Annotated in this window: 50 protein-coding genes, 1 tRNA gene and 3 pseudogenes (1 of these 54 cut by a window edge); 25 read left to right on the plus strand and 29 right to left on the minus strand. The window is 71.3% G+C overall.

The window, feature by feature from the left end; genetic code table 11:
• Positions 1–205 (plus strand): hypothetical protein (locus ACFPIJ_RS21730; RefSeq protein ID WP_380117006.1); only part of this gene is annotated, 205 nt, incomplete at its 5' end.
• Between the two features lie 106 nt (positions 206–311).
• On the opposite strand, the gene ACFPIJ_RS21735 is transcribed toward ACFPIJ_RS21730, so the two are convergent.
• The 3 genes from ACFPIJ_RS21735 to rpsD form a co-directional block, all read right to left on the minus strand.
• Entirely contained in the window at positions 312–491 is a 180-nt protein-coding gene (locus ACFPIJ_RS21735; RefSeq protein ID WP_380117007.1) for a hypothetical protein, read from the minus strand.
• Between the two features lie 241 nt (positions 492–732).
• Positions 733–1,884 (minus strand): N-methyl-L-tryptophan oxidase, encoded by a 1,152-nt coding sequence (gene solA, locus ACFPIJ_RS21740; protein ID WP_380117008.1) that lies wholly within the window; start codon positions 1,882–1,884, stop codon positions 733–735.
• 18 nt (positions 1,885–1,902) lie between these two features.
• Positions 1,903–2,511 (minus strand): 30S ribosomal protein S4, encoded by a 609-nt coding sequence (gene rpsD / locus ACFPIJ_RS21745; RefSeq protein WP_203853835.1) that lies wholly within the window; start codon positions 2,509–2,511, stop codon positions 1,903–1,905.
• A gap of 44 nt (positions 2,512–2,555) precedes the next feature.
• On the opposite strand from rpsD, the gene ACFPIJ_RS21750 reads away from it, so the two are divergent.
• The 3 genes from ACFPIJ_RS21750 (at position 2,556) to ACFPIJ_RS21760 (ending at position 5,135) form a co-directional block, all read left to right on the plus strand.
• Positions 2,556–3,266, plus strand: a complete 711-nt coding sequence (locus ACFPIJ_RS21750; RefSeq protein WP_380117009.1) for a DUF2470 domain-containing protein — start codon at positions 2,556–2,558, stop codon at positions 3,264–3,266.
• Positions 3,267–3,310: 44 nt separating this feature from the next.
• Positions 3,311–4,111, plus strand: coding sequence for a S1 family peptidase (locus ACFPIJ_RS21755; RefSeq protein WP_380117010.1), 801 nt, complete (start codon positions 3,311–3,313; stop codon positions 4,109–4,111).
• A 109-nt stretch (positions 4,112–4,220) separates the two neighbouring features.
• Entirely contained in the window at positions 4,221–5,135 is a 915-nt protein-coding gene (locus tag ACFPIJ_RS21760; RefSeq protein ID WP_380117011.1) for a TIGR03619 family F420-dependent LLM class oxidoreductase, read from the plus strand.
• Between the two features lie 3 nt (positions 5,136–5,138).
• Here the strand turns inward: ACFPIJ_RS21760 and ACFPIJ_RS21765 are convergent, their stop codons facing one another.
• On the minus strand, positions 5,139–5,966 hold the full coding sequence (locus ACFPIJ_RS21765) for a metallophosphoesterase family protein (protein ID WP_380117012.1): 828 nt from the start codon (positions 5,964–5,966) through the stop codon (positions 5,139–5,141).
• A 95-nt stretch (positions 5,967–6,061) separates the two neighbouring features.
• On the minus strand, positions 6,062–6,877 hold the full coding sequence (locus ACFPIJ_RS21770; RefSeq protein ID WP_380117013.1) for a hypothetical protein: 816 nt from the start codon (positions 6,875–6,877) through the stop codon (positions 6,062–6,064).
• 197 nt (positions 6,878–7,074) lie between these two features.
• On the opposite strand from ACFPIJ_RS21770, the gene ACFPIJ_RS21775 reads away from it, so the two are divergent.
• Positions 7,075–9,876, plus strand: a complete 2,802-nt coding sequence (locus ACFPIJ_RS21775) for a GH92 family glycosyl hydrolase (protein ID WP_380117014.1) — start codon at positions 7,075–7,077, stop codon at positions 9,874–9,876.
• A 173-nt stretch (positions 9,877–10,049) separates the two neighbouring features.
• The gene (locus ACFPIJ_RS21780) at positions 10,050–11,378 is read left to right on the plus strand and encodes a ricin-type beta-trefoil lectin domain protein (RefSeq protein ID WP_380117015.1); all 1,329 of its coding nucleotides are present in this window, start codon (positions 10,050–10,052) and stop codon (positions 11,376–11,378) included.
• A 3-nt stretch (positions 11,379–11,381) separates the two neighbouring features.
• Here the strand turns inward: ACFPIJ_RS21780 and ACFPIJ_RS21785 are convergent, their stop codons facing one another.
• Positions 11,382–11,843 (minus strand): hypothetical protein, encoded by a 462-nt coding sequence (locus ACFPIJ_RS21785; protein ID WP_380117016.1) that lies wholly within the window; start codon positions 11,841–11,843, stop codon positions 11,382–11,384.
• A gap of 70 nt (positions 11,844–11,913) precedes the next feature.
• Between ACFPIJ_RS21785 and ACFPIJ_RS21790 the strand changes: the two genes are divergently transcribed.
• Together ACFPIJ_RS21790 and ACFPIJ_RS21795 are read left to right on the plus strand one after the other, a co-directional pair.
• Complete coding sequence (locus ACFPIJ_RS21790; protein WP_380117017.1) at positions 11,914–12,444, plus strand: DinB family protein; 531 nt, start codon at positions 11,914–11,916, stop codon at positions 12,442–12,444.
• A 225-nt stretch (positions 12,445–12,669) separates the two neighbouring features.
• Positions 12,670–13,257: an HNH endonuclease gene (locus tag ACFPIJ_RS21795; protein WP_380117018.1), complete on the plus strand. Its 588-nt coding sequence runs from the start codon at positions 12,670–12,672 to the stop codon at positions 13,255–13,257.
• A gap of 350 nt (positions 13,258–13,607) precedes the next feature.
• On the opposite strand, the gene ACFPIJ_RS21800 is transcribed toward ACFPIJ_RS21795, so the two are convergent.
• Positions 13,608–14,069, minus strand: coding sequence for an NUDIX hydrolase (locus ACFPIJ_RS21800; RefSeq protein WP_380117019.1), 462 nt, complete (start codon positions 14,067–14,069; stop codon positions 13,608–13,610).
• Positions 14,070–14,121: 52 nt separating this feature from the next.
• Here ACFPIJ_RS21800 and sigJ point away from each other — a divergent pair, with 52 nt between their 5' ends.
• Positions 14,122–15,069, plus strand: a complete 948-nt coding sequence (sigJ, locus tag ACFPIJ_RS21805) for an RNA polymerase sigma factor SigJ (RefSeq protein ID WP_380117020.1) — start codon at positions 14,122–14,124, stop codon at positions 15,067–15,069.
• Between the two features lie 79 nt (positions 15,070–15,148).
• Positions 15,149–16,318, plus strand: a complete 1,170-nt coding sequence (locus ACFPIJ_RS21810; RefSeq protein ID WP_380117021.1) for an NAD(P)/FAD-dependent oxidoreductase — start codon at positions 15,149–15,151, stop codon at positions 16,316–16,318.
• Positions 16,319–16,347: 29 nt separating this feature from the next.
• Here the strand turns inward: ACFPIJ_RS21810 and ACFPIJ_RS21815 are convergent.
• Positions 16,348–16,628: pseudogene (locus ACFPIJ_RS21815) on the minus strand (aldo/keto reductase); the annotation flags it as partial.
• 32 nt (positions 16,629–16,660) lie between these two features.
• Between ACFPIJ_RS21815 and ACFPIJ_RS21820 the strand changes: the two are divergent.
• From ACFPIJ_RS21820 to ACFPIJ_RS21830, 3 genes and pseudogenes are all read left to right on the plus strand, one after another.
• Positions 16,661–16,954 (plus strand): annotated as a pseudogene (locus ACFPIJ_RS21820) (substrate-binding domain-containing protein); the annotation flags it as partial.
• Between the two features lie 59 nt (positions 16,955–17,013).
• Positions 17,014–17,379 (plus strand): annotated as a pseudogene (locus ACFPIJ_RS21825) (substrate-binding domain-containing protein); the annotation flags it as partial.
• Positions 17,380–17,454: 75 nt separating this feature from the next.
• The gene (locus tag ACFPIJ_RS21830) at positions 17,455–18,615 is read left to right on the plus strand and encodes an MFS transporter (RefSeq protein WP_380117022.1); all 1,161 of its coding nucleotides are present in this window, start codon (positions 17,455–17,457) and stop codon (positions 18,613–18,615) included.
• A gap of 59 nt (positions 18,616–18,674) precedes the next feature.
• Here the strand turns inward: ACFPIJ_RS21830 and ACFPIJ_RS21835 are convergent, their stop codons facing one another.
• The 3 genes from ACFPIJ_RS21835 to ACFPIJ_RS21845 are packed head-to-tail and all read right to left on the minus strand — an operon-like array spanning position 18,675 to position 24,210.
• The gene (locus ACFPIJ_RS21835; RefSeq protein WP_380117023.1) at positions 18,675–21,737 is read right to left on the minus strand and encodes a DUF4407 domain-containing protein; all 3,063 of its coding nucleotides are present in this window, start codon (positions 21,735–21,737) and stop codon (positions 18,675–18,677) included.
• Complete coding sequence (locus tag ACFPIJ_RS21840) at positions 21,734–22,885, minus strand: caspase family protein (RefSeq protein WP_380117024.1); 1,152 nt, start codon at positions 22,883–22,885, stop codon at positions 21,734–21,736. Before ACFPIJ_RS21840 ends, ACFPIJ_RS21835 begins: the two co-directional genes overlap by 4 nt.
• A gap of 2 nt (positions 22,886–22,887) precedes the next feature.
• Complete coding sequence (locus tag ACFPIJ_RS21845) at positions 22,888–24,210, minus strand: lipase family protein (protein WP_380117025.1); 1,323 nt, start codon at positions 24,208–24,210, stop codon at positions 22,888–22,890.
• A gap of 93 nt (positions 24,211–24,303) precedes the next feature.
• On the opposite strand from ACFPIJ_RS21845, the gene ACFPIJ_RS21850 reads away from it, so the two are divergent.
• Positions 24,304–26,763, plus strand: a complete 2,460-nt coding sequence (locus ACFPIJ_RS21850; protein WP_380117026.1) for a DUF4407 domain-containing protein — start codon at positions 24,304–24,306, stop codon at positions 26,761–26,763.
• Between the two features lie 37 nt (positions 26,764–26,800).
• On the opposite strand, the gene ACFPIJ_RS21855 is transcribed toward ACFPIJ_RS21850, so the two are convergent.
• The 4 genes from ACFPIJ_RS21855 to ACFPIJ_RS21870 form a co-directional block, all read right to left on the minus strand.
• The gene (locus ACFPIJ_RS21855; RefSeq protein WP_380117027.1) at positions 26,801–32,170 is read right to left on the minus strand and encodes an AAA family ATPase; all 5,370 of its coding nucleotides are present in this window, start codon (positions 32,168–32,170) and stop codon (positions 26,801–26,803) included.
• Positions 32,171–32,482: 312 nt separating this feature from the next.
• On the minus strand, positions 32,483–33,388 hold the full coding sequence (locus ACFPIJ_RS21860; RefSeq protein ID WP_380117028.1) for an NAD-dependent epimerase/dehydratase family protein: 906 nt from the start codon (positions 33,386–33,388) through the stop codon (positions 32,483–32,485).
• An 853-nt stretch (positions 33,389–34,241) separates the two neighbouring features.
• Positions 34,242–34,436, minus strand: a complete 195-nt coding sequence (locus ACFPIJ_RS21865) for a hypothetical protein (RefSeq protein WP_380117029.1) — start codon at positions 34,434–34,436, stop codon at positions 34,242–34,244.
• A 79-nt stretch (positions 34,437–34,515) separates the two neighbouring features.
• On the minus strand, positions 34,516–34,845 hold the full coding sequence (locus ACFPIJ_RS21870; protein WP_380117030.1) for a hypothetical protein: 330 nt from the start codon (positions 34,843–34,845) through the stop codon (positions 34,516–34,518).
• Positions 34,846–35,262: 417 nt separating this feature from the next.
• On the opposite strand from ACFPIJ_RS21870, the gene ACFPIJ_RS21875 reads away from it, so the two are divergent.
• Genes ACFPIJ_RS21875 through ACFPIJ_RS21885 form a run of 3 tightly spaced genes read left to right on the plus strand, consistent with a single transcriptional unit; the run spans position 35,263 to position 37,883 of the window.
• Entirely contained in the window at positions 35,263–36,429 is a 1,167-nt protein-coding gene (locus ACFPIJ_RS21875) for a replication initiator (protein ID WP_380117075.1), read from the plus strand.
• Between the two features lie 30 nt (positions 36,430–36,459).
• Positions 36,460–36,666: an excisionase family DNA-binding protein gene (locus ACFPIJ_RS21880; protein WP_380117031.1), complete on the plus strand. Its 207-nt coding sequence runs from the start codon at positions 36,460–36,462 to the stop codon at positions 36,664–36,666.
• Positions 36,666–37,883 (plus strand): tyrosine-type recombinase/integrase, encoded by a 1,218-nt coding sequence (locus ACFPIJ_RS21885; RefSeq protein ID WP_380117032.1) that lies wholly within the window; start codon positions 36,666–36,668, stop codon positions 37,881–37,883. The genes ACFPIJ_RS21880 and ACFPIJ_RS21885 overlap by 1 nt, the downstream gene beginning before the upstream one ends.
• Before the next feature lie 81 nt (positions 37,884–37,964).
• Here the strand turns inward: ACFPIJ_RS21885 and ACFPIJ_RS21890 are convergent.
• The 6 genes from ACFPIJ_RS21890 to ACFPIJ_RS21915 form a co-directional block, all read right to left on the minus strand.
• A tRNA-Ala gene (locus ACFPIJ_RS21890) sits at positions 37,965–38,041 on the minus strand.
• Positions 38,042–38,105: 64 nt separating this feature from the next.
• Positions 38,106–38,783 (minus strand): divisome protein SepX/GlpR, encoded by a 678-nt coding sequence (sepX, locus tag ACFPIJ_RS21895; RefSeq protein ID WP_380117033.1) that lies wholly within the window; start codon positions 38,781–38,783, stop codon positions 38,106–38,108.
• 200 nt (positions 38,784–38,983) lie between these two features.
• Entirely contained in the window at positions 38,984–39,598 is a 615-nt protein-coding gene (locus tag ACFPIJ_RS21900) for a GNAT family N-acetyltransferase (protein ID WP_380117034.1), read from the minus strand.
• Entirely contained in the window at positions 39,595–40,890 is a 1,296-nt protein-coding gene (locus ACFPIJ_RS21905; RefSeq protein ID WP_380117035.1) for a molybdopterin molybdotransferase MoeA, read from the minus strand. The genes ACFPIJ_RS21900 and ACFPIJ_RS21905 overlap by 4 nt, the downstream gene beginning before the upstream one ends.
• A complete protein-coding gene (locus ACFPIJ_RS21910) occupies positions 40,887–41,822 on the minus strand; it encodes a UTP--glucose-1-phosphate uridylyltransferase (RefSeq protein ID WP_380117036.1) in 936 nt (311 codons plus the stop codon). The genes ACFPIJ_RS21905 and ACFPIJ_RS21910 overlap by 4 nt, the downstream gene beginning before the upstream one ends.
• Positions 41,823–41,831: 9 nt before the next feature.
• The gene (locus ACFPIJ_RS21915; RefSeq protein WP_380117037.1) at positions 41,832–43,907 is read right to left on the minus strand and encodes a GGDEF domain-containing protein; all 2,076 of its coding nucleotides are present in this window, start codon (positions 43,905–43,907) and stop codon (positions 41,832–41,834) included.
• A gap of 71 nt (positions 43,908–43,978) precedes the next feature.
• Here ACFPIJ_RS21915 and ACFPIJ_RS21920 point away from each other — a divergent pair, with 71 nt between their 5' ends.
• Complete coding sequence (locus tag ACFPIJ_RS21920; protein ID WP_380117076.1) at positions 43,979–44,614, plus strand: 5-formyltetrahydrofolate cyclo-ligase; 636 nt, start codon at positions 43,979–43,981, stop codon at positions 44,612–44,614.
• 158 nt (positions 44,615–44,772) lie between these two features.
• On the opposite strand, the gene ACFPIJ_RS21925 is transcribed toward ACFPIJ_RS21920, so the two are convergent.
• Together ACFPIJ_RS21925 and ACFPIJ_RS21930 are read right to left on the minus strand one after the other, a co-directional pair.
• Positions 44,773–44,955 (minus strand): hypothetical protein, encoded by a 183-nt coding sequence (locus tag ACFPIJ_RS21925; RefSeq protein ID WP_380117078.1) that lies wholly within the window; start codon positions 44,953–44,955, stop codon positions 44,773–44,775.
• A gap of 105 nt (positions 44,956–45,060) precedes the next feature.
• A complete protein-coding gene (locus ACFPIJ_RS21930; RefSeq protein ID WP_203853908.1) occupies positions 45,061–45,243 on the minus strand; it encodes a hypothetical protein in 183 nt (60 codons plus the stop codon).
• Positions 45,244–45,328: 85 nt separating this feature from the next.
• Here ACFPIJ_RS21930 and ACFPIJ_RS21935 point away from each other — a divergent pair, with 85 nt between their 5' ends.
• Together ACFPIJ_RS21935 and ACFPIJ_RS21940 are read left to right on the plus strand one after the other, a co-directional pair.
• Positions 45,329–45,490: a hypothetical protein gene (locus tag ACFPIJ_RS21935; protein WP_380117038.1), complete on the plus strand. Its 162-nt coding sequence runs from the start codon at positions 45,329–45,331 to the stop codon at positions 45,488–45,490.
• A gap of 58 nt (positions 45,491–45,548) precedes the next feature.
• Entirely contained in the window at positions 45,549–45,848 is a 300-nt protein-coding gene (locus ACFPIJ_RS21940; RefSeq protein WP_380117039.1) for a translation initiation factor 2, read from the plus strand.
• A gap of 81 nt (positions 45,849–45,929) precedes the next feature.
• On the opposite strand, the gene ACFPIJ_RS21945 is transcribed toward ACFPIJ_RS21940, so the two are convergent.
• Positions 45,930–46,403, minus strand: coding sequence for a DUF2231 domain-containing protein (locus tag ACFPIJ_RS21945; RefSeq protein WP_380117040.1), 474 nt, complete (start codon positions 46,401–46,403; stop codon positions 45,930–45,932).
• A 124-nt stretch (positions 46,404–46,527) separates the two neighbouring features.
• Between ACFPIJ_RS21945 and ACFPIJ_RS21950 the strand changes: the two genes are divergently transcribed.
• The 3 genes from ACFPIJ_RS21950 to ACFPIJ_RS21960 all read left to right on the plus strand — a co-directional run bounded on the left by ACFPIJ_RS21950 (position 46,528) and on the right by ACFPIJ_RS21960 (position 50,315).
• Entirely contained in the window at positions 46,528–47,007 is a 480-nt protein-coding gene (locus ACFPIJ_RS21950) for a Fur family transcriptional regulator (RefSeq protein WP_380117077.1), read from the plus strand.
• Positions 47,004–47,858 carry an oxygenase MpaB family protein gene (locus ACFPIJ_RS21955; RefSeq protein ID WP_380117041.1) on the plus strand — a complete coding sequence of 285 codons (855 nt, stop codon included), beginning with the start codon at positions 47,004–47,006 and terminating at the stop codon, positions 47,856–47,858. The genes ACFPIJ_RS21950 and ACFPIJ_RS21955 overlap by 4 nt, the downstream gene beginning before the upstream one ends.
• 297 nt (positions 47,859–48,155) lie before the next feature.
• Positions 48,156–50,315, plus strand: coding sequence for a hypothetical protein (locus ACFPIJ_RS21960; RefSeq protein WP_380117042.1), 2,160 nt, complete (start codon positions 48,156–48,158; stop codon positions 50,313–50,315).
• Here the strand turns inward: ACFPIJ_RS21960 and ACFPIJ_RS21965 are convergent.
• A complete protein-coding gene (locus tag ACFPIJ_RS21965) occupies positions 50,249–51,151 on the minus strand; it encodes an oxidoreductase (RefSeq protein ID WP_380117043.1) in 903 nt (300 codons plus the stop codon). The genes ACFPIJ_RS21960 and ACFPIJ_RS21965 overlap by 67 nt on opposite strands.
• Before the next feature lie 79 nt (positions 51,152–51,230).
• On the opposite strand from ACFPIJ_RS21965, the gene ACFPIJ_RS21970 reads away from it, so the two are divergent.
• Entirely contained in the window at positions 51,231–51,806 is a 576-nt protein-coding gene (locus ACFPIJ_RS21970; RefSeq protein WP_380117044.1) for a TetR family transcriptional regulator, read from the plus strand.
• Between the two features lie 751 nt (positions 51,807–52,557).
• Here the strand turns inward: ACFPIJ_RS21970 and ACFPIJ_RS21975 are convergent.
• Together ACFPIJ_RS21975 and ACFPIJ_RS21980 are read right to left on the minus strand one after the other, a co-directional pair.
• On the minus strand, positions 52,558–53,409 hold the full coding sequence (locus tag ACFPIJ_RS21975) for a RecB family exonuclease (RefSeq protein WP_380117045.1): 852 nt from the start codon (positions 53,407–53,409) through the stop codon (positions 52,558–52,560).
• 25 nt (positions 53,410–53,434) lie between these two features.
• Positions 53,435–54,052: a MarC family protein gene (locus ACFPIJ_RS21980; RefSeq protein ID WP_380117046.1), complete on the minus strand. Its 618-nt coding sequence runs from the start codon at positions 54,050–54,052 to the stop codon at positions 53,435–53,437.
• 116 nt (positions 54,053–54,168) lie between these two features.
• Here ACFPIJ_RS21980 and ACFPIJ_RS21985 point away from each other — a divergent pair, with 116 nt between their 5' ends.
• Positions 54,169–55,413 carry a glycoside hydrolase family 18 protein gene (locus ACFPIJ_RS21985; protein ID WP_380117047.1) on the plus strand — a complete coding sequence of 415 codons (1,245 nt, stop codon included), beginning with the start codon at positions 54,169–54,171 and terminating at the stop codon, positions 55,411–55,413.
• Positions 55,414–55,432: 19 nt separating this feature from the next.
• On the opposite strand, the gene ACFPIJ_RS21990 is transcribed toward ACFPIJ_RS21985, so the two are convergent.
• Positions 55,433–56,194, minus strand: a complete 762-nt coding sequence (locus ACFPIJ_RS21990; protein WP_380117048.1) for a TetR/AcrR family transcriptional regulator — start codon at positions 56,192–56,194, stop codon at positions 55,433–55,435.
• Positions 56,191–56,764: the 3' portion of a PHP domain-containing protein gene (locus ACFPIJ_RS21995; protein ID WP_380117049.1), read on the minus strand. It continues 275 nt past the right edge of the window; the window shows 574 of its 849 coding nt (coding positions 276–849); the start codon falls outside the window, past its right edge; the stop codon is at positions 56,191–56,193. The genes ACFPIJ_RS21990 and ACFPIJ_RS21995 overlap by 4 nt, the downstream gene beginning before the upstream one ends.

A 56,764-nucleotide genomic window follows, 5' to 3' on the forward strand; every position in this document is an offset into this window, starting at 1 on the left:
GGTCATATCAATTGGCACTGGCTTAACAAGCACCCTGTTGAGTTCTCAAACAACCAACACACACCGCGAAACCGCCTCTTTGTTGAGGCGCTCTCTTGGGGCCTTCAATACTGTAGAACGTTCCGGTCGATTTCGCAAAATCCGCGATTCTCAAGAGATTCGCTTGCATCGCCCGAACACAGCCGCGCTGACGCTCACCGGTTAGGTGAGTGAAGTTGCGGCTGGCCTCGCACACCGGCCGATGGTCGTTGAGCAACCCATCCGCCCGGCTCGTGCTGGCTGTGCAAACTTACTCGCCCCCAGCCGCACTGTCAACCACCGCCGAGCACCCGACGCATCGCCGCGACGATTTCCGCAGGTGGGAAGCGCGTTGCCGCCAACCGCTCGGCACCCGCGAGGGTGACCGACAGGCGATCAGCGGGCGTGGACCGGACGAGCGCGAGGAACCACGCCTCCAGCAATGTCCCGTCCGACGGCAGCGAAAGATCCACCGATGAGGGAGCAGGAACAGGGGACGATGTGGGCAGCGGCACACCCCCGGAGGCGTACAACCCGGGCAGCACTCCCACCCGGAAGGCGTGCACGCACGTCGGCACCCCGGTCCCGGTAGCAACGCGGTACCCCAGCGAAGGAGAGAACGGGATCGCCGGCGACGGTCGCGGCGCCACGTCGAACGCCCCGAGCGGCAGCCGCTGTCCGGGACATGCGACGCACGTCTCGTCCCGCAGCTCCTCAGGCGTGAGCACGGGAACGCGGCCGCCGCGGATCGAACAGCTCGATCGGGTGCGCGGTCGCTCCGGTCAACGCCAGATCCGCGAGAATCTCCCCCACCACCGGCACGAACTTGAACCCGTGCCCCGAGAAGCCGCACGCCACGGTCACCCGTTCGAGGCCGGGATGCCGTCCGATCGCGAAGTGCGTGTCGACGGTGTTGGTGTACATGCAGGTCTTCCCCCGCAGGAACCGGCCCGCCACACCGGGCACGCGGTCGGCCAGGTGCGCCGCCACGGCCGCGATCTCGTCGGGCCGGATCGACCGGTCGATCGTCGACGGCGTGGTCACCTCCCCGCCGCGGAAGAAGGCGACCTTCACCCCGCCGGACGGACCGTCCAGCGCGGGAAAGCCGTACGCCTGCGTGCCGGGCGGACCCTCCCAGATGAAGATCGGCTGGCGGTCCGGCAGGTACGCCTCGACCCCGCCGATCGGCTGGAAGAAAAACTGCACCTGCCGCTCGACCGAGAACTCGATGCCCAGGTCGGCGAGCAGCGAGGGCGCCCACGGCCCGGGACAGATCACCAGCTCGCCGGCGGAATACACACCCTGGGAGGTGCGGACCGAGACACCGCCGGATCCCACGGTCCACGACAGCACCGGTTCCTCGAACCGCAGCGCCGCGCCATGCGAAGAGGCCAGGTCGAGGTTCGCGCGCACCGTTTCCTCGGGGCGGACCAGTCCGGCCTTCCGCTCGTACAGGCCGATCTCGTGCGGCGCCGGGCGGAGGTTCGGGAACCGCCGGCGGATCTCGGTGGCGTCGAGCATCTCGTGCGGCAGGCCCCACTGCTCGGACGAGCGCCGGCTGCCCGCAACGGTGAGGCTGTCGGGCGCGCCGAGCATCAGGCCGCCGCACAGGTCCATCAGGTCTCGCCCGGAGTCCCGCTCCAGGGCCTCCCACAGCTCGTACGCCCGCAGCAGCAGCGGCACGTAGGCCGGGTCCTCGAAGTAGGACTGGCGGGTGATCCGCGACCCGCCGTGGCTGGCGCCCTGGTCGTGGGCGGGGCCGTGCCGGTCCAGACCGAGCACCCGCTGGCCGCGGGCGGCGAGATGGTAGGCCGCTGAGCTGCCCATCCCGCCGAGCCCGACCACGATCACGTCATAGGTTTCCACTGCTGGCAACTGTAGGGGCTACCGGCTGTAGAACTCCACGATGAGCTGCTCGTCGCAGATCACCGGCACCTCGCGGCGCAGCGGCAGCCGGATCAGCCGGGCGGTCAGCCCGGACACGTCGACGCTCAGGTACGGCGCGGTCCGCTCCCCGACGTGCGCGCCCGCGGCGGCGATCACGAACGGGGTCTTCTGCCGGCTGCGCTCCGCGACCTCGATGACGTCGCCCGGGCGCAGCCGCGCCGACGGCCGGTCGACCCGGCGGCCGTTGACGGTCAGGTGCTGGTGCGTGACGATCTGCCGCGCCTGGTAGATCGTCCGGGCGAAGCCCGCGCGCAGGACCAGCGCGTCGAGCCGGGTCTCCAGGTCGACGATCAGCTCCTCGCCCGTCTTGCCCGGCCGGCTCGCGGCCCGGTCGAAGGCATGCCGCAGCTGGCTCTCCCGCAGGTTGTACTGCGCCTTCAACCGCTGCTTCTCGAGCAGCCGCACCTTGTAGTCGCTGTGCTTCGGCCGGGCGCGGCCGTGCTGACCGGGCGGGAAGGGCCGCCGCTCGAAGTACTTGACGCATTTGGGGGTCAGCGGCATGCCGAGCGCCCGGGACAGCCGAACCTTCGGCCGAGACTGGTTCATTCGCTCCCTCTCTACTAAGGTAAGCCTAACCTTAGGAGGTCTGCATGCCCGGGATCAAGCTCCCCACCGCCGCGGAACGGCTCCGCACGCTGCTGACGGCGGCGTCGTCCCTGACGCTGCACATCCCCGGTCACCGTTGCGACCTCATCGGCCGCCACCACGTCGACGAGCACGGCCACGTGATCGTCGAACTGCCCGCCGGCAGTCCCGTCGCGCAACTGGTCGAGGCCGAACCCGACCTGGCCGCCGCCGTCGAGGTCACCGACATCGCGCCGACGCCGGTGCGGTCCGCCGGCGGCCGCATCCGCTCCCGGGCAACGTTCTCCGGCTGGCTGCAGCCGATCGGTGAGCACGACGGCGACCTGCGGGCGGTGCTCGAGCTCGCCTCGGCCACCCTGATCGACGGGATCCTCGGCGAGGTCGAGGTCGAGGCGGACGAGTTCGCCGCGGCCAGCCCCGACCCTCTCGCCAGGGAGGAGGCCGACCTGCTGTGCCACCTCACCGACGCGCACCCCGAGGCGATCGAGCACCTGTCCCGGCTGATCGCGCCGCACCACCTGCACGGCGTCCACCGCGTGGTGCCCGTCCGGATGGACCGCTTCGGCGTGGTGCTCCGGCTGGAGTTCGCCGGTCGACACCGCGACGTGCAGCTGCCGTTCAGTGCGCCGCTGCGCACCGCCGACGAGGCCGCGCCCCGCATGCACGAGCTCCTCGCACGGGCCCGCTGCTGCCAGCGCAACCACTCCGGACACTAGCCCCGGTACCATCTAGAGATTTACATCTCTGGATGGAGCGTGACATGCGACGGATGCTCGTCTGCGGTCTGGTGGCGGCGGCGATCCTGCTGCCCACCGCGACCGCCGAGGCCGCACCGGCCCTGTCGGCGTTGACAACGACGCCCGGCACCGCCTGGTGGAACGACGGAACACTGAGGGTCAGCCTCGACGACACGGTCCGCCCGGCCGTGGCCGCCGCGCTGACCAGGGCCGTCACCAGAACCGGCGGCACGGTCCTGCGCGAGCCGGGCACGAGGAGACCGCACATCGCCGGCGGCGACACCTTCAACGCCGGCGCCGTCGGCGGGCGCTGCCTGATCGCCTTCAACGCCAAGGCCGGCGCCACGTACTACTTCCTGACCGCGGCGCACTGCGTCCCGGTGGTCGGCGCCACCGTCTACGCGGGCACCGGGACCAGCACCGTCCTGGGCGTCGTCGCCGCGCGCGACACCACGTACGACTACGCCCTGGTGCGGTACACCAACACCACCATCGCCAAGCCCAGCGCCGTCGGCCTGCAGCCGATCAGCACGTTCGCCGCCGGGACTGTGGGACAGACCGTCCGCCGGGCCGGCCCGAACGGGATCAGGACCGGCACGATCACCGCGCTGAACGTGACCATCAACTACGCCGGCGGCACCGTGTACGGCATGATCCGCACCACCGTGTGCAGCGAACCCGGGGAAAGCGGCGGCCCGCTCTTCGCCGGGACCGCCGGCATCGGCATCAACTGGGGCGGCAGCGGCAACTGCGCCACCGGCGGCGCCAGCTACTACTCCTCGGTCCGCCGCGCCGCGACCTCCTACGGCGTCGCCCCCTACTGAAAGACCCCACGAAAAGACCCCACGAAAAGACCCACGAAAGACCCCACGGACACCAGTCGACCTGTGTCACGTTTGGAGGACAACGACACCGACGAATAGGGGAAAGCGGATGCAGCTCGGCGTCCAGTTGCCAACCTCCGGCGCCCTCGCGGGACCGGCGAACATCGCCCGGATCGCGAAAGAGGCCGAACAGCTCGGGTACCACTCCGTGTGGACCTACGAACGGCTGCTGCGGCCGATGGCCGAGATCTCGATGTTCGGCGCCCCACCGGCGCGGATCCCCGAGACCTACCGGATGACCTACGAGCCCCTGGAGACGCTGAGCTACGTCGCTGCCCTGACCAGCACCGTCAAGCTGGGCACCAGCGTCATCGACGCGCTGCTGCACCCGCCGATCGTCCTCGCCCGCCGCTTCGCCACCCTCGACCAGCTCAGCGGCGGGCGGGCGATCGCCGGGCTCGGGCAGGGCTGGATGCCGCAGGAGTTCGAGGCCGCCAACGTGCCGATGAAGCGCATGGGCGCCGGCATGGACGAGGTCGTCGAGGCGATGCGGGCCTGCTGGGGGCCGGACCCGGCGCAGTACCAGGGCCGCTTCTACCGCATCGAGGCTTCGGAGGTGAACCCGAAGCCGGTGCAGCAGCCGCTGCCGATCCTGTTCGGGTCCACGACCCCGGCCGGGATCGCGCGGGCCGCCCGGATCGCCGACGGGTTCAACCCGATCGCGTTCTCGGCCGAGCAGCTGACGGCGACGGTGGCGGAGTTCCGCCGGCTCGCCTCGGAGGCCGGGCGCGACGCCGCCGCGCTCAGCGTCGTCGCCCGCGCCAACGTGCCGCTGACCGACGACCCGCTCACCGAGAACAGGCCGTTTCTCGGCGGCGCGCCGGAGCAGATCGCCGAGGACATCGCCCGGCTCGAGGGCAGCGGCGTCGACACCGTGCTCATCGCCAGCATCCGGCAGGCCGACCTCGACCTGGAGCTGCGCCTCCTCGACCGACTCCAGGCCGCGGTGCACAAAACCGCCTGACGCTCAGCGCTCCAGCACGGGCACGAGCCGGGCCGGTGGTGTCGGCCGGCGGCTCCACTCCCTGGGGTAGCCGACCGACACCTCCTGGTGCCGCACCCCGTCCTGCCAGGTGGTGCGGGGGATGTGCAGGTGTCCGTAGACGACCTCGCGGGCCCGGAACCGGGTCGGCCAGCTCGCGGTCAGGTCGGTGCCGCACCACAGCGCGAACTCCGGGTATCGCAGCACGTCCGTGGGGTGCCGGACCAGGGGGAAGTGGTTGACCAGCACGGTCGGCAGGTCCCGCGCGGCGGCCTCGAGCCGCGGCTCGGTCAGCGCGACCCGGGCCCGGCACCAGGCGGCGCGCCCCGGGTGCGGGTCGAAGTGCAGCAGCACCTCGTCGGTGCCGACGATCCCGGCGGCCTGGGCCGTGGCCATGGCCTCCTCGGTGCTGGTCGAGCCGGCCGGCCACCACGAGTAGTCGTAGAGCACGAACAGCGGCGCCACGATCACCGGTCCGCCGGGCCCGTCCCAGATCTGGTACGGGTCCTCGGGGGTGACGACGCCGATGTTGCGGCACATCGCCACGAGCCGCTGATACCGTTCCTCGCCCCGCGACTGGTCCGGGTCGTCGCGGGTCGTCCACAGCTCGTGGTTGCCCGGCGCCCAGATCAGGTTGGCGAACCGCTCCCGCAGGGTCCGCAGTGCCCATTCGACGTCGGCGATCTTCTCGCCCACGTCGCCGGCCACGATCAGCCAGTCATCGTCGTGCGTCGGCTTGAGCCGATCGACGATCTCCCGGTTCTCTTGGTACGACACATGCAGATCACTGATCGCCAGCAGTCGTCCGGTCACGATTGGACCTTAACCGCTGACATCGTCCGCCGACGATCGAGCACGGCCGGCGGCGGGGCCGCTTCCGTGCGGCCCCGCTGTGGTGTGTCGCCGTTTCAGCCGACGGTCGGGATCGGCACCGCCGTGTCGGTCGGCACCGGTGCGGCGGTGTCGGTCGGGGCGGGCATCAGCGTGTCCGTCGGGACCGGCGCGGCCGTGTCGGTCGGGATCGGCACCGGGACGGTCGCGCACGACGGCGTGGCGCCGGGCACCGGTGTCGTGCCGTCGCCCGGCGTCGCGATCGGCGTGGCGCCGTTCATCCCGGGCGGGATGATGACCGCGGGTCCGGTGCCTGACGGCGCCACCCCGGTCGGGTCGGTCGGGCCAGGCACCACCGGCGTCGGCGTCTCCTCGGCCCTGGACAGGGCCGCCTGGCCGCTCGGGGCCACCGGGCCGGTCCACCACCCGGGCAGGCCGGGGTTCACGGTGCCGGGATCGATGGTCCCCGGGTCCACCGGCACGCCCGGGTCCGTGGGCAGGCCGGGATCCACCGTCGCGCCGGCGGTCGGGGTCGGGCTGCCGAACGGGCCGGCGGTCCCGCCGGGCACGGTCGGGCTGGCGCCGGCGCTGGAACCAGCGCTGGAACTGGCGCCGGGTGTCGGGTTGCCGAACGGGCCGGCGCTGCCACCCGGGTCCGTGGTGCACGGGTCCGAGAACGGCCCCGCGCTCGGGTCCGCCGGCACCACCGTGCTCGGGTCCATTCCGGGCGGGAGGGTCTCCGCCACCCGCGTCGTCGCGTCAGCCCCGGTCGTCGGCGCGCCGGCCGCCTGCACGATCCCGCCGGTCAGCGCGACGAGGAAACCTGCCGCCCCGACCGCGACCGGAATCCTGTACCGGCCGCCTTTCAGACGCTGCTGCCGTGTCTGAGCCATGTCGTAGAAACCCCCGTTGGTCTCGATGCACGTGACCTTCACTCTACGTATTTGACCAACTACACACAGCTCAAACGCGAAGATCCCACGCCCTTTTTCGTAGCTAAGTTACAAATAATGTGCCAACGATGACATGACCGTTGACCTGCAACTACTGATACTCATAGTTTTCACATCCTTGGATGGATGGAGGCTTTATGAGATCAATCAGAGGCGGGCGGGCGCTCGTTGCGGTCGCAATGCTGGTGGGGGCCGCCGCGGCACCCCTGGCGGGGTCCGCGCCGGCGCTCGCGGTCACGAACCCCGCCGGCTACGTCAACACCCTCGTCGGCACCAACGGCGGGGAGACCTTCCCGGGCGCCGACACGCCCTACGGGATGGTGCAGTGGAGCCCGGAGAACACGGCCGGCAACCAGACCCGGACCGTGCGGCCCGGCGGGTACGGGTACAACACCACCCGCACCCGCGGGTTCAGCCTGACCCACATGTCCGGCACGGGCTGCGCCGGCGGCTCCGGTGACATCCCCTTCATGCCGCACGTGGGCACGGTCGGCTCGTCGCCGTCCGCGGACACCACCGACGCCACCTACGCCAGCAGCTTCTCCCACAGCAACGAGACCGCCACCGCCGGCTACTACCGGGTGGGCCTCAACTCCGGGGTCAACGCCGAGCTGACCGCCACCACCCGCACCGGCGCGGGCCGGTTCACGTACCCGACCGGCAGCACCGCCACGATGCTGGTCCGCACGTCCAACTCCGAGGTCGGCAGCAGCGCCGCGACGGTGAACATCGACGCCGCCAACCGCACCATCAGCGGCTCGGTGACCAGCGGCAACTTCTGCGGCTACATCAACGCCGTCGGCCGCCGCAGCTACTACACGCTGCACTTCACCGCGGTGTTCGACAAGCCGTTCAGCAGCGTCGGCACCTGGCAGGACGGGACCCTGCGGGCCGGCACGACGTCCGCGTCGGGCGGCACGACCTACGGCACCGACGGCTGGCCCGTCGCCGGCCGGGGCTCCGGCGGCTACGTCACGTTCGACCTGAGCCAGGGCACCGCCGTGGGCGTGCGGGTCGGCATCTCGTATGTGAGCCAGGCCAACGCGCAGGCCAACCTCGCCGCGGAGAACCCGGCCGGGACGACCTTCGACACGGTGCGCCAGCGCGCCACCGACGCCTGGAACACCGAGCTCGGCCGCATCGACGTCAGCGGCGGCACCACCGCGCAGCTGCAGACGTTCTACACCGCGCTGTACCACGCGCTGCTGCACCCGAACGTCTTCAGCGACGTCAACGGCCAGTACGTCGGCATGGACCAGCAGGTGCACACGGCGGCGAGCGGGCACGCCCAGTACGCCAACTTCTCCGGCTGGGACGTGTACCGCGGGCAGGTCCAACTGGTGACGCTGCTGCGCCCGGACGTCGGCGCGGACATCGCCCAGTCGCTGCTCAACCAGGCCACCCAGAACGGCGGCGTCTGGGACCGCTGGACCCACAACCAGGGCGGCACCCACGTGATGACCGGCGACCCGGCGCACGCGGCGGTGCCGAGCATCTACGCGTTCGGCGGCACCGGCTTCGACGCGGCCGGCGCGCTCACCTCGATGGTCCACGCCGCCACCACCGTCACCGCGGCGGACCTGAGCCGCGACGGCTGGAACGTCATGGTCGTCGGCGAGCGGCCGTCGCTGGACAAGTGGCTGTCGATCAACTACATCCCCACCAACGGCAACGCCTGGGGCGGCGCCGGCGAGACCCTCGAGGTCTCCGTCGCCGACTTCGGCGTCTCGCAGCTGGCGAGCCGGCTCGGCAGCACCGCCACCGCGTCGCAGTTCCTGGCCCGGTCGCAGTACTGGAAGAACGTCTTCAACCCGGGCAACGGCGGCTACATCCAGGACCGCAACGACAACGGCACCTGGCCGTCGTTCAGCCCCGGCAGCGACAGCGGGTTCGCCGAGGGCAGCGCCGCCCAGTACACCTGGATGATCCCGCACAACGTCCGCGGCCTCTTCGACCGCATGGGCGGCAACGCCACCGCCGTCAACCGGCTCGACAGCTTCTTCCACAACAGCGACGGCAGCTGGGCGCTGACCGGCGCCGGCGGCACCAAGTCCGAGATGGACAACGAGCCGTCGATCTGGGTGCCGTGGCTCTACAACTTCGCCGGCCGCCCCGACAAGGCGCAGCAGACGATCCGCCAGACGCTCAACGCGCTGTGGGCGCCGACCCCGTCCGGCATCCCCGGCCAGGACGACCTCGGCGCGATGTCCGCCTGGTACGTGTGGTCCGCGATGGGCATCCACCCGCTCACCCCGGGCCGCTCGGAGCTGCTGGTGTCGGCGCCGCTCTTCCCGGGCGTCACCGTCAACCGCGGCAACGGCAAGACGATCAGCATCACCGCGCCGGGCGCCGCCACGTACGTGCAGAGCCTCACTGTCAACGGCACCGCGTCCAGCCGCGCCTGGCTGCCGGAGTCCTTCGTCGCCAACGGCGGGACCCTGGCCTTCACCGTCGGCACCACCGCCTCGTCCTGGGGCAGCGCCGCCGCCGACGCGCCGCCGTCGTTCGATGTCGCCACAACTGGAGGCAACCTGGCGCTGAACCGGCCCGCCACCGGCTCGGCCTCCTGCAACGCCAACGAGTCGCCGGCCAAGGCCGTCAACGGCAGCGTCTCCGGCGGCACCAGCGACAAGTTCTGCTCGACCGCGGCGACCAAGTATCTCCAGGTCGACCTCGGCAGCGCCAAGGCCCTCACGTCGGTGACGGTCCGCCACGCCGGCGCCGGCGGCGAGAGCACCTCATGGAACACCCGCGACTTCGACCTGCAGGTCTCCTCCGACGGCACCACCTGGAGCACGGTCGCGCAGGTCCGCGGCAACACGGCAAGCGTCTCGTCCCACACCTTCACCGCCACCGCCCGCTACGTCCGCATGAACGTCATCGCAGCCGAGCAGGGCTCCGGCGGCGCGACGCGTATCTACGAGTTCGAGGTGTACTGATGTTCCGGCCGGCCCCGCGATGCCGCGGGGCCGGCCCCTTATCCGTGCCTTAGCGCGATCTTTGGTCGGCCTTCTGCCGGTTGACCCGGCGGCAGTGATGGACGTAGTTTTCATCCACATCGATAACCGATGAAAATTCCGACCGCCAACGGAATGCTTCGGGAGGCTCCGCCATGCCCAGAATCCAGACTCCGCCACGCCCTGTGCTGGCCGCCGCCGCGCTGGTCCTCGGGACCACGCTCGGCGCGGTCGCGGTGACCGCCGCGACCACCGGCCCGGCCGGCGCGGCCGCGAACAGCTGCGGCACCGTGTTCGACGACTTCACCTACGCCTCGTCCGGCGACGCCGGGTTCACCGGCCACGGCTGGGTCCCGCGCGGCAACGCCGGCGGTCCCGGGGTCCCCGGCGCGACCTGGTCGCCGGCCCAGATCACCTTCCCCACCTCGGGCGGGCAGAAGGTGATGCAGCTGACCGCGTCCACGAACGGCACCGGCGCCGGCACCAGGCACGCCGAGGTGTACTCCGCGCAGAAGCGCTACTTCGAGGGCACCTACGCGAGCCGGATCCGGTTCACCGACACCCCGGCGTCCGGCAACGACGGCGACCACGTCAACGAGACGTTCTTCGCGATCAGCCCGCTCAACGGCGACCTCGACCCGACCTACAGCGAGCTGGACTTCTCCGAGTACCTGCCCAACGGCGGCTGGGGCGAGACCGGCCCGATCAACTACCAGACCAGCTGGTACACGTACCGCAACGAGCCGTGGCTCGCCGACAACACCCACTCCGAGCAGCGCCGCAGCTACGACGGCTGGCACGACCTGGTGGTCCAGGTGTCCGGCGGGCACGTCAAGTACCACATCGACGGCGTCCTGGTGGGCGATCACTCCGGCAAGTTCTACCCGCGGCAGACGATGACCGTGAACTGGAACCTGTGGTTCATCGACACCGCGACCCACACCGGCGGCACGTCCACCTACGTCCAGCAGGTCGACTGGTTCCTGTTCGCCCGCAACCAGGTCCTGTCGCCCGCCGCGGCGACCGCGCAGGTCGCGGCGTACCGCGCCGCGGGCAGCACCTTCACCGACACGTTCGACACCGCACCGCCGTGTGGCGGCACCGGTGCCGGCGCGATCATCGGCAACGGCAGCAACCGCTGCATCGACATCCCGGCCGCGAACGCGGTCGACGGCAACCGCCTGCAGATCTGGGACTGCAACGGCACCAACGCGCAGCAGTGGACGTTCAACGCTGACGGCTCGGTCGGCGCGATGGGCAAGTGCATGGACGTGTCCGGCGGCTCCACCGCCGACGGCGCGGTCGTGCAACTGTGGACCTGCAACGGCACCGGCGCCCAGAAGTTCACCCTGACCGCCGCCGGCGACCTGGTGAACACGCAGGCCAACAAGTGCGTCGACGTGCCGAACGCGGCCACCGCGAGCGGCTCGAAGCTGCAGATCTGGACCTGCAACGGCGGCAGCAACCAGAAGTGGCACCGCTGAGGACTATCTCCGGCGGGCGTGGGCCTGTTCCGCGCCCGCCGCGGTCCTGAACGGGGTCATCTCCCAGCGGCACGGGTCGTCGGCGAGCACGAGCGTGTTCCAGCCGCCGCCCATGCAGGACGGACCGCCGTGCAGATGCCCGATCAGCTCGTGCCAGAGATCCTGCTCCTCGTGCTTGAGCAGGTCCGTGGCGTCGAGGATCACGACGAACTGCCGCAGCGACGCCGCCCGGTCACCGATCGCCTCCAGCATGTCGTGCCAGCCGCGGCTCGCCGCATAGGGCAGTTGCAGCACGCCGCAGAGGTGCTCGACGGTGCGGGCGGCAGTCGTGCACGCGGCGCCCAGCACCACCCGCAGGTCGGCGTCCTCCACGTAGGCGGCCGTCTGCACCTCGTCGACGAACTCCTGGAACTCGTCGTGCGTCAGCTCGACGGCGACGAAGTGCCCGCGGGGCGGTGCCTCCATGCCCCTACCGTAGCCAGTCGTCTCGAGTTGGCCCTGTCCCGGTCCGCGCGGGGCGCCGAGCATGGGCTGCATGGACATCTCCGACGCGACGAACCTGCTGGCCCGCACCCCGTCCGCGGTCTCGGCACTCCTGCTCGACCTGCCGGAGGCGTGGCTGCACCGCGACGACGGGCCGGACACCTGGAGCGCGTACGCGATCGCCGGGCACATCCTGCACGGCGACGCGACGAACTGGCTGCCGCGTATCCAGCTGATCGTGGCGCACGGCACCGGGCGGACGTTCGAACCGTTCAACCGGGTGGCGATGCTGGACTGGTCGCGGGAGCCGGTGTCGTCGCTGCTGGACCGATTCCGCGAAACCCGGTCGCGCGTCCTGGAGGACCTCGACGCGCTCGGCCTCACTCCGGACGACCTGACGTCGACCGGCACCCACCCGGAATTCGGCACGGTCACCCTTTCGCAGGTCCTCGCTGCCTGGGTCGCCCACGACCTGACCCACCTGGCGCAGATCGGCGAGGTCCTGGCCGGCCGGTACCGCGACGAGGTCGGCCCCTACCGCCGCTACATGCCCGCCCTGGACCGCTTCGCCCCCGCCGAGTAGCAGTGCCCGGCCAGCCACCCGAGGACGCACGAAAAACGTCATACCCTTGCGGCATCATCGCCGCATGTTGCGTAGCGCCGATCGGGACCCGATCTATTTCGGTGAGCACTACCTGGTCTTCTTCCGTCCGCTCCGGGACGACCTTGTCAACTGTGCCGTGTATACGCGGTTCGTCGACTGGTCGGCGCGTAACCCGAAGTGGGAGAGATCCGCCAGGCAAGCGAGGTGAGCTACGCCGCGTTGCGGCAGCTGGTGCGAACCCACGGTGGCGGCGAGGCACGACGACCCGTCCGGGAGCGTGACGCGCTCGAGGAGGTCATGAACGAGGTCTGCGGCACTGCCGTGTCCGGCGAGATGATGCGGCGGTATCTCCCGGCCCTGCTCGAACCGATCGAGTGCGTGAAGGAGTTCGCCACTTTCGTTCCCACGTACAACCCTTCCGAAGACCTGGTGCACCGCACTGTCCCCACCCGCCGGCTCCGTGGCGCGGTGCTGAAACGGGACGGCCGCAGGTGCGCTGTGTGTGGACGGAGCCCGCGCCATCACCTGGATCTGGAACTGGAACTTCACCACGTGTTACCTCTCCGCGAGCAGGGCCCCACCGTGGCAGAGAATCTGCTGACTCTGTGCGGGGCCTGCCATGACGGCCTGGACCCCGACCACGATCCCTCGCTCCGGAAGATCGGTCAGCTTCCCGGCCCTATTGAGAAGTCGGACTTCGACATCGGCGGCATCACCAGCAACCTCGTCGACGGGATCGTCATCGATCGCAGCACGCTCGGCGTGAGCCGCCCCAGCATCCACCCCTCATGATCGGATGCCGCCGCCGCGAACTGATGCGCGGCGGCGGCCCACGCACTGGGCCGCGCGAAGCGCGAACGCTGTTGCCTGCAAGTGGCTTGCCCCAGCCTGCTCAATGCCGGCGCGGACGACGCGAACGGCGCGGGCCTCGTCCAAGGTGGCTCGGAACAGAACGAGGATGCGCTCGAAGAGCGGCAGCTCGGCGGGGTTCCTCAACCGGTGTCACGGCCGGTCGGGCCCTCGTGCACGAACCGCCGGCGCAGGACCTCGCCGCGGGCCGATGGGGTGCCCGCCTCCACGGCGTCCAGATCGCCGTCGGCCCCGGTCAACGCGCCCTACTCAAGCACGGAGGTACGACGAAGTCAGCCCACGTGGGCGAGGAGGCGGTCGAGGAAGGGGAGCTGCCCCTTGGTGAGCTTGGTCCTGGCCTCGTCGACGGGGACCCAGGCGATCCGGTCCAGTTCCGGGAACGAGCGCAGCACGCCGGAGCCCTTCGGGTATTCGATCTCGAAGGTGTTGCTGACGGCGGTGGACTCGTCGAACTGGCCCTCCAGGGTGAAGACGGTGACGAGCTTGCCACCGCTGAGCTTGACCTCGCCGAGGTCGGCCGGCTCGCCGGGTGGCGGGGGCGCGCCGAGCTCCTCGGTGAACTCGCGCAGCGCCGCGGCCCGGGCGTCCTCGTCGGGCTCGTGCTCGCCCTTGGGGATGGACCAGCCGCCGGCGTCCTTCCGGGACCAGAACGGGCCGCCCATGTGCCCGATGAGGACCTCGATCCCGTGGTCCGCGCGCCTGTACAGCAGGAGCCCCGCACTCAGCTTCGCCACCCCCCGATTCAAGCACGGGGGTACGACAAGAAACCGCGGGCTACGATCGGGCATGGCCTTGACCGCGGGGGACGTCGATCGGTTCGAGGTGGCCAGGCCGCGGTTGGAGGCCATCGCCTACCGGATGCTCGGGTCCGCGGCGGAGGCCGAGGACGCCGTGCAGGAGACGTTCCTGCGCTGGCAGGGCGCCGACCAGGAGCGCATCGAGGTGCTCGAGGCCTGGCTGACGAAGGTCCTCACCAACCTCTGCCTCAACCAGCTCACGTCGGCGAGGGCACGGCGCGAGGTGTACGTGGGGCAATGGCTGCCCGAACCCCTGCTCGCGGGGGACCCGATGCTCGGTCCGGCCGACACCGTGGAGCAGCGCGAATCGGTGTCCTACGCGGTGCTCACCCTGATGGAGCGGCTCACGCCGAACGAGCGGGCGGTCTACGTGCTCCGCGCCGCGTTCGACTACCCGCACCGCGAGATCGCCGGGATCCTCGACATCACCGAGGCCACCAGCCAGCAGATCTTCCACCGGGCCAAGCAGCACGTCGCGGAGGGCCGGGCGCGCACGGAGATCGACGAGGTCGCGGCGCGGCGGATCGTCGAGGAGTTCCTGGCGGCCGCGACCAGCGGGCGGACCGAGCCGCTCGTGCGGCTGCTCACCGGGGACGCCGTCTCGATCGGCGACGGCGGCGGGAAGGTGCCGGCGCGCGCGAAGGCGTTCGAGGGCGCGCTCGCGGTGGCGAAGTTCGTGCGGGGCCTGTTCCAGCCCGGCGAGGCGAAGCGCGCCGCCGCCGGCGGGTCGCCCGAGATCTACGCCACGACCGCCAACGGCGAGCCGGCCGTGGTGGCCGTCGTGGACGGGCGGGTCGTCGGGGTGATGTGCCTGGAGGTCACCGCCGGCGGCATCGCGGCGCTGCGGAACCAGGTCAACCCCGACAAGCTCGACCGCGCGACGGCGCAGTGGGCGGCGGGCACCCACGGGAAGCCACTGTTCCAAGCATTCGAGTGAGCTGCTTCACACCGCAACCCTGTCAGGAAACGGCGGGCCGCCCGGTTCAAGGGGCACACCGCGAGACAGGAGCAGGGACATGCAGCACCGCATCATCGTTCTGGGCGCCGGGTACGCCGGAGCCATCGCCGCCGGCCGGCTCGCCAAGCGGCTGCGCCGCGAGGACGTCGCCATCACCCTCGTCAACGCCGAGCCGGACTTCGTCGAACGGGTCCGCATGCACCAGCTGGCGACCGGCCAGGACCTCCGGCCCCGGCCGTTCAGCGCGATGTTCGCCGGCACCGGCGTCGAACTGCGCATCGCCAGGGTCACCGCCGTCGACGTGGCACGCCGTACCGTGACGCTCCAGGACGGGGAACTCGAGTACGACACGCTCGTCTACGCGCTCGGCAGCGGCTGGAACGCCCACGGTGTCCCCGGCACCGCCGAGCACGCGGACGAGATCGCCAGCCGGCCAGGAGCGCTCCGGCTGCGGGAGCGCCTGGCCCGCCTCGGCGCCGGGCAGCCGGTGGTCGTCGTCGGCGGTGGCCTCACCGGCATCGAGGCCGCGACCGAGATCGCCGAGGCCCGCCCGGACCTCGACGTCGCCCTCGTGGCGCACGACCGCCTCGGCGACTGGCTCTCCGACAAGGGCCGTGCCCACCTGCGGAAGGTCACCGACCGGCTCCGGATCACCGTGCACGAGCACACCACCGTCAGCGCCGTCGAGGCGGACGCCGTCGTCACCGCCGGCGGCCAGGTCGTCCCGGCCGCGGTCACGGTGTGGACCGCGGGCTTCGCCGTCCACCCGATCGCGCAGGCGACCGCCCTGGAGGTCACCGACACCGGCCGGATCGTCGTCGACGGCACCATGCGGTCGGTTTCGCATCCGGAGGTGTACGCCGTGGGCGACGCCGCCTTCGCCCTGGGCGCCGGGGGCAAGCCGCTGCGGATGTCGTGCGCCTCGGGCACGCCGATGGCGTGGCAGGCCGCCGACGCGATCGCGGCCCGCCTGACCGGCGGGAAGCTGCCGGACACGCCGCTGCGGTACTTCAACCAGTGCATCTCGCTGGGCCGCAAGGAGGGGCTGATCCAGTACGTGACGGCCGACGACCAGGCCGTGTCGGCGGTCCTCACCGGCCGGTTCGCCGCGGTCTACAAGGAGCTGATCTGCAAGGGTGCCGCCTGGGGCGTGGCCAACCCGATGCTCGGCCTGCCCACCCGCCGCCGCCCCGTCACAGCGGAACGGGCCACCGGGGTGCCGGCATGACCGGCGGCGCTAGGGCGTCAGCCAGCGGGCGAGCCCCATTCGCCGTACACCCCGGCCACATCCGGTAGCCGGCCTTGGAGGAGATGACGAGCTCGTCGCGGGGAAGCCCGCGCAGCACCCGGCCGCCGACCAGCTCGGCGTTGCCGGGTGGGTCGCCGTGGTTGTTGGCGAAGTCGAAATGGACGATGCCCAGCTCGAACGCCCTGACGAAGACCGCACGCGCGACGCTCTCGTCGCGGTAGCCGCCGAAGGTCTCCCAGGCACCCAGCGACAACGCCGGGAGCAGCAGGCCGCTGTGGCCGGGCCGTCGAGCGCAGCGCCCGGCAGCGCGGCTACCTGGTCATCGCCGGCAGCTCCGACGAGGACCCCGCCGACGAGCGGGAGCTCATCCGGTCACTGGTGGAGCGGCGCGTCGACGGGCTCATCGTGATGCCGGCCGGTGACGACCACCGCTACCTGCTGCCCGAGCTGCAGATGGGGATGCACGCGGTCTTCGCCGACCGCCCGCCCGGCAACATCGACGTCGACGCGGTCCTGCTCGACAACCACGGCGGCGCCTACGCCGGCACCGCGCACCTGCTCGGGCACGGCCACCGCAGGATCGCGTTCGTCGGGGACAGCCCGCACATCTACACCGCGCCCGAACGGCAGCGCGGCTACACCGACGCCCTCGCCGCGCACGGGTCGCCGTCGCACCACAGCTCGTCCGGGTCGGCAACCACGACGCCCCGGCCGCCGAGGCCACCGTCGCCGACCTGCTCGACGGCGCCGACCCGCCCACCGCGGTCTTCGCCGCGAACAACCGGATCTCCGTCGGCGCCCTGCGCGCCATCCACCGGCACGGCCGGCCGGTGGCACTGGTCGGCTTCGACGACGTCGAGCTCGCCGAGGTGTTCGCCACCCCGCTGAGCGTCGTCGCCCACAGCCCCGCCCTGATGGGCGCCGAGGCCAGCCGCCTGCTCTGGCACCGCCTGGACGGCGGGACCGGCCCGACGCAACGGGTGGTCCTGCCGACCGAGCTGATCGCACGGGGCTCGGGCGAGATCCCGCCCCCGGCGTAGCCATGGGAATTGGTCCTTTCGACCGGCACTGTTTCGGCCCTCGATAGCGAACCGATCGGCTCGTACGGTCAGCGCATGACGACGCTGACCGCTCCCCGGCTGCTCAGCCGCCCGCTGCTCCTGGTGTCCGCCGTTGACATCCTCGGCCTGGCCGCCTTCTACCTGCTCCTGCCGGTCGTCCCCGCGGCCGTCGCCGCCACCGGCGCCGGCGGGGTCGCCGCCGGACTGACCACCGGGGTGCTCATGGCCTCGACGGTCGCCGCGGAGCTGGCGCTGCCGCGGGTGGTGGCCCGGTTCGGATACCGCGCGGTGATCGCCGCCGGACTGCTCCTGCTCGGCCTGCCCGCCCTCGGCCTCACCGCAACGGCCGGCTACCCCGCGGTCCTCGCCGGCTGCGCACTGCGCGGCCTCGGCGTCGCGACGATCTTCGTGGCCTGCGGCGCGTGGTCGGCCCAACTGGTCCCGCCGGCCCGCCGCGGTGAGGGCCTCGGCCTGGTGGGCGTCCTCGCCGGTGCGCCGGCCGTGGTCGGCATGCCCGCCGGCCTGTGGCTCGCCGCCCACGCCGGCTACCCGGCCGTGTACGCCACCGGCGCCACCCTCGCCCTGGCCGGCCTGCTCATCCTGCCGCTGCTGCCCGGCGCCGACGGCCGCGCGCCCCACGACCGCACCACCACCGACGGGATGCACCACGCCCTGCGCGAACCGGCCCTGACCCGCCCCGCGGTCGTCTTCGGCGCGGCCGCCACGCTTGCCGGCATCGTCGCGACCTTCCTGCCTGCCGCCCTGCCCCACGCCGCCCCGACCGTCATCGCCGCCGCCCTGCTCCTCCAAGCTCTTGCCGGCACCGTCACCCGCTGGTGGGCCGGCCGGGTCGGCGACCGCCACGGCCCGCACCGCCTCCTCACGCCCGCGATGCTGACCACGGCAACCGGCCTGGCCGCCCTGGCCGTCACCACCCACCCGGCCACCGTCCTGGCCGCCGCCGTCACCTTCGGCGCCGGCTTCGGTGCCCTGCAGACCGCCAGCCTGGCCGTCATGCTGGCGTCCGCACCACCCTCCCGGTACAGCAGCATCACCGCGCTGTGGAGCGTCGCCTACGACGCGGGCCTGGGCCTCGGCGCCGCCGGCTTCGGCCTCCTGGCCACCACCACCGGCTACCCGACCGGCCTGGCGCTCACCGCCACCCTCGCCACCCTGACCCTCCTGACCCTGCGGGCAGGACCGCCGGCAGGTTGAGCAGCACGGCACGGTCAGGTGGTGCCCACCTGTGTGCAACTGTCACCGGCTACCTCACCTCAGCGTTCCCTGGCGTCCGGAGGCGGGTCGAGCCGCTGCCCGGTCTCCACATCAGCAACGCGTTCGTCACCTGCGGCGGGAGCTGCTTCCCTGACGGTGAGGTCGGCCCGGGGGCGCCAGCGGGTGGCGTCCAGCGCGCCGCTGTCGATGGTGCTCAGGATGAACAGGGCGGCATTGACGACCGCCGCCCCGCGACCGTCGTCGTTCGGCTCCTGCCCGTCCACAGCGGCGACACCCCGGACCATGATCCAGTCGATGCCGTCGTTGAACCAGGCGGTGTCACCCTCGTATGCGGCGATTTCGCCGGTAACCCGGTCATATAGCTGCTCGCGGTCCAAGCCTGTCGGTGCCGCCACAACGGTGCCGACAGTGACCCGTGCCCCCGCCGGCGGCTCCGCGGTGATGAAGCGGTCGAGCAGCAGCGTCGACGCGAGATGCCTGACCAGCTCGGCGATCGGATGCGCCGCGGCCCTCGAGGTGGGCACCGTCACCACGGCGCCCGCAAGGACGATGTCGCCGGGGCGCTGGCCCGGGCGCAGGCCGACGCAGGTGCCGGCGAGGACGAGAAAATCGGGGGCGACCTCCGCGATGACGCTCGCGGTCAACGGCTCGTCGTCGGTCGCCGCCGCTGGGACGTGCTGGATGAGCAGCGCGTTGACGCCGCCGATCGCGCCGAGGTCGAAGACGGTGCTGTGGCGCAGAAACACGCGGTTTGCCGGGCGGCCGGTGATCGAGCGCGCCGCGTCGACCGTGGCCTCACGTTCGGCGTTGGTGTCGACCAGCACCAGGACGGTGATCGGACGGGTCCGTTGCAGTCCGGCGCTTCTGCTCTGTGGCACGAGTGCGCCCCGCAGGTCGACCTCCCGTTGATGGGCGCGGACCTCCTGCTCGGCCTCATAGGTGATGGTGGCGCTCTGGGCACGCAGGCGGCGCTCGTACACCGAGCTCCGTCCGCCGATCTTGAGCGACAGCGGCATCAACTGGATGCCCAGGAACAGCAGCTGCAGCAGCCAGGGCAGCGAGCTGATCAGCCAGCTGGGCTGGCCCTGCAGGAAGGTGTTGAGGGCCGCGGTCTGCGTGATCAAGCCGTTGTCGGTGCGGATCGCGTCCGACTGCCGCCGGATCGCGAGGTCCTGCTCGCGGCGCAGGTCGGTGATCTGGTTCTGCAACGCGGCGTTTTTCACCCGGACGTCGGCGGCGATCTGGTCTCGGCGCGCTGTGGCCGCGTCCAGTTGACGCTGGAGGATCTCCGCGTACGGGCCCTTGCCGGGAATTCCGGTGCTGCCGGGGCCGGTGAGCTCGGTCTGCAGACGCTTCGCGGCCTCAGCGACCAGGGCGTCGGCAGCGCTGGTCATGGCGTCGTTGCGGTCGATCTGTTCCTGCAACTGTGCGACGCGTGGATCCGTCGCGTCGGTGGTGTCCCGGGCGATCTGGCTGATGCGCTGCTCCTGGGCCACCGCGACCTCGGCCCGGATCTCGTCGTGGAAGATCAGCAGCAGCGCGGACTCGGTCATGATGAGGGACGCGACGACCGCGATGAGGGTCCGCAGGACGTAGGCCGACCATCGCTGCCCGGTGCGCCTGACGGTGCCGTCGCTCGGCTCCGCCACGATCGACCGGTCGAGCAGGAACGTGATCGCGGCCCAGAACACGGCGAAGGGCACCGCTCCCCAGCTGGGGCCACCGAAGATCGCCGTCGCGGTCATCACGAACAGCAGCCCGGACACGATGGAGGTCACCAGCAGGAGCAGCCCGATGCCGGCGTAGCGGAAGTATTCGACGCGGGTCTCGATCAGGGCCGGGTCGCTGGCCGAGCACCACAGCAACAGCCTGCGCCCGAGCCCGAGCCGGGGCCGCCGGGGTGCCGCGATGTCGATCGTGGATGGACGGTTGGTCGGCGCGTGATCCATGCCCGCGGCTCCAGAGCCTGATGGTCGATCGTGGTCAACATCCGGCGGCCACAGCGGCCGGTCCGGCTGCTCGGCGAAGTACGTCGTGGTGAGCGCGGTCGGATCGGCCGTCATGACGAACTTCTCGACCGTGCCGGCCAGCGCGGTGACGTCGGCGTCGGCGCGGTCGGCCTGCAGCAGGCGCACGCCGTCGGCGAGCAGCCGCAGCCCCTCGGAGTAGATCGGGCCGCCCCACCGCATGGCGTCCTGGAAGCGCTGCAGTGCGTACGTGGCGGCGACGGCGGGGGGCACGCGGTCGCGGCGGGCGAACTCCATGCGCAGCCAGCCGTCGACGATCGCGGCGTCGGGCAGCCACGGCAACGCGTCCGCGAAGCGCGCCGACCATTGACCCAGCCGGTCGAAGTCGTTGGTGCGCAACAGTTGGTACGCCAGCGCCGCGGCGATCAGTGGCGGCGCCGCCTCGGGGTCGGCGAGGGTGTCGCACACCAGCGCGGCGTGGTCGAGCGCGCCGCGACGCAGGAACGCCATGATGCCGTCGGCGAGGTCGACGCCGGTGCTGAGCGCGACGGTCACCGCGTCGCCCTCGGCGAACAGGGCGACGTCGAGCAGCTCCTGCGGTCGTGCGGCGGCGAACCTCGATGCTGCCGTGCGGCTGCCCACCTGCACGAGGAGGCGTCCGTCGGGCGGGCGGAACCGCCAGTTCGCCTTCGCGGGAGAGGTCCACGACTCGTCGGGCTCCAGGTGCAGCGGCAGCCAGGCGCCGGTCCGGTCGGACTCCCGCCACAGCCGGACGTACGCGCCGGCCAGCGCGTCGTCGTGCGGCTCACCGACCGCGGCGACGCCCGGGTCCAGCAACGCGACGACCCGCTCCCAGGTGGGGCCGGGGGTCATCCGACCCAGGTCGAGCCGGACGTCGGCGACGTGTTGGTCGCCCACCTCGACGGTGGCGGTGAGCCGCTGACCCGACGGTAGATGCGCGATGACCGCATGGATGCCCGGGTCGACGTCGAGCTGCAGCCGGCCGCCCATGAGCATCGCGCGCGGCGGGCCGGCCGGTGCAAGCGCCTCGTCCAGGACCTCGATGACGGCCGGCACCTGCGCGGTGTCCCGCGGCCGGGCGCGGGCGAACTCGATCGTGATCTGGCCGGTCATGTGGGCTGCACCGGGATCAGCTGGTCAACCTTCGGCGGGTCGACGAAGAGCGGCTTGGGTTCGCTCTCGTAGTCGCCCTCCGGAAAGTTGGCCTCCACTCGGCAGAATCCCGCTGGCACCGCCTGGACGACCCACTGTTCGGCCGACCGCACCTCACGGACCCGGCTCGGGTGCTTGTCGTGGTGCCACGAGAGGTCGGCGCTGGCGGTGGCGGCCTCCGGTTCGCATCCGACGTGCAGGTCGGCCGTCGGCTCGACCACCTGGACCAGCCAGTCCTCGACGCCGGTGTTGAAGGGTAGGACCCGCTGTCCGTGCCGCGCCCCGACGATGCGCATCAGCTCGGACAGGCTGTAGGCCAGCGAGTTTGTGCTCACCCGCCACGCGTTGCGGTGCTGCCGGGCGCTGCCGCCACGCAGGCCGGCCAGCAGCGCCTGCGTGAGATACGACGGGGCGCGGTGGGGGCCGTGGGCCCGCTCGCCATTGCTGGCGGCATAGATGGTCAGGTCGGTCTCCCAGCGGACCGTTTGCCGGGTCTTCGGCACGGCCAGGGCCGGGACCCCGGCATCCGGGGATTCGATCACCGCCATCGGCATGGTCCGGCACGCGTCGACGACAAACAGTTGTGTCTTGGCCGCGTTGCGTTCGAACCCCTTGCGGGTCTTGGTCATGTTGAACGCCTGGGGCCAGGGGTTTGAACCCCGTTCGCCGAAGTCGGCGGGCAGCACGAGGGTGTCCACGGCCTGCAACCCGTGCCCGATGAAGACGAACAGCGCGACGTTGTCCGGGTGGCTGTCGCAGCGTAACCGCCAACCTTCGAAGGCGGTCACGATGGCGTTGTGCGTCGGTACCTCATAGTCGGCCGCCGGAAATTCCGGATCGTCCGTGGTGGGCGCCGGCGACACCAGCAGGTCGACGGAGCCGATGGGCAGTCTCCAGGTGATGCGCCCGTCGAGGATGGCCTCCACCCACGCCAGCGCCGACCGGGGTGGCGAGGTCAGCTGACCGGGATTGCCGAAATCGTGCAGGTCGGGCAGTTTCTTCTCGGCGCTGCCGCCGGACAGGAACGGGTAACCGCCGACGCCGATGATCAGTGCGTGCAGGGCCCCTGCCGTCGCGTCTGCGGTAGCCGACCCGTGGACGAGCGCCATGATCAACGTTCCAGGTATCTGGCGACGAGCTGGTAGAAGCTCGCGGTGCGAAAATACGCCGCATGGGCTGCGAGCAGCCCCCGCCCGGTCGAGTACGGGGTGTCCTTCGCCCCGTCGAAGATCTGGTCCGTGGCGAACGCCAGGGCATCATTGAGGTCGAGCACGTTCAGCCAGCGGACGGTCCGACCCGGCAGCCGCAGCCGCCCGGCCGGCGCCGACTGGTCCTCCTGCACCCGCAGCAGGCCGAGCTCCGCGAACAGGCCGACCTGGGAGCCGACCGTGACCAGCACGTCGACCTGCAGGTCCGGCCGGAAGTAGGACAGCACGTCATACACGATGTTGCCGCCCATGCTGTGCGCGACCACGATGAGCGGCTCACCGTCGCGGCGGGCGGCGCTGATCTCGTCGCCGACGATGCGTGGAATCGGACCTGGATCATCGGCCGTGCCGCGCTTGTTGACATAGGTCAGCACGTCCCCGAGGAACAGGGCCACCTTCTTGTGCATGGACGCGCGGGTCAGCTCCATGACGGCCCGACCGGTGAGCCGGCCGGCGACGTTGCGCAGCCGCATCAAACCCTCGCCGAGATCCGTGTACCAGTCGGCGCCACCGAACGACTCATCCGACCCGGCGGCCGGCGCAGCGGACACCTCGAGCCTGCGGATCAGCAGGCCGAGCGCTTCGTCATCGTCCTTGGCCGTGCGCAGCTCACCCGACGCATCCAGTACAGGGACCAGCTCGGTCACACGGAACGCCAGCTCGGCGAAGGCCTGCGCCGAGCGCTCGTCCCGCGCCACGCCGAGCCCGGTGAACGTCAGCAGCAGATCGGCAGCGTCAGCCGTCGACCTGCGGGCCACCTCGACCACGAGCCTGCTCGGATCGGCCACGGGCTCGACGAGATGCGCCGCCAGCGCCAGCTCGTCGGCGTCCTCGCCGCCGAAGTCCTCGACGAGCGTGGCCTGGTCAGGCAGCGACACATGGTCGTATCGAAACGTCGCGGCACGGCCGCCCCAGTACGGACTGAGCACGGAGGCCTTCGTCGAAATACCGGCCGCCGGGTGGACGTAGCGCTGGAAAAGCGCGTCGCGCGCGAACCTGTCGGACTGGTAGGCCCAATCGTCATCGCGGTTGGCCACCCCGTGGACGAAGACGATGGGCACCCTTACCTCCAGGTCCGGGCAGTCTGGGCATTGTCTGCCAACCCTAGGCGAGCAGCAGCGGAGCGCGGCATTTCCGACTGTCCGTAAAAGGCCGCCCGTTCGTCTCACGCGCCCGGTAAACCGGCTCGCTTCAATGTCCGAACGACGGCGAGCGCGCAGCGACACGCCGTTTCCCGGCCGACGCTTCTGTCGGAATGACGCCGCCGATCCGCCAAACATGCGTCCAACCCTCGACGGGGCGACCAGCGGTCGGGACTAATGGCAATTGTGAGCCTGCACAGTCGTGTCGCGGTGCTCGGCGGTGCCGATCCGGCCAACCCCCTCGAGTCCGACAACCGCGTCCGGCACACCGCCGTCGGCGTCCTTCTGCTCGCGGTGGCGATATGGGCGTTCGTCGCCGCGACCGCGACCTTTCGGAGCAATCTGCACGCACCCTGGCCGGTGGCGATCACCGGCGGTGCGCTGATCGCGCTGATCATCTTCAGCATCGACCTGCTCATCACCGCGACGCCGCTGCAATCCGACCGCATCAGCGCACGTCTACGCGTGGTCGCATCCCGCGGCCTGATCTCGATCGCGATGGGGCTGGTGATCTCACACGCCACGATCCTGTTCATGTATCAGGACACCTTGGCGCAGATGGTCTCGGCCAAGAACACCACCACCGCGGCGACGATCACCGAACGGGTCACGCACGAATCGAAGTACACGCCGATCATCTCCAAGGCTCAGGAGCGGATCGACGACGACCAGAAAAAGATCGCCGCCGAGAATCAGACGTTGAACGAGGCGCAGGCCCACCTCGAGCAGTTACGCAAGGACTGGGCGGACGACACCGTCTGCGTCAACGGCAACCGCGCGGCCAACGGCGACCGGTGCGGTCCGGGCCCGAGCTCCACGACGCTACGGGAGGCCTTCGAGGCATACCGCGACGGCACGATGCCCGCGGCCGTCACGCATCATGACACCCAGGTCGCCGCGCTCACCGAAGACATCAAGACCCAGACACGGGACCGGGACGCCGCCACCGCCTCGCGGAACCAGGAGATCGACGCCGCGATCCACGCGACCCTGCACAACACCGGCCTGGCCGCGCAGAGCGACGCGCTCATCGAGCTGCTGCTGCACGACCGGTTCCTGTGGCTCTGGCCGATCTTCTTCATCGTCATCGACCTCGTGGTCGCGCTGATGAAGGGATTGCTGCCGGAGTCCGACTTCGACCGGACCCGCCGGACCCGCCGCATGGTTGCGAGGCAGGTACAGGCGAGGCTCATCGCGCCAGGTGCCATCGCGGCGGTGGCCTCCCACGCGGCCAATCAGCAGGCCGTGGTCCTGAAGGCGCGCATCGACCGGGACACGGAACTGCAACTGGCCGCCCTGCGCGAGACCGGCAACGCCGGCGGCCCGTGGTGGCGCCGCGCGGTCGCCACCGCCGTGGTGCTGCTGATCGTGCTGCTCGCATTGGCGCTGGGCAAACGCTTCAGCACCGGCACCGACAGCGTCGCTCTTCCGCAGAGCACGGGGGCTGACCTCGGCGCCGCCGTCGACCAGACCGCCGGTGAGCGGGCCGGGCGCCGCGCCCTGACGGGCCCGCAGTGCGACCCGCAGGTGAAGATCCCGGCGTGGCACAGCTCATCCACCGGACTCACCGACCAACCCGCAACCGTGGTGCTCGCCTGTCTGCAAGGCCATCCGGGCGATGACGTGCTGGACGTACAGATCGTCAACAACCGGCCCTACGGACTGATGCTGCGCTCCAACGGCACCGGCCTGGCGTGGAGCTGGCATCAGGAAGCGGAGTCGGTTTCCGGGCAGATCCGCGACGCGATCGGCGACATCGCCGCCGGCTCGCACGGGCTGTACCTGCCGCCGCTGTCGCGCGCGTCGATCGGCGTCCCCAACCTCGGCAACGGCGGCACGCGCGCCTTCTCGATCTTGCCGACCGCCGCGACCATCACCGCCGACGCGTTCGACGTCCTCACCCAGCGCCTCCTCGACGGGCCGGCCGACACGGCCACGGAACGGTGGGCGCAGAGCGTCTACGGCGCCGCGGCGACCGGGTCGTGCGCCACGACGGTCCTCGACACCGGCATCCACGACCTTCCCGACCCGACGGCGGTGAGCGCCGTCCTCACCGGCGACGGCATGGCGTGCATCAAGGCCATCCTCACCACCGTCGCCCAGACCGAGCTTCCCGAAGTGTCCTCGGACAGTGTCGCGGCGCTCGGCCGGAGCGTCGAACGGTTGGAAAGCCTCACCGCGCGCGGCCTCCCCAACCTGGGAACCCGCCTCGGCGACCTGCTCGACTTCGACGCCGACCGGCAGTACGCGCCCGTCTCGGACACCGGATTCGGGTTCCGCGTCGAAGCCCGCTACACCCACCCGCCCGGCGGCACCGACGACGGCGGCACCGACGGCCGACCCCAGCCGCTGGTCTTCAGCATCACGGGCACCTGCACCGCCGCAGGCGGCATCCTGTCCAACGCATCGTCCGGCTTCACCCCCGACGGCCGGTACACCGTCGAGGTCCGCCGCCCGGACGGCTCCCTCTACACCGGCAACCGCACCAAGCTGACCGGCACGGTGCGCGGCGACGGATCGATCGTCTGGCTCTGGTCCTGCGCCGGCGACCCCGCCGGCCGGTACACCGCCAAGGCCACGGACGAGGCCACCGGACGATCAACAGCAGAGATCTCGTTCGTCATCGCTGCGGCCTGACGCGTCGCGAGGTGGGCAGCCGCCGAGTCTTCGCAGGTCACGTGGGCGGAGTGAGGCCCGGTGACCGACCCTGATCAGCGGAGCCGGGAGGGGGTTTTCTCTCCCGGCTCCCGTGCTGAGGGATCTCGACGGCCAGGCGTGTGCCCTCGCCGTGCGGGCTGTTGAGGGTGATGCGGCCGCCGAGTGCCTCGACGCGGTCTTTGAGGCCGAGCAGGCCGGTGCCGTGGGTGAAGTCGGCACCGCCGACGCCGTCGTCCTGGACCGTGACGCGCAGGACGGTGCCGTCGATGTCGACGGTGACCGCGATGGTCGAGGCGTGCGCGTGTTTCGTGGCGTTGGTCAGTGCTTCGGCGACGATGTAGTAGGCGCTGACCTCGATCTGCTCGGGCAACCGTCCCACGGTGCGGATGCCGAGCTCGACCGGGATCGGTGAGCGGCGGGCGAGGGCGCGCAGGGCTGGGCCGAGTCCGCCCTCGGTGAGGATCGCCGGGTGGATGCCGTGGGCGATCTCGCGGAGTTCGTCCGCGGCGGAGTTGGCTTCGGCGACGGCCTGGTCGAGCTGCTGGCCGAGTGCGTCGAGTTGGGGTGGCACGTCCGCCTGCGCCATGCGCAGTTGCAGCGCCAGGACGATCAGCCGTTGCTGGGCACCGTCGTGCAGGTCCCGTTCGATGCGTCGGCGGGTCTGGTCGGCGGCGGCGACGATCCGCGCCCGGGAGGTCGTGAGCTCGGCCCGGCTTTCGGCGTTGGCGATGGCGGTGGCGACGAGTTCGGTGAAGTCGGCCAGTCGTTGTTCGATGTCCTCACCCAGCCGTTCGCGGCGGGCGGAGGCGCCGATGGCGCCCCAGAGGCGGCCCTCGACCACGATCGGGTTGGCGATCACGGATTGGTGTTCGGCCGGGCCGTTCGGGCCGCTCTGGAGCGGGCTGTATACCCGGTGGCGGCGCGCGGCGCGGCCAGTGGCCTGGACCGATGCCATGGCCGAGCGGGGGTCGAGTCTGGTCTGAGTGCCGGGTTCGACGTGCCTGACGCCGAAGCCTCCCATCACTGTCGCTGTGCCGTCCGGCTCGAACCGCACGATGGCCGTGCCGTCGGCGTCGAAGAGCGCGCCTACCTCGTCGGCCACCGCGGCGAAGACGAGGTCTGGACCGGCGCCACGGGCGACCAGCGTCGCCACCCGCCGCAGCGCTGCCTGCTCGTTGGCGATCCGGCGGAACTCGGCATAGAGGCGGGCGTTGTCGAGGGAGACGGCGAGCTGGCCGGCGATGAGCTTGACGGCGTCGAGTCGTTCGGTGCTGAAGGCGCCGCGGATGAGGCGGTTCTCCAGCAGCAGCACCGCCTGCAGCGCGCCGCGGTTGACGATCGGCACGGCCAGCACTGAGCAGCAGCCGAGGCCGGCGAGGTACGGATCGCGGGCGAACCGGTCGTCGCGGGTGGCGTCGCCCACGACCAGCGGCTCGTACGCCCGCTGGACGTATCGCAGCACGGACATCGGAACCGCGTGTTCGTGGTCGGTGATGCTGCCCACGCCGCCGCTCGGTGTCAGCAGCAGCCAGTCCTGCCGATCGTCGCTCCACAACACCAGTTGCACCTGGGTGGCGCCGGTGATCGCGCCGAGCACCCGGACCAGATCGGCGTGCAGCCCCTCGATGCTGGTCTGCGAGCTCAGCGCCTGCGATGCGGAGAGAATGCCGAGCAGGTCGATCGTCCCGGTCGTGACGGAGGAGCGCCCGTGGTGCGGATCGCCGGGCCGATCGGGTGGTCGCCCCAGGGTCGGGTGGGCCCAGTCGAGTTGGTGGACCTTCGCGGTCGCGCCCCACGCGAGGTACTCCTGGCGCGCTTCGAGCAGCAGGTTGTGGCCGGCGTGCTCGACGCCGTGGGCCAGCCAGAAGCGGGCCGCGCGCTCGGCGATCAGAGCCCGATGCCACGGGCGCCTGCGCTGGGCCGCCTCGTGCCGTGCGGCGTCGAAGGCGAGGACGGCGGCGTGGAAGTCGCCGACCGCCCACGCCCGCTCGGCCTGGACCAGCCACAGCAGGTGCAGGAAGTTCGCCGGTGCGTCCGCGGCGCGGTCGGCCAGCCACCGGGTCACCTCGTCCAGTTCCGACAGCAGAACGCCGCGCTCCCCACCGCGGCTGCCCCGGGCCTCCCCGGCGAGGGCCAGCCCGCGCAGCAGATGGGCCAGGGCGGCCGGATAGAGGCCCGGGGCAGCCGGCAGCAGCGGCATCGCCGCCGCGGCGTGCCGCGCCAGGCCGGCCGGATCGCCAAGGACGGCGGCGGCAAGCGCCCGGTTGACGTGCGCGTGGAACAGGGCCAGCGAGTCGGTGGCGTACCGGTCGGGCGCCGCCTCGGCGGCCGCGGGGGAGCACTCGCCGCGCAACACATCGACCAGCCACCGGTAGGTGTCGAGCCAGCGGCCGGATTGTTCGCTACCGGTGCGCCGCATGAAGGCCAGCCCGGCCTCCACTTCGGCGACGCAGCTGTCCAGCGACGGCGCGCTGTCCAGCAGGCCCACGACGGTCGCGTAGTAGGTGAAGGCAGCGTGGGTCAGGTCGCCCCCCGCGACGAGCCCCTCCCGGGCCTGCCGCCCGGCCTCGACACCGTTCTCGAGCGGCTCGAACCAGCAGGATCTGAGCGCGAACAGGAAGCGCACCTGTGAGGTGTCGGGCTCGTAGCCGTGGAACTCGCCCAGCGCCAGGACCCGCCGCAGCACCCGGTGCCCGGCGGCGTAGTCCCCACGCAGCACCGCCACGGTGGCGGCGGCGCCGGCCGGCCCGACCAGGGTGGGGCCCGGGCCGTGCTCGAGCCACATCCGCAGCGCCTCCAGGCTCAGCCAGCTGTACGTGTCGTAGTGAGCGGCGAGGTAGGCCGCCGTCAGCACCGCGGTCAGCAAGTGGGTCGCGGCGAGGAGCCTCGGGTCGGTGATCTCCGGGCGAGCCAGCTCGTCGGGGCCGTCGGTGCGGTCCAGCCACCGGTACAGATCGTCGAGCCCGGCCGGGAGCGGGTCCGCCGCCGGGACGGTGACGCCGAGCTCGCGCAGCGACCCGAGGCCGAGGTCGATCGCCTCCGCGAGCCGATTGCGATGGGTCAGGCTACGGACCTGCACGCACGTCGCGCAGGCACGGTCCATGACGCCGGTGGTCAGGCCCACGATCGCGCGGTACTCCTCGTCCGCCTCCTCCAAGCGCCCCAGGCCGTACAGCGCGGCATGGCGATCGGTGCGCACCTCGACGAGCGTGGCGGTCTCACCCGGGTCGACCAGCCGCAGCGCCGCGGCCAGCAGCGCGTTCACCAGAGCATGGTCCCCGATCACCACCGCCTGGCCGGCGGTCCGGCGCAGCAGCCCCACCACCCGCCGCCGCTCCGCGGCGTCGTCGACCGCGTCGACCACCGGCAGGTACTGCTCCGCCGCGACCGCGAACAACTCCGGAACGGCCGCCAGCCGCCGCGCCATCGCCAGCTGCAGCGGGCGTCGCCGCCGCGGACCCAACCCGCCCAGGACCACCTCGTGGATCCGGTCGTGGCGGAACCGCACCGCCGGGTGTGTATCGGGCTCCAGCACCAGCAGGCCGTCATCAAGGGCGGGCATCAGCCGCTGTTCCACGACGTCCTCCGGCACGGCGGTCGCCGTCCGCAGCACGCAAAGGTCGGCCCGCCCACCCAGACACGCCATCGCCTCCACCAACTGCCGGGACGCTGGTGGCAGGGCATGCACCCGCGCTGCGATCAGCCCGGCGATTTCGGACCGGCCCAGGTGCGCGCGCACGGCCGCCGCGTCCCACTGCCACCCGGCGACCGTGACGGTCAGCACGCCGTCGCGGCGCAGCGCGTTGAGCAGCTCCACCGTCTCGTACGGGTTGCCGGACGTGTACGGGTTGATCAGTTCGCCCAGGCCCGCCGCCCTGACCGGGTCCACGTGAAGCATCTCGGCGACCATCGTGATCGTGCCGGGCACCGGCAGGTTGACCAGTCGCAGGTGCCGCACTCCCGGCTGCTCCCGCCATCGGGCCAGCGGCGCCGCGAGTGAACGGGCCGCGTCCACGTCGGCTTCGCGATACGCGCTCACCAGCAACAGGCCGTCGATCTGCTCCTCGTTCAGCACGATGTCGATGACGCCCAGCGGCGTGTGCCCCGCCCATTGCAGGTCATCGACGAACATCACCACGGGCCGTTGTCGCGAGGCGACCGCGCGCAACGCGTCCACCGCCACCCGCTGCGCCCGCACCTGCGCGGTCAGCGGATCCCCCGGATCGGGCGGCACCCCCAGCAAGGCCGCGAACTCCGGTATCACCGCGGCCAGCAGGCCCGCGTTCGGCCGGACCGCCGCCAGCACCCGTTCGCGCACCTGCGCGAGCTCATCCTCCGGCTCGGCCAGCAACAACCGACCCAACGCCCGGAACACCTGACGAACCGCGTCGAACTCCAGATCCCGCCGATTCTGGTCGAACTTGCCCGTCACGAACCAGCCGTCGCAGCCGGTCACCACCGGCCGCAGCTCATCGACCAGCGCCGTCTTCCCCACCCCCGCCGCCCCGCCGATCAGCACCCCGCGACACCGGCCGGCCAACGCCTCCTCGAACGCCGACTCCAGCACCGCCACCTCCGCGTCGCGACCCACCAGCCGCGACGGTGGCAGCAGCCGCAGCGGGACGTCGTGCTCGCCGACCCGCAGCCCGGCCGCGGCCCTCGGCCCGATGTCGCGCAACCGCTCCAGGTCGTGGACCACACCCTCCGCGGTCTGGTACCGGTTGTCCGGCTCCTTCTCCAGCAGATGCATGATGATCCCGGACAGCGGCTCCGGTACGGCCCGGTTCACCCGCGACGGCGGCACCGGCACCCGAGCCAGATGGTCGTGCGTGAGGCGCAACGGATCGCCGGAACCGAACGGCGGCGCACCCGTGGCCAGCTCGTACAGGGTCGCGCCCAGCGCATACAGGTCGGCCCGGTGGTCCACCGACCGGCCGGTACGCCCGGTCTGCTCCGGCGCCAGATACGGCAACGTCCCCACGATCTCGGTGTGATGCGTGAACCTCGGACGGAGCTCGGCCAGGGACGAGGCCAGGTCGAAGTCCCCCAGGCACGGCGCGCCGTCGCGGGAGATCACGATGTTCGTCGGCGCAATGTCCCGGTGCAGCACACCCCGCTGGTGCATCCCCGCCACTGCCCGGGCCAACGCCACCGCCAGCTCGACCAGGTCGTCAACCGCCAGCGGCTTCGCCAACCCTGCCAGACACGAGCCACCGACGTCCGCCACCACGACCGACCCCGGCATCCGCGGCGCATCCACCAGCTGCGCAACCCCTTCGACACCGCGCAGCCGCTCGAGGATGGCCACCTCGTGCTGCACCCGCCGCTGCGCATCCGGCCCCAGCGGCTCCTTGCGGATGACCGTGCCGCCCCCGGCCACGGGCACCCGGGTCACCCGCGTGTGTTCGCTCTCGTGCAATGTGCTGGCCCGAGCCGGCGGACCTCGCCACGCCAGCTCCCTTTCTGCCAGGTCGCCGCCCGGTCCCATCCGACACCTCCGGTACCGGTAGGTCTAGTGCCCTGCTTACACCCATTTGACCGCGACGGCGAGCGACGCCGCGGATGGATAGGTGCCGGGTACGGACCGGCAACGAGCACGAGATCGCCGGCGAGGCCGGTGACCGCCCCGGCCGCCGGCCGGGTGGTCCGGCCCGGACGGGCCTGGCGGAGAGTTCTCACCCGTGGGCGAACTGCGGGTCTAGCTGAGATCGGTACGGAACCGCCATGCGTCGCCGATGACCTGCTCCAGACTTGACCGCTCGGGCATCCATCCCAGCTCCGCCCTCACTTTTGACACTTCGGCAATCAGCGTCTGAGGTTCGTCAACCGGCGGGTTGTACACCACACCAAAATCGACGCGGGTCACACCACGCGCCGTGTCGATCACCTCCTTCATCGACACCCCAACCCCAGTACCGACGTTGTACGTGCGGGATGCACCAACGGTCGTTGTCTCAACCGCCAGCCTGAACGCCTCCGCAACGTCGCCGACGTGCGTGAACTCCCGCCGCGCCGATCCGTCGCCGTTCACGTTGACCTGCGGGATCTCCCCCGCGGCGGCCCGCAGACAGTTGTTGATGATCCGTGTGGGGTTGCTGTCAACGATCCCGTCGAGGCCACCGGCGACGTTGAACAGTCGCAGCGTTGTTGTTCCGATGCCGCCGGCGAGCGTCTCGTACTCCAGCAGCTGCTCGGCCGCGGCCTTCGTCGCCGCGTACGGGTTCGACGGCCGGAGATCGAGATCCTCGCTCAGCGTCCCGTCACGGTGCGATCCGTATACCGCCGAGGTGGACGCGAACACCACCCGGACCGGCTGCCCAGGGTTGACGCGTAACCCAGCCAGGAGGTTCGCCGTGCCGCCGAGGTTCGTCGCGTAGTACCGCGCCGGGTCCTGCCATGACTCGCGGACCGTTGATGCACCGGCGAGGTGCACGACGGCGTCGATCGGATCCGCTTCCTCAAGCCACCCCTTGACCGCATGCATGTCTGTTAGGTCGAGCCTGTGGCGGCCAGGCCACGGCAGGACGAGGTGGCCGTGCACCTGGAGATGACGGCTGACCGCGCGGCCGACGAACCCGCCTGCACCCGTGACGAGGATCCTCATCCGAGCAGTGTTTCGCGGTGCCGCCAGGCGAGCGCGAGCAGGCCGGCCGCCGCGGGTGCCATCCGGCCCCCGATGCCAGGACGCCTTTGACGGTGACCTCGTCGAACGCGCAAGGGCTGGGATCTGGCCGGTCGGCTTGCCTTCGGCGTCGAGGTAGACGTACGTGGCCTCGTGGGCAAGCGCCTCGTGGTGCGGCGCGCTTGGCAACCAGCCCGGTTGGCTCAACAGCGTCGTGTGGTCGAACGTCAGCGTCCGACTCCGGAGGGTGCCCGCCCAGCAGGACAGCACGACCTACGCGAGCGCCATAGAGGCCCTGTGGCGTCACCACGGAAAGCGTGAAGCGCAGGGGCCGCCGGGACACCCACCGCAGGGCGGTCGAAGCGCCAGCCGGCCGCCGGTTTTCTGTCGTACCCCCGTGATTGAGTGTGAGCATGCCTCGACAGCACAATCCCGCCGCCGTCCGGCTGGCCACCCAGCAATGTCGACCACAAGCCCCACGCACGGCTTTCAGGGGTAGGTTCCAGCCCTCAGCACTGCTGCGACCAGTCGGCGGGCGCACGGTCTTGAGGGGGTGTGGGTGGAGCGAAGCTCCCCCACCGGGGAGCGCGGCGAAGCCGTGCGCGAGGAGCCAACTCCACGCAAACGCGAAGCGGCGCAGCCCGCTGAGCAGACTGCGCCAAACGTGGAGTTGAGGGGACTCGAACCCCTGACCCCCTCGATGCGAACCACCCGCGAGCAGGAATGATCAGGCGTCCCACGCTGCGGGGCAGCCTGCAAGAACTCGATCCGGTCGGGTTCGGTCGCGTCGGTTGCTGTACTTCACTGCTGTACTGCTCGACCCACATCGTCCGGACTACAGCCGGAAGTATCCCCGGGCGTCTGGCTCGAAATACGCAACCTCTTCACGCACTTCACGTTCGGTAGCGTTTTGCACGATGAGAACAAACGACGTGTTCAGATCGTTCGGATCTTCGACGTCATAATTTGGAAGCGGTCCCCATTTCGGGGCAGAACCAGCGCTACCGGCATTGTTCGCCGATTCCTCCATCAGGAAACCACGTCATCGGTCCACTTGGCCTACGCGTCCGGGCGGGGCCCAAGCGACGCGCGACGCTTATCAAACTATGTCAAAGCGGTATTTGAGTATCCCTAGACACCGTGCCGACGCCGATGCCGAGAATCTTCGCGATGACGATCACGCCGATCTTACCGCCCGGTCGCGCGTCGTCTCGCCATCGCTTGATCAACCGTACGCGATTGGCTGGTGGTAGGACGCGACCCAACCGAAGGGGAGCGAGCGATGCCGCCACGCCAACGAGTCGGGCATCGTTCCACGGGCCCATCGCTAACGATCGCTCACCGAGCCCTTCGGTGATGTTTCGCACATATTGCTCAGCGCGGTCGGGATCGCTCAGAGCCTGCGCAGCCAACGAAACGACGTCAACGCTCGTGTTCATACGTGACACCCTCCATGAAAGATGGCGTCATGGTAGTGATCTACTAACCGTGGAGCCAAGACCCTATCTGCCCCGACCGATCGAGGGCACGCGGGCGATCAGTGGCAGGCCCACCAGGCAAACGAGGCACTCGCCACCAAACCCTCACAGAAGCATGGTCATCCGCCGCTTCAACCAACCCCATGGACAGACGATCTCAAGGTAAGCATCAGGCTAGGAACGGATTGGCCTTCGTGACCAACCCCCCTCCGCCGTCTCGGCGCCGCCATCGCCATGCTTCAACCGCAGCAGTCGTCGCAACCGCCAACCCCGCTCAGGCGGCTGATGCCATCAGTGATGGGCAGTGGTACCTGACAGCCCGCAGTCTGCTGGCGCCGCCACACCGCCGACGACCCCCAGCTCGGACAGCCGCTGTGCCTGGACTGCTACGACTACACCGGGCACGCGGTCTTCAACGCCTTCGCCGGCAAACTGTGGCACCGCACCAAACAGGCCGTCGAACGCCACCTCGAACACCTCTGCCGCGTACGCCGCATCCCCTTCGCCCAGGTCGTCACCGCCACCGGCCGCACCCGCGTTGTCTCCCCGGTCCGGGTCTCGCACGGCAAGGTCGCCGAGATGCAGCGCCGCGCCGCGGTGCACTTCCACGCCCTGCTACGCCTGGACGGCGTCGACGCCCTCGACCCGACCGCAGTCGTGCCACCCCCGGCAGGGATCACCGTCGACGACCTCGAAACCGCCATCCGCGCCGCCGTCGCCCACGTCGCCTACACCACCCCCGCCCACCCGGACCAGCCCGACGGCTGGCCCGTCGCCTGGGGCGAACAGGTCGACGTCGAGCAGCTCGCCCTGCGCGGGGACGCCTCGATCACCGACACGAAGGCCGCCGGCTACCTCGCCAAGTACGCCACCAAGGCCACCGAAGCCGCCGGGCACCACTCCACCCGCATCACCAGCGACACCATCAACCGCTACGACGACCCCGACGGCGACCACATCGCCCGCCTCATCCACGCCTGCTGGACCCTCGGCCGACCCACCGGCACCCGCCAGCCACTGCGCGAACGCCCGACCAAACCCCGCCCCGCGACCCGGCTCCGGCCGCCGTGGACCTGCCACACCTGCGGCACCCGGACCCGACTGGCCGTCTGCCGGACCTGCGAGCCGGCATGTCAACCCGGTCTTGACACCGCGACGGCGAGCGGCAACACGCCGGTGACCAGCGACAACCCGTACTTGCGTCTGCGCAGATGGGCGCACATGCTCGGCTACGGCGGCCACTTCTTGACCAAGGCTCGCCGCTACTCCACCACCTTCGCGTTCCTGCGCGAGACACGGATCACGTTCCGCCGCACTCAAACGAGCGGCCACCCGGAACCGGTCCGTAGCGCTGATCACCCGGACGACGAACAGAGGCTCATCGTCCTCGGCGCGCTCTCCTTCGCCGGCGCTGGCTGGCGCACCCTCGGCGACGCGCTGCTCGCCAACACCTCCGCAGCTCTGGCCCGCGCACGACGCGAGGCCGGACGAGAGGAACTCGCCCATGCCCACCACGCCGCCCCGGCCGCCACGGCCGCCGCCTGACGCTGACGAACTCCAGGAGGAACCCGCACCATGACCAGTCCCGACCGGGTGCTCGCCCCGAGGTGGCTCTCACCCGCCCAAGTCGCCGTCCTGCTCGGCTACGGCCTGTCCAAGGTCAAGATGAAGATCGCCACCGGTGAGCTCCGGTCGGTCAAGGACGGCAAGTACCGCCGGATCCTGCCCGAGTGGGTCGACGAGTACATCCGGGAGCAGATCGAGCGGCAGGAGGCCGCCTGATGGCCGCCCCGAAGCGCGCCAACGGTGAAGGCTCGATCTACCCCCACCGCAACGGCTTCGCCGCCTACGTCTGGGTCACCAAGCCTGATGGGCGCCGCACCCGCAAGTACGTCTACGGCCCGGACCGGCCCACCGTCCACGAGAAGTGGATCGCGCTGCACGCCAAGGCCAAGGAAGGTCCGGTGGCGACCAAGGTCCCGACGCTCGGCGCCTACCTGGCCTACTGGATCTCCGAGGTCGTCGCGCCGAACTTGGCGCCGGCCACAGCTGTGAACTACGACATGTTCGTCCGGCTCTACATCGCTCCCGGCCTCGGCGGCATGCGCCTGGACAAGATCACCGTCCGGGACGTGCGGACGTGGCACAACCGGCTCAGGCAGGCCTGCCAGTGCTGCGTGCAGGGCAAGGACGCCGCCCGTCCGGTCAACCGGCGCCGCTGCTGCGCCGCTGGCCGGTGCTGCCGTCGTGCGGTGTCCGAACGCACCGCCCGTGACGCCTGGACCGTCCTTCGCAACGCGCTGAACAACGCCATCGTCGAGGAGCTGCTGACCCGCAACCCGGCTGGGCTGGTGAAGGTCGCCAAGCCCCGGACCCGCAAACCCACGGCGTGGACCGCCGAGGAGGCCAAGACCTTCCTGGAGGCCGCCCGGGAAGCCTCGGACCCGTTCTACGCCGCGTACGTGCTGATCCTGGTCTGCGGGTTGCGCCGGGGTGAGGTCCTCGGGCTGCGGTGGGTCGACGTCGACCAGGACCAGGGTCAGCTGTCCATCGCCTACCAGCTGCAGCGCGTCGGCGGGCAGCTGCTGCACCGCGAGACCAAGACCGAAGCCTCGGACTCGGTACTTCCGCTGCCCGACATCTGCCTCACGGCGCTGGAGACCCGGCGGGAGCCGCAGCAACGGGACCGCAGGTCGGCTGACATGTGGCACGACACCGGCCTGGTCTTCACCACCCGGCACGGGACACCGATCGAGCCGAGGAACTTCCACCGGGAATTCAAGACCCGCTGCGTCCGGGCCGGCGTGCGGCCGATCGCCGTGCACACCACCCGGCGCACCTGTGCCACGCTGCTGGTGGCTCTGGACGTGCACCCCCGGGTCGCGATGCAGATCCTGCGGCACAGCCAGATCTCGGTGACCATGAACGAGTACAGCCAGGTGCCGTCGGAGCAGACCCGCAAGGCACTCAAGCGGCTCGGCAAGCGGCTGGGTGGGTGAGCGCAGACCCGCTGCTGTACTTCACTGCTGTACAAGATCAGAAAAGGCCCGCTTCCACGATCGGAAGTGGGCCTTGACCTTTGGTGGAGTTGAGGGGACTCGAACCCCTGACCCCCTCGATGCGAACGAGGTGCGCTACCAGACTGCGCCACAACCCCAGTGGCCCGCCGGAGTGGGCCGGGGCCAAGAGTAGCAAACGGTGGAGAGGGGGCGCGAATCAGATCACTGTCCTGAGGCCCGCGTGTCGTAGGGGCGGCCCCGGACGGCGCCGAGGGCCCCCAGCCGGGCGGCCTCGCGGCGGGCCCGGTCGCGTTCGGCGAGCTGTGCGGCGACGGCCTCGCGGCGCAGGGCGGCGCGGCGCAGCTGCTCGCGGCGGACCTGGGCCTGGCGGCGGGCGATCCACGCGGCGTAGTGCGCCTCGCGGCGGCGGCGGCGCTGTTCGGCGAGGGCGCGGGTGCGCAGGTGGGCGGTGTAGGTGACGAGGAGGGCGCCGGTGACGGCGAACCCGACCCAGAAGCCGGAGCTGACGAGGGCGACCCCGCCGAGCTCGACGAGATTGAGCAGGACGAGGGCGAGCAGGACGCGGCGGCGGCGGTACACGGCGCGCGGGACCCGTGGGGGTCGGCGGCGGCGGGCCGTCGGCGGGACGACCCGCAGTGGCGGCTGGGCCACCGGGCGGCGCACGACGCTGCGGGGTGGGTTGACGGGGCGGCGGCCGGGGATCGTCCGGCGGCGGCGGTCGCGGTGCATCCCGGCACGGGTGAGCACCCGTGCGGTAGACAACGCCCGCTCCGCCACCAGCCGCTCTGTGGCGTCGTATCGGCGCACCAACGCGGGCGCCAAGGCTAGGAGCCCAGCAGCGGCAAGGACGGCGAGGAGCACCGAGGTCGGCACCCTCACGCCTCCTGTTCACACCTCGCGCACCGGTCCCCCCAGGCGCGCGAGTCATCCAAGTCTGTGGAAGTTACAGCGTGGTAACTCCGTCTCAGAACAGTACGGGTCGCACAGCGTTAGACCACGTCAACACGCAGAAGGAAACACGCGGAAGGAAAACACACCGGCGGAAGAAGGCGGAAGAAAACGCGCGGAAGGCGGCCGAACTACGCGGCGAGGACCTTGTGCCACCTGGCGAGGAGGCCGCCCTCGGCGGAGATGTCCTCGGTGGTCATGGCGTAGCCGAGGTGGTCGCGCCAGTCGCCGTCGATGTGCAGGTACCGGTGGTGGTAGGCCTCCTGGCGGAAGCCGAGCTTCTCCACGACGCGCCGGCTGGCCAGGTTGTCGGGCCGGATGTTGACCTCGATGCGGTGCAGGCCGCCGACGCTGAAGGCGTGGTCGACGACGAGGGCGAGGGCGGTCGGGGTGATGCCCTTGCCGGCGAAGCGGGAGTCGACCCAGTAGCCGGCGTAGCCGGAGCAGAACGCGCGGCGCACGATGTTGCCGAGGGTGAGCTGCCCGACGAGCCGGTCGTCGTAGCAGATCGCGAACGGCATCGCGCTGCCGTGGCGGGCGGCGCGGCGCAGGTCGGCGTGCACGGCGCGGAAGGCCGCGGGCGAGTTGAGGTCGTGCCAGGTCCCGTAGGGCGTGGGCTCCCACTTGGACAGCCACTGCTCGTTGGCGCGGCGGACCTCGGCCCAGGCGCGGGCGTCGGCGCGCCGGTAGGGCCGCAGGGTGACAGGGCCGTCGACCAGGACCGCCGGCCATCCGGGCTGGCTCATCGCCGTCTATCCAACATGATGACGTCCACTGTAGAGCCCGCGGCGGCGCTGATCACCTTCTCGCCGAGGACCATGAGGCCGTTGGCGTCGGCGAGGCCCGACAGCGTGTAGGGCCCCCCGGCGAGCGGCATGACGGTGTAGCCGCCGCCGCGGCGTTCGGTGATGTAGGCGGGGCGGAACTCGCGCATACCGGAGGGCGAGCTGACGGTTTCGAGGAGGTGCGCGCGGACGCTGGGGCGGAAGACGGGGTCGGCGCCGGCCAGGAGCTGGATCACGGGGCGGGCCAGGACCTCGAAGCCGATGAGCGCCGCGCCCGGGTCGCCGGGGAGGCAGACGATGGGCACGCCGTTGGCGCCGTTGGCCCCGCCGATGGTGCCGTACCCGAGCGACGAGCAGGGGTAGACGGACAGGTCGGAGAAGACGACGGAGCGGGACAGGATGCGCCGGACCATGTCGCCGGGGCCGGTGCCGGTGCCGCCGGTGGTGATGATCAGGTCGGCCCGCAGCATCTGGTCGTCGAGCAGGCCGCGCAGGCCTTCGGGGTCGTCGTCGCAGATGCCGACGCGGTAGGCGTGGGCGCCCGCCTCCGCGGCGGCTGCGGTGAGCGCGTGGGAGTTGGCGTCCACGACCTGGCCGGGCTGGCTGGCGCGGCCGACGTCGACGAGCTCGTCGCCGGTGGCGATGACCACGACCCGGGGGCTGGGGCGCACGACGACGTGGCCGATGCCGCTCGCCGCGAGGACCGAGACCAGCGGCGGGGTCACGTAGGCGCCGGCGCGGGCGAGGACGGCACCGGCGGGCAGTTCGTCGCCGGCCCGGCGGACCCCGTGGCCGCGCTTCGTCGGGTGGTACACCTCGACCGCGGCCATGCCCTGGTCGGTCATGCCGGGCGGGACGACGACATCCGCCGACACCGGCATGAGCGCGCCGGCCGCGACGGAGAAGCAGGTGCCGGGGGTGAGCCGGACGGGTCGCCAGCTGGAGGCGACGAGGTCGCCGACGACGCTCAGCCGGACCGGGCGGCCCGGCTGGGCGTCGCTGATGTCGTCGAAGCGGGCCGCATACCCGTCGATCGCGGAGTGGTCGAACGCGGGCACCGGGCCCGGTCCGACCACGTCCTCGGCGAGCACGTTGCCGTGCGCGGCGGTGATCTCGAGGTCCAGCGGGGGCAACGGGCGCAGGCCCCGGAGCACGCCGGCGAGATAGTCGGCGAGTGGGACGCGCGCGTTCGACCCGACGCCCGCATCGCGTGCGGCGTCGTGGTGGGAGCCCGTCGCTGGAACCGCTGTCACCCTCGCAGATCCTTCTCCACGAACTGGGTCAGCCACTGGCTGAACGCCGGGCCGAGGTCGTCGCGCTTGCACGCGAGCTGGACCACGGCCTGCAGGTATCCCAGGGGCATGCCCGTGTCGTACCGGGTGCCGCGGTAGACGATGCCGTGCACGGGGGTGCCCTCGGCGAGCAGCAGTGCCATCGCGTCGGTGAGCTGGATCTCGCCGCCGGCGCCGGGGCCGATGCGGCGGATCGCGTCGAAGAGGGTGGGTGGCAGCACGTAGCGCCCGATGACGGCGAGGTTGCTCGGCGCCTCCTCGGGCTTTGGCTTCTCGACCAGGTCGGTCACCTTCAGCACCTGGCCCGCCTCGGCGGACAGGTCGGAGGGTTCGACGGAGGCGATGCCGTAGCGGTTGGTCTCCTCGGGCTGGACCTCGATCAGGGCGAGGACGATGCCGCCGGTCTGGGCCTGCAGGTCGAGCATCGCGGGCAGCAGCGGCTCGGTCTCCTCGACGAACTCGTCGCCGAGGAGGCACGCGAAGGCCTCGTTGCCGACGTGGGACTCGCCGTAGGAGATGGCGTGGCCGAGGCCGAGTGGCTCGCCCTGCCGGCAGGTGTAGATCTCGGCGAGCTCGCTGGGGCGCTTGACCGCGGCGAGCCGCTCGTCGTCACCCTTCTCGGCGAGCCGTGCCTCCAGGTCGGGGCGGCGGTCGAAGTGGTCGACCATCGAGGTCTTGCCCCTGCCGGTGACCAGCAGGATGTCTCTGATGCCGGCCGCAGCGGCCTCTTCCACGATGTACTGCAGGACCGGCCGGTCGACGACCGGCAGCAGCTCTTTCGGCACGGCTTTGGTCGCCGGGAGGAAGCGGGTGGCCAGGCCCGCCGCCGGGATCACGGCTTTGACAGCCCGCTGGCGCGGCAGCGCGGGCTGGTGAGGAGTCGTGTCAGGCATGTGGCAAGGCTAGCCGCCGCGGCTCTGTCGTGGCGGTTGTGCCGCCTTAGGCGCGCCGGGCGTCACCTCCGTACTAGCCTTCACGGGCACGTCCGCGGCAGGAACGGGCGCGTCTGGGGCGATCTTGTACATGTCCCGACCGGATGCCTTGGCCGCGTAGAGGGCGTCGTCAGCGGCTTCGAGCACCGCGGCGCCGGTCGCACCGTGGAACGGGAAGACCGCGATGCCGATCGAGACCGTCACCGGGATGCGGCGCGGCGCCTGCCCGGGTGTGGAGGAGATCACCAGGACGGGAGCGCGGCGGACGGCGGTCCCGAGCCGTTCGGCGAGGACCGCGGCGCCGGTCGCATCCGTCTCCGGCAGCAGCACGACGAACTCCTCGCCGCCCTGCCGGAACGCGAAGTCGACCTCGCGGATCTCGGCCCGCAGCCGGCGGGCGAACTCGGCCAGCACCGCGTCCCCGGCGGCGTGCCCGTAGGTGTCGTTGACCTCCTTGAACCGGTCCAGGTCCAGGGCGAGCGCGGCGAGGCTGCGGCCGAAGCGGCTGGCCCGCTCGACCTCGCGGCGCAGCGACTCACGCAGGTACCGGTAGTTGGACAGGCCGGTCAGCGGGTCGGTGAGGGACAGCCGCTGCGCCTCCTCGTGGACCCGGACGTTGTCCACGGCGACCGCGGCCTGCCCGGCGAACGTGCGCAGCGTGATCAGGTCGGAGTCGTCGAACTCGTCGAAGCCGTGCCGGTCGTACAGGGCGAGGACCCCCCGCGCGGCCGGGGGCAGGTCCGACTGGGGTTCCAGCCCGGTGGTCGGCCCGACCCCGGGCGCGGCGATCGGCACGGCCACATACGTGGTGCAGCGCGGCTCGGCCGGCGACAGCACCGGCCCGTCCCGCTCGATCCGGCCGCGCCGCGGCTCGCCGGACGCGGCGACGGCGCCGAGCAGCCCGTCACCCAGCTGGAGCCGCAGCTCGGCGACGTCGACCCCGGCGAGGCCCTCGCCGACCTGGCCGCGCAGCTCGCCGCTGGCCGGGTCGACCATGAGGACCACACCGGACTGGGCGCCGGTCGCCGCGGTCGCCGTCTGCAGGATGACCTGAAGGATCCGGTCGAGGTCGTGGGTGCCGGCGAGGGTGTCGCCGAGCACGCCGAGCTGCCCGCGGAGCTGGTCCCGGCTGGCGGTCAGGGCCTGGACGTAGCCCTGCATCTCCCGGGTCATGCGGTTGAACGTCTGGCCGAGCCGGCCGACCTCGTCCTGGCTGCGGACCGGCACGCGGGCGCTGAGGTCGCCGTCGGCGACGCGCTCGACCGCCACGGCGAGCTCGGTCAGCGGGTGCGTGGTCGAGCGGGCCAGCCACCAGGCGACGCTGATCGCGACGACCCCGGCGCAGGCCACGACGGCGACGAGGACGGCGTAGAGCCCCTGCGGGTCGGGCTTCGGCACGGACAGCGCCAGCGCGAGGGGCTGGCCGGCCTCCGGGGCGAGCCGCCGGACCAGGTGCCCGTCGGGGGTCGTGGCGGTCGCGCCGAGGTCGAGGTCACGCGCGGTCTCGGCGATGTGCGCACCGGCCGCCGGGCCCGGCGGGAGCGAGTCGACGCCGACGCCGCTGGACTCGGCGAGCCAGTGCAGCAGGGTGGCGTCGACGGGTTCGACCGCGTAGGCCCGGCCGATGCGCCGCGAGCTCGGGTCGAGCACGTCGACGGACGCGGCGATCGCGGTGTATGCGGTCGTGGCCGGCGCGGTGCAGTCGGCCCACGGCTTCGGCGGCAGCGTCCCGGCGGTGGTCAGGACGGTGCCGTCGGCGCTGGTCACCTCCACCGCCCGGGCGAGGCCGCGCACGACGGCCCGCTGGGCGGCGTCGGGCTGGTCGCCGTCGGCGGTGACGAGGGCCGTGGTCTCGGCGGCGAGCCGCAGCCGCTGGCAGGTGACGGCGAGTGCGGCGTGGACGTTCTGCGCACCGGCGTCGAGTCGCTCCATGGCACGCTGGTCGCTGACGGCGGCGACGGCGATGCCGACGAAGACCGCGCCGAGCAGCACAGGGCCGAGCACGACCGCCAGGAAGGCGGCGGTGAGCCGCGCCCGCAGCGTCACGTCCGTCCTCCCGAAGCTGTGTTTCTGCGATGCTGTCACAGATGAGGAGGATTTGAGCCTTGCCGCCTGCGGTGTCCCCGAAATCCGAGCTCCGATCGCACATCCGGTCCGCCCGGAAAGCCATGAGCCCCACCGAGCTGGACGTTTCGAACAAGTCGCTCATTTCGGCATTTTCCGCCATGGTACGAGCAGCGAGTGCGCGCTCGGTTGCCGCCTACGTGCCCTTGCCGGCCGAACCGGGCGGCCCGGCACTGGTGGCAGCGCTGGCGATGGCCGTACCGACGCTGCTGTTGCCCGTGCTGATGCCGTCGCGGGACCTCGACTGGGCCGTGTTCGACGGGACCCTGGCCCCCGGGCCGCTCGGCCTGTCCGAGCCGACCGGCCCGCGGCTCGGCGTCGACGCGGTCCGCTCGATCGATCTGATGCTGGTCCCGGCGCTCGCCGTGGCACGCGACGGCACCCGGCTCGGCCAGGGCGGCGGGTCCTACGACCGGGTGCTGCCCAGGGTCACCGCACCCACGATCACGCTCCTGCACCCGGGCGAACTGCTGCCGTCGGTCCCCGCCGACCCGCACGACCAGCGGGTCTGCGGGGTGGTCGTCGGCGCCACCACCGGGTATGAGACCGCCCACCTCGACTGGACGAAAGGATGTGCGATACCGCACTATTGGCACTCGATAGGGTTGAGTGCCAATGATGGAGGCTGAACGGTGCCTACCTACCAGTACGCCTGCACGGCTTGCGGCCACCAGCTCGAGGCGGTGCAGTCGTTCACCGACGATGCGCTGACCGAGTGCCCGGAGTGCCAGGGCCGCCTGCGCAAGCAGTTCTCGGCGGTGGGCGTGGTCTTCAAGGGCTCGGGCTTCTACCGCACCGACTCCCGCTCCACGACGAAGTCCGGCAGCTCGTCCGCCTCGTCTTCGTCCTCTTCGTCGTCGTCGGACTCCGGCACGAAGTCCTCGGACTCGTCCAGCTCGTCGACGTCGGCATCCTCGTCATCGTCGTCGGACTCGAAGCCCGCGGCCGCGTCGGCGGGTGCCTCGACCAAGTCGGCGTCCTCGGCCGCCTGAGCGGCGCCACACGTCGCGATCGCCCGCCCGGAGTTCCGGCGCGGGCGATGCGGTGTTGCCGTATCGGCGAAGCGGTGCGGTCGTCAGTCCCAGTGCGGGGGGCGGTCGGCGAGCAGGCGGTCGTCGTTGGACGCGCTGCGCTCACCCCAGCCCGCGTCGGTGTCGTCGGTCGTGGTGTCCGGCAACACGACCAGCTCGTCGGCGAAGTCCTCGAAGCTCACTTCGCGCTGCTCATCGGTGGATGCCCACCCATCGGTCCCTGCCACGCCGCCGAGCGTACTCCGGCGAGTTTGCGGCAAGTTGGCCGAATGGCGACAGTCGCGCTTCCGTCGGCGGGTCACACTCGGCGGCATGACACAACCCACCCCTGAGACGTCCCCCCAGCATCACCCCGACCCCAACCCCGGCGCAGGACAGCCGGCGGCGGACGAGCAGCCGACGGTGCGGCTGGCGCCGGCGGACCCGGACGCCACCCGGCCGATGTCCCTGGCGGACCTGCTCGACAGCGACTGACTCCCGAGGTTCCCACCGGGCGGGTCATGAGGTCCCGTCCGGTGGGTACGCTCGGGGCGTGAGTGACGACGCCTTCTGGCGGCGCCCCCCGGAGGGAGCCGCGCCGCCGGTGCCGGCCGCGAGCCCACCGGCGCCGGAGCCCTACACGGGCGCCCCGCGCAGCGCCCCGCCGCCGCGCGGCTGGCGGCCGCCGACCGTCGAACGGCCGACGGCGCCGCGGAAGCTGCCCGCGCAGGACGGCGAGCGGATCGACCGCGAGGAGCAGGCGGCAACGATCCTGACCAAGGGGATGGGCATCTTCGCCGGTGCGGTCCTCGTCGTGCTGCTGCTGATCTTCTGCGGCCGGGTGCTGTTCTAGGAAGCGGCCGAGCGCGGTTCCAGCAGGCAGCCGGCCGCGCCCGGCTGCTCGAAGCCCGGTCCGGGCGCTGCGCCGGCGGCCTTAGAAGCCGTCCCAGACCATGTGCGCGCCGGTGTCGCCGGCCTTGAACACGAAGTAGAGGGCGGCCAGCCCGAGCAGCACGGTCAGGCCGGCGAGCGCCCAGTGGGCCGCGACCGGACCGACGGAGTCGGCGGGGAGCGGGCGCACCAGGTAGGCCAGCGCCAGCGCGACCAGCGCGAGCCCCAGGACCACCAGGAAAAGGTTGTTGCCGAAACCCTCGTGTGTCTCGATGTCCGCCTGCAGCTGCGGCGACTGGAAGTTGTCGCTCTCGGCGAACGCCTCGCCGGACTCCTTCGCGGCGAACACCGCGCCCGGGGTGGCCACGGCCAGCACGATCAGCGTCCAGCGGACGTGCCGCCGGGCGCCGGGCCACACCGCATACAGGATGCCCGCGACGGCGAGCAGCGGCACGAGCACGACGGCTGCGTGGATGAAGAGCGGGTGAGCCGGTAGACCGAGCACACGTTCGAACACGGGGCCTCCTCTTCGTCGTTGCGATCCTCCCCCACCGGACGTGTACACAACCCGAGGACCAGCAGTTCAATCAAGAGTCCAGAAACATTTGAACGGTTCCAGGGTGCGTGGTGTTATTGAGGGCGTGTCGGGTGAGGATCTGTTGCGCGCCCGGGGTCTGCGGGTGACGCGACCCCGGCTGGCCGTGCTGGAGGTCCTCGAGGCGTGCCGCGGGCAGGCGCAGGGGCACCTCGACGTCGACCAGATCGCCGCCCAGGTCCGCGCGCGTCTCGACTCCGTGTCCACCCAGGCCGTCTATGACGTGCTCAGCGCGTTGTCGCGGGCCGGGCTGGCCAGGCGGATCGAGCCGGCCGGCAGCCCCGCGCGGTATGAGTCGCGGGTCGGCGACAACCACCACCACATCGTCTGCCGGGGCTGCGGCGAGATCGCCGACGTCGACTGTGCCGTCGGGGAGGCGCCGTGCCTGACCCCGTCGCAGGCACACGGGTTCGTCCTCGACGAGGCCGAGGTCACGTTCTGGGGCCTGTGCCCCGCCTGCCAGCAGCGCCGCGCCGACGACCTGGCCGCGCCGGCCGAGACCACCACCGGGGACGTGACGCCGTGAGCGACGTCGGGCTGTTCGGCCCGGACTCGATCACCTGGCGGGTCCACCGCGAGCCGATCGTCACCGTCGGCGGGCTGCGCAGCCTGTATCTGCAGGCGCTGCTCCCCCGCGCGGTCGCCGGCGTCGAGCAGAACAGCCGCTACCGCAAGGACCCGTGGGGCCGCTTCCAGCACACCGCGACCTACGTGGCGACGGTCATCTACGGCACCACCGAGCAGGCGGAACGCGCCGGCCGGCGGGTCCGGGCGATCCACGCGAAGATGACGGCGACCGACCCGCGCACCGGCGAGCGCTTCCGGGTCGACGACCCCGACCTGCTGCGGTGGGTGCACGTCACGGAGGTCGAGTCGTTCATGGAGGCCGCGCTGCGGGGCGGGCTGCGGCTGACCGGGGACGAGATCGACGGCTACTACGCGGAGCAGACCCGGGCGGCGGCGCTGGTCGGCCTGGACCCGGCGACGGTGCCCGCCTCGGCGGCCGAGGTCGCCGGCTACTACGAGCGGATGCGGCCCGAGCTGGCGCTGACCGTCGACTCCGCGGCGACCGGCCTGTTCCTGACGCTGCCGCCGCTGCCCTACGGGCTGGGTCTGACCCCCGTCCGCGGCGCGGCGCTCGGGGTGGCGGCCCTCGCCATCGGCCTGCTGCCGACCTGGGCCCGCCGGCTCTACGGGCTGCCGGGCCTGCCCGCCGCCGACCTGATCACCTCGGCGAACGCCCTGGTGCTCGGCCGGGTGCTCAGCGCCATCCCGATCGAGTGGATCTCCCCGCTGCGCCGCGACGCGCTGCGCCGGATCGCCGCGTCCGAAGCGCCGTCTGCCGTGTCCGAGACGCCCGCCGGCACCCCCGGATAGTCCCGCCGGCACCCCCGGACAGATCGCTGCCGTCGTCGAAGTCCAGGCAGCGCTCCCGGATAGATCCAGGCAGCTCTCCCGGGGCAGGTCCAGGCGGCTTCCCCGGGGCAGGTCCAGGCAGCGCTCCCGGATAAATCCAGGCGCAAGCGCCCGAATTTATCCGACATTTCGTATATATACGTCCCATGCCAGCACGACGCGCCGCGCGGCCACCTTCGCCGCCGCCGAGACGCCCACCACCCCCACCGCCGCCCCGCCCGCGTCCGGTGCCGCCGCCGGCGCGTTGAAGCCGGTGTCATGAGCGCGAAACTTCCATGGATCGCCCTCGCCGCGGTGACCGTCACCCTGCCCGCGGCGCTCGGCACCGCACCGCTCGACATTGTCCGTTATGTCGCTTACATCCTGTACGCCGTCGTCATCCCCGGCACCCTGCTCTACCGGGCGATCCGCCCCACCCCACGGTCGCTCCTGGAGGATCTGACCTACGGCACCGTCGTCGGGCTGCTCGCCGAGACCGCCGCACTGGTCACCGCGAGCCTCCTCGACGCCCGCGCCCTGCTCTGGACCTGGCCGCTGCTGGCGATCGTCCCGCTCGCCCGTCGCCACCTGCGGGTCCGGGACTACCCGCAGCGACCATCCACCGCCTGGTCCTGGACGGTCGCCGGGATCGCGGTGGGGTTCCTCGCGTACCTGACCGCCGCGTACCTGGCGGTGAACCCGCCCGTGCCGACCGGCGGACCGCACGACTACATGATCGACCAGCTCAACCTCCTGGCGGTCAGCGCCGACCTGAAGCACCACTTCCCGCTCGCGGTCCCGGAGCAGGGCGATCGGACGCTGGGCTACCACTGGTTCGCGTACGGCCACCTCGCCGCGAGCAGCCTGATCAGCGGCGTCGACCTGCCGGTGCTGTGGTTCCGGCTGGACCTGCCGGTCATCGCGGTGCTCGCGGTGTGCCTGCTCGCCGTCACCGGCTGGCGGGTCGCCCGGCACCCGTGGGCGGGCCCGGTCGCGGCGGCGCTGATGTTCACCGTCGGCGAGCTCGTCCCGCAGCGGCAGGCGCCGGCGTTCTTCGGCTCGATCACCGCGTACTACAGCTGGTCGAGCCGCTCCCTGCTGTTCGGCGCGGCACTGAGCCTGCCGCTGATCGCCGTGGTGGCGACCGTCCTGCGGCGGGACGGCGGCAGACGGGACTGGCTGCTCGTGCTGCTGTTCGCGGCCGGCACGACCGGTGCGAAGTCCACGATCGTGCCACTGGTGGGTGCGGGCGTGGCCGGGCTGTGCGCCGTGCACCTGCTGCAACGAAATCCACAGTGGACGCCGTGGCTGCTCGGGTCGTTGCTCGCCGCCGTCGAGCTGGTCGCGGTCGCGGTCCTCTACGGCTTCGAGGGGCAGGGCCTGCGCTGGGGACCGTTCGCGATCATGCTGGACTTCGTCGGCAGCCCGCGGCACGGCACCACGGTGCGTGACGTCCCGGTCATCCTGTGGGGTCTCGGCGCGTACGCGATCGCCATGTGCGCCCGCCTCGCCGGCGTGGTGGGTCTCGGCCGGCGCTGGGGCGACACGGAGATCTTCCTCGCCGGGACGACCGCCGCCGGCCTCATCGGCACGCTGTGTGTCTGGCACGTCTCGTGGAGCGAGCACTTCTTCATCGTCGCCGCGTGGCCGTGCGCCGCGATCCTGTCCGCGGCCGGCCTGACCCGGCTGCCGTGGTCGCCGCGCGCGCTGCGCTCTGCACTGACGGTGGCGGCGCTCCTCGCAGCGACCTCCGTCGTGTTACGTCTGCCGCAGTGGCACCGGTGGAGCGTCCCCCTGCCCGTCTACGCCCTCGGCGCCCTCGTCCTGGCCGCCGCGCTGCTGACCGGATGGCGGCACGGACGGTTCGCGGCGCTGGTCGTGGTGCTCGCCGCCGGCGCCGCGCGGCTCCCGTTCGACGCCGCGACCAGCGCGAACCTCGGCGTCGCGTACCACGTCCGGGTGACCCCCGACCAGGTCGCCGGTGCCCGCTGGCTGCGCGCGCACAGCACCCCGGGGCAGTACGTGGCGACCAACGTCCACCGGGTCGGCGGCGGCCTGCAGGGCGCGCAGAGCCTGGCGTACTGGATCTCGGCGTACAGCGAACGCCGGGTGCTGCTCGGCAGCTGGGGCTACTCGCCCGAGTCGACCGGGTCACAGTCCCGCGCGCACCGCCTCGGCCCCGCGCTCGCCTACTGGGACCCGGATCGCCTCGCGCTGAACGACGCCGCCGTGCTCGACCCGACCCCGGCCCGCCTCGGCTGGCTGTGGCAGCAGCGGGTCCGCTGGATTCTCGTCGACCGCGCGCAGGGTACGCCGTCCGCCGCCCTCCCCGCCCTCACCGACCTGGCGTGGCAGCGCGGCGACATCGCCGTCTACCGGCTCCGGGCGAGCTCGAACTGCACGCCGGTCAGCTGCTCCGACAGCGTCCAGAGCCGCTGAGCGTCCGCCGGGTCCTTGGCCGTCCCGACCGGCTCGACGACGGTCGGCCAGCCCCGGCTCTCCTTCATGCCGTCCGGCCCGATGAACTGGCCACCCTCGGCGCGCGGGTCGACCGCGGCGTAGAGCTGGTTGAGCGCCCCACGCGCGGCGGGCTGCGCCATGACCGCGTTGCCGACGCGCATGAGCGCCTTCAGCACCCCCGTCGGCCCGGACGTCTGCAGGTTGGTCGCCGAGTATCCCGGGTGCGCGAGCACGCTGCGCACCGGCGAGCCCGCGGCCCGCAACCGCCGGTCGAGCTCCAGCCCGAACAGCACGTTGGCGAACTTCGACTGGCTGTAGTACTTCCCGGGCGAGTAGCCCTTCGCCCCGTCCAGGTCGTCGTAGTGGATGCTGCCGGACCGGTGCAGCGACGAGCTGACCGTGACGACCCGGTCGCCGACGAGGTCGAGCAGCAGCCCGGTCAGCGCGAAGTGGCCGAGGTGGTTCGCGGCGAACTGCAGCTCGTGCCCCTGCGCGCTCAACGTCCGCGGCGGCATCATCACCCCGGCGTTGTTGACCAGCACGTCGATGGCGACCCCTTCGCGGCGCAGGTCGTCCGCGAGGCGCCGCACCGTGTCGAGGTCGGCAAGGTCGACGATCCTGAGCTCCGCCCGCTCCCGCGCCGGCAACGCCTCGATCGCGGCCCGCCCCTTCGCCTCGCTGCGCACCGCCATGATCACCCGGGCGCCCTTGGCCAGCAGCGCCCGGCTCATCTCGAACCCGAGCCCGCTGTTCGCCCCGGTCACGAGGAACGTCCTGCCGCCCTGATCGCCGATCTCCGCCTCAGTCCATCGCATGCGGTTGATTGTGCGTCGCTCTGGCACTGAGTGTCAATGTCGCTTCTCAGTGCCACCTCAGGTTGCATAGAATGCCTGCGTGAGCCTCACCGAACGCAAACGCCAGCTCGTCCGCGACGAGCTGACCGAGGCCGCACTGAAGCTGCTCGCCTTCCAGGGCTTCGAAGAGACCACCATCGACCAGATGGCCGCCGCGGCGGGGGTGTCCCGCCGCACGTTCTTCCGGTACTTCCAGTCCAAGGAAGACGTCATCGTCGAGTTCCTCAGCGACCTGGGCCGCAAGCTCAGCCACAGCCTGTCGACCCGCCCCGCGACCGAACCCCCGCCGGTAGCCCTGCAGAACGCGCTGCGCGTCTTCACCGACACGTTCTGGGAGCACCCGGAGAAGTCACAGCGCCTGGCGAACGTGATGGTGAGCACGCCGGCGCTGCTCGCCCGATACCTGGAACGCCAGGTCACCTGGCGCGCCACCCTCTCGGCGGAACTGGCGGTCCGCATGGGCGTCGACCCCGATGCCGACCTCCGCCCGGCGGTGCTGGTCGCGGTCGCGTTCGCCGCCTTCGACACGGCACTGATGCGGTGGGTGGCACAGGGCTCGACCACGGACCTCAACACCCTGCTGTCGGAGTGCTTCGCCACCGCGTTCCCCGCCTGACCCCGCCGGCCCTGCTGCGGTCCGCGTGGGTTTTTCGACCAGACCTTCAAATATTCGCCCAACGTTGCGGGGACTTGATGGCACCGCCCGGCCGCTGGCGCGTCCGTGCGACAGAGTGGCGTGGTCACCCTGACAGCCGTCTCGCGGTGATCCCAAGCCAGGTCCGACCTCACATGATCCAGGTCCGTCGAGGTCATCATTCGGTGCTCCAACACCGTCGACAGCAAGAACGAAAACCATCGATCACTGGACCGGTCGGTACCAGCGCTCCCGAACAGAAATCCTGAACTACCCGGTGGATTACCCCCCGTGGGGCAACAGTGATTCACCGGGTAGCGAGGATGCACCGGGTTGTTCTGCGGGTCCGGAGCGGCAGTCTTGCACTACCTGGTGGATCAGTGGTCGCGGGCGACCACTGATCCACCAGGTAGTTCGAAACGTCGGGTCCGGCGTGGGCGGGGCGGGGAGATTGCGGCTTTTGTGACTGGCGGCGGTGTGGCACCACCGAATGACGACCTCGACGGCGCTGGATCATGTGAGTGCGGACCTGGCTTGGCATCACCGCAAGACGGCACGAACCGGGACCACGCCACCCTGTCGCACGGACGCGCCAGCGGCCGGGCGGTGCCATCAAGTCCCCGCAACGTTGGGCGAATATTTGAAGGTCATGCTGACCAGAACCCGCGGACCGCAACCAAGCGGTAACCAGCGAACCGGCCGACAACCCAGAACGGCACCAACCCGGAACCCGTCAACCCGCGGGACGATCCACAGCGGTCCACGGATCCTTCGGTGCCGCGTCCACACCCGCCGGGCACGACCGCCGGTAGTCGCACCACGAGCACTGCGGCCCGGGCGCCACCGGGAACGCCTCGTCGGCCGGGGTGCCCCCGGCGAGCGCGGCGTCCGCGGCGGTGATGTCCGCGGCCGTCGCCTCGGCCCGGCGCAGGTGGCGGGCCAGGGAGTCGTCGGTGTGGTCGTGGGCGGCGACGGTGCCCGTCGGCAGGTGGTGCAGCTCGACCCGGTGGCACGGCTTGCGGAACACGCGGGACGCCGCGATCGCATACAGGGCGAGCGCACGGGAGCCGCGGGCGTCGTCGGGGGTGAGGCCGGAGCGGCCGGTCTTGTAGTCGACGATGACGAGCTCGCCGCCGCGCTGGTCGATGCGGTCGACGCGGCCCGACAGGGCGAGCGTGTCGGTGCGGGCGGCGACGGTGCGCTCGACGCCGACCGGCTCGTCGTGCGGGTCGAGACCGTCCACGTAGGACTCGAGCCAGCCGAGGGCCCGGCGGAAGACCTCGCGCTCCTGGGCGTCGTCGCGATAGCCCTCGGTGACCCAGGTGGCCTTCAGCAGGGCGGGCAGGGCGCCCCGCTCGCGCCGGGCGGGGTCCAGCGCATACCAGCTGCGCAGGGCCGTGTGGACGGACGCGCCGAGCGAGTTGTGCGCCCACGGCGGGCCCTTCGGCGGGGCGGGGCGGTCGACATAGGTGAACCGGTAGCGGCGGGGGCAGTCCTCGTAGCTGCCGAGTTTGCTGGGCGTGCAGGTGAACAGCCGCTTGGGCGGGGCGAAGAGGCCGAGCTGCTCGTTGTCCACGCCCCGCATCCTGCCACCGGGGTACGACAAAACCTCAATGGGGTGAATGCAGGTACTCGGTGACGAAGGCGCCGATCGCGTCGGCCAGCAGCTGCACGGCGATCGCGGCGACGAGGAGGCCGGCGATGCGGGTGACGACCTCGATGCCGCTCGGGCGCAGGATGCGCACCAGGATGCCGGAGAAGCGCAGGACCAGGTAGACGATGGCCATCACGGCGACGATGCCGACGGCGATGGCCAGGTAGCCCGACCACGACGACGTGCGCTGGACGAAGAGCATCGTGGCCACGATCGCACCGGGGCCGGCCAGCAGCGGGGTGCCGAGCGGCACCAGGGCGACGTTGGAGGTGACCTCCTGGCGGGGGTCGTCGGTCTTGCCGGTCAGCAGCTCCAGGGCGACCATCAGCAGCAGCAGGCCGCCGGCGCCCTGCAGGGCGGGCAGGTCGATGTGCAGGTAGGCGAGGATCTGCCGGCCGACGAGGGCGAACGCCACGATGACGCCGAACGCGAGGGCCACCGCCTGCAGGGCGGCGCGGTTGCGGTGCTTCGCGGCCATCGATCCGGTCAGTGCGAGGAAGATCGGCACCGCGCCGGGCGGGTCGAGGATGACCAGCAGGGTTACGAACACTTCGCCGAAAAGCTTGAGATCCACAACCCGGATTGTCGTGGTGCGCCCGCATCGAGCGGAAACCAGGGTCTTGACGCCATCGAACGGCGCCCCTACGTTCCCCATGAACAGCAAACTTTCCTTACAGTCATGGAGGGTTCATGGGCAGACGCTCCGTCCTGGCCGGGTTGGCGGTGTCGCTGACGCTCGCGTCGCTGGCAGTCGTGCCCGGCACCGCGTCGGCGCACACCGCGCCGCATCAGGACCAGTACAAGCGCGTCGGGTACTTCATCCAGTGGGGCATCTACGGCCGCCAGTACTACGTCAAGAACCTCGAGACCAGCGGCCAGGCCAAGAACCTGACCCACATCAACTACGCGTTCGGCAGCGTGGACGCGACCGGCAAGTGCGTCTCCGCCGACCCGTGGGCCGACTACCAGCGCCCGGTCTCCGCCGAGGAGAGCGTCGACGGGGTCGCCGACGCGCCGGGCCAGACGCTCAACGGCAACTTCAACCAGCTGCGCAAGCTCAAGCTCAAGCACCCGGGCCTGAAGGTGCTGATCTCGCTCGGCGGCTGGACGCTGTCGGCGAACTTCTCCGACGCGGTGCTGACCGACGCGTCCCGCAAGGCGCTCGTCAAGTCCTGCATCGACACGTTCTACTCGACCGGCGTCTTCGACGGCTTCGACCTCGACTGGGAGTGGCCGGGCTCCGAAGGCAACCCGGGCAACGTGATCCGGCCCGAGGACAAGCAGAACTTCACGCTCCTGCTTGCCGAGTTCCGCAAGCAGCTGCCCAAGAAGGCCACCCTGACGGCGTTCCTCCCGGCGAACCCGGCGAAGATCGACGCGGGCTTCGAGGTCAACAAGATCTTCAAGTACCTCGACTTCGGCACCGTGCAGGGCTATGACTTCCACGGCACGTGGGAGCCCCAGGCCAACCAGCAGTCCGCGCTGTTCGTCCCGCGCGGCGCGCCCACCACCCCGGACTTCAGCGGCGCCACCACGCTGAAGGCCTGGACCGACCGCGGCGCCCCGAAGAAGTCCCTGGTCCTCGGCATCCCGTACTACGGGCAGGGCTGGACCGGCATCACCAGCACCGCCAACAACGGCCTGTTCCAGACCGCGACCGGCCCCGCGCCGGGCACCTGGGCCGCCGGCAACGAGGACTACAAGGTCCTCGCCACGCTGCCGCAGCAGGGCTACACGGTGCACCGCGACCTGCTCTCGGGTCACGCATGGCTGTTCAACGGCACCACCTTCTGGACCTACGACGACCAGCTCACGGTCGCGCAGAAGTCGCTGTACCTCCGGTTCAACGGCTACGGCGGCGCGATGGTCTGGTCCCTCGACGGTGACGACGCCAACGGCACGCTCACCAAGACGATCGGCACCGTGCTGAAGTAAGGAACTGCCTGGGCCGCCTTCAAGGGCGAAGGCGGCCCAGGTGCACGTCGATCCCGTCGAGCACCCGTGAAAGCCCGAACTCGTAGGCGCGTGCCGGATCACCCGCGCCGTACTCCTCCCCGGCCGCCTGGCCCACCCGCGCCGCCGTCGGGAACCGTGCCGGGTCGAGGACCTCCCCGAGCAGCGGCGCGTAGGCGCCCCACCACTGCTCCTCGCTCATCCCCGTGCTCTGCTCGGCCTGGTCGGCCTGGACCACCGCGCGCACGGCCCCCGCGACGTAGTTGAGCACCAGGCTGAGCAGCTGGTCCGCGTCCACGTCCGGGATCTCCAGCGACTCGAAGGCGCGCAGCTCGAAGTCGTACTTCGCGATCACGTTCGGCCCGAGCACGGGCCGGCTCGTGGCCACCTGCAGGAGCCACGGATGCCGCCGGTACAACATCCAATTCTGGGAAGCGGTCTCGAGGAGTCGCTCCCGCCACCCCGTTGCCGTGAACGCCGGCCGGACGGCCTCGGCGCTGACCGTGTCGACCATGACGTCGAGCAGCTCGGCTTTGCTGGGGACATAGGTGTACAGCGACATCGCCGTCACCCCGAGCTGCTCCGCGACGCGTCGCATGGACACGGCGGCGAGACCTTCGGCGTCGGCCAGCGCGATCGCGGCGGCCGTGACGTCCCCGACGCTGAACTTCGCCTTCGGGCCCCGCCGCGACGGCGCCGCGGTCCCCCACAGCAGCTCGATGCTGCGCCTGGGATCGCCGGCGCCGCTGTACTCCGTCGTCACGCGATCACGTCGGATCCCGTGGCGGCCTCGACGATCTGGTCGAACACGGCGGGTGCGGTGGTCCGCGCGCCGAGGCGGACCGTCTTGTTGGTGCCGTGGTAGTCGCTGGAGCCGGTGACGACCAGCCCGAGCCGGTCCGCGAGGGCCCGCACGTGCGCCCGCTCCGCCGGGGTGTGGTCGGTGTGGTCGGCCTCGACGCCGAAGAGCCCCTCGAAGGCCATCTCCTCGATCACCTCGTCGGGGACGACGGGGCCGCGGGCGCTGGCCCGCGGGTGCGCGAAGACCGGCACGCCACCGGCCTCGATGACCAGCCGGAGCGCCACGAAGACGTCGAGGTCCTCCTTGCCGACCCGGTACCGGTGGCCGAGCCACTCGGGCAGGAACGCCTCCGACACCGTGTCGACGAGCCCGCGGCGCATCAGCGCCTGCGCCAGGTGCGGCCGGCCGACGGTGCCGCCGCCGGCATGTTCGAGGACCTCGGCCCAGGTCACGTCGATCCCGTCGGCCCGCATGAGGTGGACCATGCGCTCGGCGCGGGTCTCCCGGGAGGCGCGGATGCGGGCCAGCTGG

Origin of the sequence: Dactylosporangium cerinum (assembly GCF_042653625.1) — a bacterium.
GTDB classification, from domain to species: Bacteria; Actinomycetota; Actinomycetes; order Mycobacteriales; family Micromonosporaceae; genus Dactylosporangium; species Dactylosporangium cerinum.

Excerpts from the sequence above, each read along its gene's own strand:
- rpsD (WP_203853835.1), bottom strand. The coding sequence starts at position 2,511 with ATGAACCAGTCTCGGCCGAAGGTTCGGCTGTCCCGGGCGCTCGGCATG.
- ACFPIJ_RS21750 (WP_380117009.1), top strand. The coding sequence starts at position 2,556 with ATGCCCGGGATCAAGCTCCCCACCGCCGCGGAACGGCTCCGCACGCTG.
- ACFPIJ_RS21755 (WP_380117010.1), top strand. The coding sequence starts at position 3,311 with ATGCGACGGATGCTCGTCTGCGGTCTGGTGGCGGCGGCGATCCTGCTG.
- ACFPIJ_RS21760 (WP_380117011.1), top strand. The coding sequence starts at position 4,221 with ATGCAGCTCGGCGTCCAGTTGCCAACCTCCGGCGCCCTCGCGGGACCG.
- ACFPIJ_RS21770 (WP_380117013.1), bottom strand. The coding sequence starts at position 6,877 with ATGGCTCAGACACGGCAGCAGCGTCTGAAAGGCGGCCGGTACAGGATT.
- ACFPIJ_RS21775 (WP_380117014.1), top strand. The coding sequence starts at position 7,075 with ATGAGATCAATCAGAGGCGGGCGGGCGCTCGTTGCGGTCGCAATGCTG.
- ACFPIJ_RS21780 (WP_380117015.1), top strand. The coding sequence starts at position 10,050 with ATGCCCAGAATCCAGACTCCGCCACGCCCTGTGCTGGCCGCCGCCGCG.
- ACFPIJ_RS21785 (WP_380117016.1), bottom strand. The coding sequence starts at position 11,843 with ATGGAGGCACCGCCCCGCGGGCACTTCGTCGCCGTCGAGCTGACGCAC.
- ACFPIJ_RS21790 (WP_380117017.1), top strand. The coding sequence starts at position 11,914 with ATGGACATCTCCGACGCGACGAACCTGCTGGCCCGCACCCCGTCCGCG.
- sigJ (WP_380117020.1), top strand. The coding sequence starts at position 14,122 with ATGGCCTTGACCGCGGGGGACGTCGATCGGTTCGAGGTGGCCAGGCCG.
- ACFPIJ_RS21810 (WP_380117021.1), top strand. The coding sequence starts at position 15,149 with ATGCAGCACCGCATCATCGTTCTGGGCGCCGGGTACGCCGGAGCCATC.
- ACFPIJ_RS21830 (WP_380117022.1), top strand. The coding sequence starts at position 17,455 with ATGACGACGCTGACCGCTCCCCGGCTGCTCAGCCGCCCGCTGCTCCTG.
- ACFPIJ_RS21835 (WP_380117023.1), bottom strand. The coding sequence starts at position 21,737 with ATGACCGGCCAGATCACGATCGAGTTCGCCCGCGCCCGGCCGCGGGAC.
- ACFPIJ_RS21840 (WP_380117024.1), bottom strand. The coding sequence starts at position 22,885 with ATGGCGCTCGTCCACGGGTCGGCTACCGCAGACGCGACGGCAGGGGCC.
- ACFPIJ_RS21850 (WP_380117026.1), top strand. The coding sequence starts at position 24,304 with ATGGCAATTGTGAGCCTGCACAGTCGTGTCGCGGTGCTCGGCGGTGCC.
- ACFPIJ_RS21860 (WP_380117028.1), bottom strand. The coding sequence starts at position 33,388 with ATGAGGATCCTCGTCACGGGTGCAGGCGGGTTCGTCGGCCGCGCGGTC.
- ACFPIJ_RS21865 (WP_380117029.1), bottom strand. The coding sequence starts at position 34,436 with ATGGAGGAATCGGCGAACAATGCCGGTAGCGCTGGTTCTGCCCCGAAA.
- ACFPIJ_RS21870 (WP_380117030.1), bottom strand. The coding sequence starts at position 34,845 with ATGAACACGAGCGTTGACGTCGTTTCGTTGGCTGCGCAGGCTCTGAGC.
- ACFPIJ_RS21880 (WP_380117031.1), top strand. The coding sequence starts at position 36,460 with ATGACCAGTCCCGACCGGGTGCTCGCCCCGAGGTGGCTCTCACCCGCC.
- ACFPIJ_RS21885 (WP_380117032.1), top strand. The coding sequence starts at position 36,666 with ATGGCCGCCCCGAAGCGCGCCAACGGTGAAGGCTCGATCTACCCCCAC.
- ACFPIJ_RS21900 (WP_380117034.1), bottom strand. The coding sequence starts at position 39,598 with ATGAGCCAGCCCGGATGGCCGGCGGTCCTGGTCGACGGCCCTGTCACC.
- ACFPIJ_RS21910 (WP_380117036.1), bottom strand. The coding sequence starts at position 41,822 with ATGCCTGACACGACTCCTCACCAGCCCGCGCTGCCGCGCCAGCGGGCT.
- ACFPIJ_RS21935 (WP_380117038.1), top strand. The coding sequence starts at position 45,329 with ATGACACAACCCACCCCTGAGACGTCCCCCCAGCATCACCCCGACCCC.
- ACFPIJ_RS21960 (WP_380117042.1), top strand. The coding sequence starts at position 48,156 with ATGAGCGCGAAACTTCCATGGATCGCCCTCGCCGCGGTGACCGTCACC.
- ACFPIJ_RS21965 (WP_380117043.1), bottom strand. The coding sequence starts at position 51,151 with ATGCGATGGACTGAGGCGGAGATCGGCGATCAGGGCGGCAGGACGTTC.
- ACFPIJ_RS21975 (WP_380117045.1), bottom strand. The coding sequence starts at position 53,409 with ATGCGGGGCGTGGACAACGAGCAGCTCGGCCTCTTCGCCCCGCCCAAG.
- ACFPIJ_RS21985 (WP_380117047.1), top strand. The coding sequence starts at position 54,169 with ATGGGCAGACGCTCCGTCCTGGCCGGGTTGGCGGTGTCGCTGACGCTC.